The 57136-nt window shown below is 73.1% G+C and carries 48 protein-coding genes; 31 read left to right on the top strand and 17 right to left on the bottom strand.

Annotated features, from left to right (window positions below):
* A partial coding sequence (locus tag ACIBEA_RS21060; protein WP_399263017.1) for an adenosylhomocysteinase occupies window positions 1–253 on the top strand: 253 nt, incomplete at its 5' end.
* A 173-nt stretch (window positions 254–426) separates the two neighbouring features.
* Window positions 427–1107, top strand: coding sequence for a DUF1772 domain-containing protein (locus ACIBEA_RS21065; RefSeq protein WP_399263019.1), 681 nt, complete (start codon window positions 427–429; stop codon window positions 1105–1107).
* Between the two features lie 98 nt (window positions 1108–1205).
* On the opposite strand, the gene ACIBEA_RS21070 is transcribed toward ACIBEA_RS21065, so the two are convergent.
* The 7 genes from ACIBEA_RS21070 to ACIBEA_RS21100 all read right to left on the bottom strand — a co-directional run bounded on the left by ACIBEA_RS21070 (window position 1206) and on the right by ACIBEA_RS21100 (window position 11536).
* On the bottom strand, window positions 1206–1706 hold the full coding sequence (locus ACIBEA_RS21070) for a DUF1772 domain-containing protein (protein ID WP_399263021.1): 501 nt from the start codon (window positions 1704–1706) through the stop codon (window positions 1206–1208).
* 156 nt (window positions 1707–1862) lie between these two features.
* A complete protein-coding gene (locus ACIBEA_RS21075) occupies window positions 1863–2543 on the bottom strand; it encodes a hypothetical protein (protein ID WP_399263023.1) in 681 nt (226 codons plus the stop codon).
* A 123-nt stretch (window positions 2544–2666) separates the two neighbouring features.
* On the bottom strand, window positions 2667–3152 hold the full coding sequence (locus ACIBEA_RS21080; protein ID WP_399263025.1) for a phospholipase: 486 nt from the start codon (window positions 3150–3152) through the stop codon (window positions 2667–2669).
* Window positions 3153–3439: 287 nt separating this feature from the next.
* The gene (locus ACIBEA_RS21085) at window positions 3440–6799 is read right to left on the bottom strand and encodes a hypothetical protein (protein WP_399263027.1); all 3360 of its coding nucleotides are present in this window, start codon (window positions 6797–6799) and stop codon (window positions 3440–3442) included.
* A gap of 1441 nt (window positions 6800–8240) precedes the next feature.
* Window positions 8241–8726, bottom strand: coding sequence for a lamin tail domain-containing protein (locus ACIBEA_RS21090; protein ID WP_399263029.1), 486 nt, complete (start codon window positions 8724–8726; stop codon window positions 8241–8243).
* A 153-nt stretch (window positions 8727–8879) separates the two neighbouring features.
* Window positions 8880–10850, bottom strand: a complete 1971-nt coding sequence (locus tag ACIBEA_RS21095) for a bifunctional metallophosphatase/5'-nucleotidase (protein WP_399263031.1) — start codon at window positions 10848–10850, stop codon at window positions 8880–8882.
* 104 nt (window positions 10851–10954) lie between these two features.
* Window positions 10955–11536, bottom strand: coding sequence for a hypothetical protein (locus ACIBEA_RS21100; RefSeq protein WP_399263033.1), 582 nt, complete (start codon window positions 11534–11536; stop codon window positions 10955–10957).
* Window positions 11537–11683: 147 nt separating this feature from the next.
* On the opposite strand from ACIBEA_RS21100, the gene ACIBEA_RS21105 reads away from it, so the two are divergent.
* On the top strand, window positions 11684–12223 hold the full coding sequence (locus ACIBEA_RS21105; protein WP_399263035.1) for a PadR family transcriptional regulator: 540 nt from the start codon (window positions 11684–11686) through the stop codon (window positions 12221–12223).
* Window positions 12224–12232: 9 nt separating this feature from the next.
* Here the strand turns inward: ACIBEA_RS21105 and ACIBEA_RS21110 are convergent, their stop codons facing one another.
* Window positions 12233–12721 (bottom strand): nuclear transport factor 2 family protein, encoded by a 489-nt coding sequence (locus tag ACIBEA_RS21110; RefSeq protein WP_399263037.1) that lies wholly within the window; start codon window positions 12719–12721, stop codon window positions 12233–12235.
* A gap of 117 nt (window positions 12722–12838) precedes the next feature.
* Between ACIBEA_RS21110 and ACIBEA_RS21115 the strand changes: the two genes are divergently transcribed.
* The 6 genes from ACIBEA_RS21115 (at window position 12839) to ACIBEA_RS21140 (ending at window position 16381) form a co-directional block, all read left to right on the top strand.
* The gene (locus tag ACIBEA_RS21115; RefSeq protein WP_399263445.1) at window positions 12839–13402 is read left to right on the top strand and encodes a PadR family transcriptional regulator; all 564 of its coding nucleotides are present in this window, start codon (window positions 12839–12841) and stop codon (window positions 13400–13402) included.
* Window positions 13395–14171, top strand: coding sequence for an SGNH/GDSL hydrolase family protein (locus tag ACIBEA_RS21120; protein WP_399263039.1), 777 nt, complete (start codon window positions 13395–13397; stop codon window positions 14169–14171). The genes ACIBEA_RS21115 and ACIBEA_RS21120 overlap by 8 nt, the downstream gene beginning before the upstream one ends.
* 111 nt (window positions 14172–14282) lie before the next feature.
* Window positions 14283–14693: a VOC family protein gene (locus tag ACIBEA_RS21125; protein WP_399263041.1), complete on the top strand. Its 411-nt coding sequence runs from the start codon at window positions 14283–14285 to the stop codon at window positions 14691–14693.
* Between the two features lie 36 nt (window positions 14694–14729).
* Complete coding sequence (locus ACIBEA_RS21130; RefSeq protein ID WP_399263043.1) at window positions 14730–15203, top strand: helix-turn-helix transcriptional regulator; 474 nt, start codon at window positions 14730–14732, stop codon at window positions 15201–15203.
* On the top strand, window positions 15203–15847 hold the full coding sequence (locus tag ACIBEA_RS21135; RefSeq protein WP_399263045.1) for a glyoxalase: 645 nt from the start codon (window positions 15203–15205) through the stop codon (window positions 15845–15847). Before ACIBEA_RS21130 ends, ACIBEA_RS21135 begins: the two co-directional genes overlap by 1 nt.
* A 54-nt stretch (window positions 15848–15901) precedes the next feature.
* Window positions 15902–16381, top strand: a complete 480-nt coding sequence (locus ACIBEA_RS21140; protein ID WP_399263047.1) for an iron chaperone — start codon at window positions 15902–15904, stop codon at window positions 16379–16381.
* A gap of 19 nt (window positions 16382–16400) precedes the next feature.
* Here ACIBEA_RS21140 and ACIBEA_RS21145 read toward each other — a convergent pair whose 3' ends face one another.
* Window positions 16401–17618 (bottom strand): PucR family transcriptional regulator, encoded by a 1218-nt coding sequence (locus ACIBEA_RS21145; protein WP_399263049.1) that lies wholly within the window; start codon window positions 17616–17618, stop codon window positions 16401–16403.
* Between the two features lie 142 nt (window positions 17619–17760).
* Here ACIBEA_RS21145 and ACIBEA_RS21150 point away from each other — a divergent pair, with 142 nt between their 5' ends.
* The 3 genes from ACIBEA_RS21150 (at window position 17761) to ACIBEA_RS21160 (ending at window position 19574) form a co-directional block, all read left to right on the top strand.
* On the top strand, window positions 17761–18675 hold the full coding sequence (locus ACIBEA_RS21150; protein WP_399263051.1) for an esterase/lipase family protein: 915 nt from the start codon (window positions 17761–17763) through the stop codon (window positions 18673–18675).
* A 248-nt stretch (window positions 18676–18923) separates the two neighbouring features.
* A complete protein-coding gene (locus ACIBEA_RS21155; protein ID WP_399263053.1) occupies window positions 18924–19379 on the top strand; it encodes a hypothetical protein in 456 nt (151 codons plus the stop codon).
* 36 nt (window positions 19380–19415) lie between these two features.
* Window positions 19416–19574, top strand: coding sequence for a hypothetical protein (locus tag ACIBEA_RS21160; RefSeq protein WP_399263055.1), 159 nt, complete (start codon window positions 19416–19418; stop codon window positions 19572–19574).
* 25 nt (window positions 19575–19599) lie between these two features.
* Here the strand turns inward: ACIBEA_RS21160 and ACIBEA_RS21165 are convergent, their stop codons facing one another.
* Entirely contained in the window at window positions 19600–22623 is a 3024-nt protein-coding gene (locus ACIBEA_RS21165; RefSeq protein ID WP_399263057.1) for a BTAD domain-containing putative transcriptional regulator, read from the bottom strand.
* Between the two features lie 294 nt (window positions 22624–22917).
* Here ACIBEA_RS21165 and ACIBEA_RS21170 point away from each other — a divergent pair, with 294 nt between their 5' ends.
* The 7 genes from ACIBEA_RS21170 to ACIBEA_RS21200 all read left to right on the top strand — a co-directional run bounded on the left by ACIBEA_RS21170 (window position 22918) and on the right by ACIBEA_RS21200 (window position 32360).
* A complete protein-coding gene (locus ACIBEA_RS21170) occupies window positions 22918–23715 on the top strand; it encodes a phytanoyl-CoA dioxygenase family protein (protein WP_399263059.1) in 798 nt (265 codons plus the stop codon).
* An 87-nt stretch (window positions 23716–23802) separates the two neighbouring features.
* Entirely contained in the window at window positions 23803–25686 is a 1884-nt protein-coding gene (locus ACIBEA_RS21175; protein ID WP_399263061.1) for an NAD-dependent epimerase/dehydratase family protein, read from the top strand.
* A gap of 47 nt (window positions 25687–25733) precedes the next feature.
* Entirely contained in the window at window positions 25734–27608 is a 1875-nt protein-coding gene (gene asnB, locus ACIBEA_RS21180; protein WP_399263063.1) for an asparagine synthase (glutamine-hydrolyzing), read from the top strand.
* Between the two features lie 116 nt (window positions 27609–27724).
* Complete coding sequence (locus ACIBEA_RS21185; protein ID WP_399263065.1) at window positions 27725–28936, top strand: MFS transporter; 1212 nt, start codon at window positions 27725–27727, stop codon at window positions 28934–28936.
* Between the two features lie 119 nt (window positions 28937–29055).
* A complete protein-coding gene (locus ACIBEA_RS21190) occupies window positions 29056–30357 on the top strand; it encodes a UDP-glucose dehydrogenase family protein (RefSeq protein WP_399263447.1) in 1302 nt (433 codons plus the stop codon).
* A gap of 96 nt (window positions 30358–30453) precedes the next feature.
* Entirely contained in the window at window positions 30454–31704 is a 1251-nt protein-coding gene (locus ACIBEA_RS21195; protein ID WP_399263067.1) for a glycosyltransferase family 4 protein, read from the top strand.
* A gap of 41 nt (window positions 31705–31745) precedes the next feature.
* Entirely contained in the window at window positions 31746–32360 is a 615-nt protein-coding gene (locus ACIBEA_RS21200) for a hypothetical protein (RefSeq protein ID WP_399263069.1), read from the top strand.
* 35 nt (window positions 32361–32395) lie between these two features.
* On the opposite strand, the gene ACIBEA_RS21205 is transcribed toward ACIBEA_RS21200, so the two are convergent.
* Entirely contained in the window at window positions 32396–32980 is a 585-nt protein-coding gene (locus tag ACIBEA_RS21205; protein WP_399263071.1) for a TetR/AcrR family transcriptional regulator, read from the bottom strand.
* Complete coding sequence (locus tag ACIBEA_RS21210) at window positions 32973–33812, bottom strand: alpha/beta fold hydrolase (protein WP_399263073.1); 840 nt, start codon at window positions 33810–33812, stop codon at window positions 32973–32975. Before ACIBEA_RS21210 ends, ACIBEA_RS21205 begins: the two co-directional genes overlap by 8 nt.
* Before the next feature lie 214 nt (window positions 33813–34026).
* Here ACIBEA_RS21210 and ACIBEA_RS21215 point away from each other — a divergent pair, with 214 nt between their 5' ends.
* From ACIBEA_RS21215 to ACIBEA_RS21225, 3 genes are all read left to right on the top strand, one after another.
* Window positions 34027–34464 (top strand): nuclear transport factor 2 family protein, encoded by a 438-nt coding sequence (locus ACIBEA_RS21215; protein WP_399263075.1) that lies wholly within the window; start codon window positions 34027–34029, stop codon window positions 34462–34464.
* On the top strand, window positions 34461–35348 hold the full coding sequence (locus ACIBEA_RS21220; protein ID WP_399263077.1) for an NmrA family NAD(P)-binding protein: 888 nt from the start codon (window positions 34461–34463) through the stop codon (window positions 35346–35348). Before ACIBEA_RS21215 ends, ACIBEA_RS21220 begins: the two co-directional genes overlap by 4 nt.
* Window positions 35349–35456: 108 nt before the next feature.
* Window positions 35457–36062 (top strand): TetR/AcrR family transcriptional regulator, encoded by a 606-nt coding sequence (locus ACIBEA_RS21225; protein ID WP_399263079.1) that lies wholly within the window; start codon window positions 35457–35459, stop codon window positions 36060–36062.
* On the opposite strand, the gene ACIBEA_RS21230 is transcribed toward ACIBEA_RS21225, so the two are convergent.
* From ACIBEA_RS21230 to ACIBEA_RS21245, 4 genes are all read right to left on the bottom strand, one after another.
* On the bottom strand, window positions 36059–37867 hold the full coding sequence (locus tag ACIBEA_RS21230; protein ID WP_399263081.1) for a non-ribosomal peptide synthetase: 1809 nt from the start codon (window positions 37865–37867) through the stop codon (window positions 36059–36061). The genes ACIBEA_RS21225 and ACIBEA_RS21230 overlap by 4 nt on opposite strands.
* Before the next feature lie 54 nt (window positions 37868–37921).
* A complete protein-coding gene (locus tag ACIBEA_RS21235; RefSeq protein WP_399263083.1) occupies window positions 37922–39199 on the bottom strand; it encodes an acyl-CoA dehydrogenase family protein in 1278 nt (425 codons plus the stop codon).
* Complete coding sequence (locus ACIBEA_RS21240) at window positions 39196–42462, bottom strand: amino acid adenylation domain-containing protein (protein ID WP_399263085.1); 3267 nt, start codon at window positions 42460–42462, stop codon at window positions 39196–39198. Before ACIBEA_RS21240 ends, ACIBEA_RS21235 begins: the two co-directional genes overlap by 4 nt.
* A gap of 134 nt (window positions 42463–42596) precedes the next feature.
* Complete coding sequence (locus ACIBEA_RS21245) at window positions 42597–44021, bottom strand: non-ribosomal peptide synthetase (protein WP_399263087.1); 1425 nt, start codon at window positions 44019–44021, stop codon at window positions 42597–42599.
* Between the two features lie 389 nt (window positions 44022–44410).
* On the opposite strand from ACIBEA_RS21245, the gene ACIBEA_RS21250 reads away from it, so the two are divergent.
* The 9 genes from ACIBEA_RS21250 to ACIBEA_RS21290 all read left to right on the top strand — a co-directional run bounded on the left by ACIBEA_RS21250 (window position 44411) and on the right by ACIBEA_RS21290 (window position 56584).
* Entirely contained in the window at window positions 44411–45472 is a 1062-nt protein-coding gene (locus ACIBEA_RS21250) for a 3-oxoacyl-ACP synthase III family protein (protein ID WP_399263089.1), read from the top strand.
* Window positions 45473–45475: 3 nt separating this feature from the next.
* Window positions 45476–46348, top strand: a complete 873-nt coding sequence (locus tag ACIBEA_RS21255; RefSeq protein WP_399263090.1) for a hypothetical protein — start codon at window positions 45476–45478, stop codon at window positions 46346–46348.
* A gap of 5 nt (window positions 46349–46353) precedes the next feature.
* On the top strand, window positions 46354–48390 hold the full coding sequence (locus ACIBEA_RS21260) for a fatty acid CoA ligase family protein (protein WP_399263092.1): 2037 nt from the start codon (window positions 46354–46356) through the stop codon (window positions 48388–48390).
* Window positions 48387–49457, top strand: coding sequence for an NAD-dependent epimerase/dehydratase family protein (locus tag ACIBEA_RS21265; RefSeq protein WP_399263094.1), 1071 nt, complete (start codon window positions 48387–48389; stop codon window positions 49455–49457). The genes ACIBEA_RS21260 and ACIBEA_RS21265 overlap by 4 nt, the downstream gene beginning before the upstream one ends.
* Window positions 49457–52591, top strand: a complete 3135-nt coding sequence (locus ACIBEA_RS21270; protein ID WP_399263096.1) for a non-ribosomal peptide synthetase — start codon at window positions 49457–49459, stop codon at window positions 52589–52591. Before ACIBEA_RS21265 ends, ACIBEA_RS21270 begins: the two co-directional genes overlap by 1 nt.
* On the top strand, window positions 52588–53280 hold the full coding sequence (locus ACIBEA_RS21275) for a formyltransferase family protein (protein ID WP_399263098.1): 693 nt from the start codon (window positions 52588–52590) through the stop codon (window positions 53278–53280). The genes ACIBEA_RS21270 and ACIBEA_RS21275 overlap by 4 nt, the downstream gene beginning before the upstream one ends.
* A 490-nt stretch (window positions 53281–53770) precedes the next feature.
* Entirely contained in the window at window positions 53771–54694 is a 924-nt protein-coding gene (locus ACIBEA_RS21280; protein WP_399263100.1) for a lipase family protein, read from the top strand.
* A gap of 161 nt (window positions 54695–54855) precedes the next feature.
* The gene (locus ACIBEA_RS21285) at window positions 54856–55776 is read left to right on the top strand and encodes a LysR family transcriptional regulator (protein WP_399263102.1); all 921 of its coding nucleotides are present in this window, start codon (window positions 54856–54858) and stop codon (window positions 55774–55776) included.
* Window positions 55777–55873: 97 nt separating this feature from the next.
* The gene (locus ACIBEA_RS21290; RefSeq protein WP_399263104.1) at window positions 55874–56584 is read left to right on the top strand and encodes a hypothetical protein; all 711 of its coding nucleotides are present in this window, start codon (window positions 55874–55876) and stop codon (window positions 56582–56584) included.
* A 19-nt stretch (window positions 56585–56603) separates the two neighbouring features.
* Here the strand turns inward: ACIBEA_RS21290 and ACIBEA_RS21295 are convergent, their stop codons facing one another.
* Window positions 56604–57065: a GntR family transcriptional regulator gene (locus ACIBEA_RS21295; protein ID WP_399263106.1), complete on the bottom strand. Its 462-nt coding sequence runs from the start codon at window positions 57063–57065 to the stop codon at window positions 56604–56606.
* Window positions 57066–57136 lie beyond the last annotated feature (71 nt).

The raw sequence follows: 57136 nt of genomic DNA on the forward strand, positions 1-57136 counted from the left end.
CGCCACCGGTCACCCGTCCTTCGTGATGTCGAACTCCTTCGCGGACCAGACCCTGGCCCAGATCGAGCTCTTCACCAAGCCCGAGGAGTACCCGATCGACGTCTACGTGCTGCCCAAGCACCTGGACGAGAAGGTCGCCCGCCTCCACCTCGCCGCCCTCGGTGTCAGGCTCACCACCCTGCGCCCGGAGCAGGCCTCCTACATCGGTGTGGACGTGGCCGGCCCGTACAAGCCGGACCACTACCGCTACTGATCCCTCCGGGCGCGCGACAGGCGTACGGACAGCCGAACAGAATCCGCCACCGGCCCTTGAAGGACGCTCAAGGGCCGGTGGAAACGCCATGGCCGGGGGTCCCAGGGGATGCCACGATCGGATGTCCGAGCCGAGGGCAGGCACCTCCCCGACCACCACCGAAGGACGCATTCATGAACCCCAATCCGGCCGGTAGCCCGAACCAGTACCAGCAGCAGCCACCGCACCAGCCGAATCAGCCGTACCAGCCGAATCAGCCGTACCAGCCGAATCAGCCGTACCAGCCGAACCAGGCACCCCAGGGGTACACCGGTCAGGCCGCACCGTCGGCGGCCGGCGAGCGCGGCAAGTTCCCCACCGTCCTGCTCCTCGTCTCGACCGTCCTCATCGGCCTGATGGCGGGTCTGTTCTTCGCCTTCGACGTCTCGGTGATGCCGGGTCTGGCCAAGGCCGACGACCGGACCTACGTCACGGCGATGCAGAACTTCAACTCGGTCATCGACGGCAGTCCCGTCTTCGGCATGGCCTTCATGCTCGCGCTCGTGGCGGTCGTCGTCTCGGCGATCGTGGAGTTCCGCAAGGGCCGTCGCAACGTGGCGATCTGGGTGGCGGCGGCGGCCGTCGCCTACTTCGTCGTCCTCCTGATCACCTTCAGCGTCAACATCCCGCTGAACAACGAGCTCAAGGACGCCGGCGACGCCGCGAAGATGACCGACTTCTCGATCGTCGAGAAGTTCAAGACCACCTGGGTCTCGACGAACATCGTCCGCACCCTGCTGTGCACGGTCGCGCTCACGGCCCTGTCCCGGGCCCTGGTCCTCTTCGGCCGCGCCACCCGTTCGACCGCCCGCTGAACGACCAGCACGCAGGAGTGCCCCGGCCGGGACCGTCGGCCGGGGCACTCCTGCGTGCGGTGCGTGCGGTGCGTGCGGCGCGGGGGTACGTACGTACCTCAGGCGGTGGCGGTTCCGTGCAGCACCAGCGCCCAGGCCAGGAACCCCAGCGACGCCGTGCACAGCAGCGTCCGCCACACGTTGGCGCGGGCCCAGGGCCCCTCGAAGGCGCGGCGCACGGCACCCGGGTCCGCGATCCGCTCGACCGGGCCGGCCTTCTCCAGTGCGTTGTTCAGCGGGATGTTCACCCGGTTCGTCACGCCCATGGACAGGATGTAGCAGGCCAGCGCCCCGATCAGCGGCACGAGCAGGTCGTGCCCGTCGGAGGGGACGTGCAGACCCAGGGCCAGCGCGGTGAAGAGGAAGGCGCCGATGTAGCCGAGGACGAACCAGCCGTTGAGGATGGCCACGTTGATCTTCTGCATGACCGTGATCACCGTCCGGTCGTCGCAGCGTTTGAGGCCCGGCATCACCGCGACGGCGAAGCCGTAGAACAGCCCACTGACCAGTCCCATGGTGACGGTGGCGGCGATGAGCGAGGCCAGACGGGCTGTCTCCACGTGGTTTTCCCCCTGCTCGTGGTCATCGACAGGTCATCAGATCGTCAAGTCACGGCGATCATACGGGTGCGGACCACCCCGGCGGCGGGAGGATCCAGCGATCCTCGACCGTTCCTCGATCCCACCGAGGCCCCTCCTGGACCGGCCCGCCGCGCACTACCGCGGAGCCGCGGTCGTTCCCGGCGGCGGGACCTCCCCGATCATGGCCTGCGCCGGGCTGCCCAGGACCAGGGTCACCGGGACCCCGCCGCCCGCGGCCCGCTCCAGCCGGGACCTGAACTCCGCGGAGGCGACCCCCGCGGCGCTCGTTTCCACGGTGACCCCGCCCGCGTCGCGGCTGGGGTGGACGGAGTGGACCGGCAGTGCGTCGCGCAGGCGGATGATCCGCTGGCTCGCGGCCACGAGGGTCTCGCGCGTGAAGCGGGCGAGGTAGAGGTCGGCGCGGGCCGGATCGGCCTGCGGGTCCGCCCGGTGCGCGGCCTCGACCAGGCGGCGGCCCCGGGCCAGGTCGGTCACGCAGAGCGTCACCCGGCCGGGCGGCGCGTCGGTGACGTGGGTGGAGTAGACGTCGGCGAAGACGCCCCGGCCCTGCTCCCCGACGGCCTGCGAAAGGCGCATCCCCTCAGGGGTGTTGGCGGGCGTCCCGTCGATGACGGTCGGCGCCGGCTGCCCGGTGGCCGGACCGCGACCGGGGCAGGCGGGGGCGCCCCGGTCGTCCCCGGTCGTGATCGTCGTCCCGCAGCCGGTGAGCAGCGCGGCGGCGGCGAGTGCGGCGGCCATGGCGGTCGCTGCGGTTGCTGCGGTCGGGCGGGCGGAGCGTGCGGTGGTGCGGCGCATCGTCTCGATCCCCCTTCGGAACACGGCGGTGGTCGGCGGGTTCGGCACGGGAGGGACGTGCCGAACGGGCCGCCGGTTCCGCGCGGTGGGGGTCGGATGCGGGGGTCGGACGCGGGGGCCGCGTCAGGCCGCGGCGCCGCCGTCGACCGCCGGTGAGCTGCCGAGGGCCTTCACCGCCTGGTAGTAGGTCCACGCCGTGGAGTCGCAGGACCCCTTCTTCACACCCGAGTAGGCGGAGCAGACCCGCTTGAGGTCGGCGTACAGGGCATCGTCGAGCCGCGACTTGTTCGCGGCGAAGATGCCCGCCGCCTTGTGGTTGCGGTAGCCGAAGTCGTGGCGCGCGCAGGCCGTCTTGAAGGGGAACCCGAACGGATTGTCGGGGGAGGAGGAGCAGTAGTCCGTGGACCAGTCGAACCCGTACGCCGCCCAGGAGCCCTGGTTGCCGCGCGCCGACAGCCACGCGTTGTAGCTCGCCGAGCTCGTCTGCGTCCAACTGCTCAGCACCTGCGGCTTGTCGGCCGGAGCGGCGGCGGCCGACCCCGCGAAGGCGACGAGCGCGGTGACGGCGGTGACGGCGGGAACGAGCGCGGCGGTGAATCTACGGCGCATCAGGAGCCTCCGGAGGAAGGGGGGCGCGCCGGGGGGAACGCGGCGCGGGTCCTCAGGATGTACGGCTGGGATAAAGGGCGGGCATCGTCCGGCTGGACAGCGCGTGGTGTCCGCGGGGCGTACGGGCCGTCAGATCGCGGACCGGCATGCGCCGTGCCCACCAGAGGTCCGGTCCCTCGCACGCATCCGGACCGCGGCCTCAATCGCACGGAGTGACGTAGTAGGTGATCCTGGCGGCGGCCCGGCCCGTCTTGATCCCGTTGGCGCCCGCGACCTCGATCGTGTGCTCACCGGGCGAGGAGGGGAGCTTCTGGTCCACCCGGAAGAGCGGGTCGTCCACGTTCCGGAACCAGCCGCCGTGATCGAAGTCGTCCAGATGCATGGTCAGGCGGAACTCGGAGGTGCTGCTCCTGATCCACCCGCCGCCGTCGGCGGGAGGGGTAGGGCCCCGTTTCGTCCAGCAGGGTGTAGGGGGCCTTCATGTTCGTCATGTACTTGCCCGGGGCGGTGGACCACAGGTCCTTCGCGAGGTCCGTGGTTCCTTGACGGGCGATGATTTGGATCCGGCCCATCGTCTCGTCCCCGTTGGTGTCCTCGGTGCCGAGAATCTCGATCTTCCGCACGGTGAGGGAGGCGGCTTTCGACACGGGACTGTTGCGGGTGAAGAGCAGACGGCCCTCCCGCATGGAGTAGCGGGCGAACTTCATCGCGCCGGTGTCCTCCAGACAGGGGGTGCTCGTGCAGTACATGAGGTTCAGGTCCTGGAGGGGCGCCGACGGTGCCCCGTTGACGACGCGCTTGACCGTCACATCGGTGCCGAACGCGGCGCGCATCTTCGTGCGCACGTCCGGGGGAACTTCCTTGTCGGTCGTATCGTCCAGTCTGCCTCTCTTGAGGAGGCTCCCATCTGCCATGTTCAGCTTGAGATACTCCATTTGCAGTTCCGACTCGACGTAGATGATGTGGCCGGAATCCGGCGCCAGGTACATGTTGGTGACGCCGAACCACTTCAGCGCATCACGAGACTCTGCCGTGAGCCCGAGGTCCCTGGCGTCGTCGAGGTTGCTTCCGCTGTATGAGGTGAAAGTCCAGTCTCCGGTCCATTCGTTCTTGCCTCCTGCCCAGAAGATGGTCTGGTGGGTCTCGTACAGCTTCCCGCCATATGTGTAGGCGGCCCGGGGGACCGCCATCGCGGTGGTGCGCTGGGGGTAAGGAGGCTTGGCACCTTTGAGGCGGCCGTTGAGCTTGTACTCCTCGCCTGCCCGCTCCCATGAGCAGGTCAGATCCACACCCGGAATCAGATCCGGCCGGTCATAGGCGCGTCGCCGCAGGCGGTAGACCTTCTCGTTGTTGTAGATCTCCAAGGCCAGGTCGGGGTCGGTCGGGTGCGGGACGACGAAACGCTCCTTGACGGAAAACCCCGGTCGTGGATCCGGCAACGGCTCCGGGTAGGGCAGGGGTATCCCGTACTCGCCCAACTGGTCGCGTGCTACCGAACTGGTGGCGAGTCCCTTGGCCTGGTTCACCATCAGCCTGATGTCCCTCTTCGCCTGCACGTAGGCCTTGTGGGTCTCCTGCATGCGGTGCTTGTTGAGGAGCTTCTGCCTATCGGTCAGTTCTGTGAGGCCGTCGACTTCCCGCCGCCTGATGTACCACAGCTCGGCCTCCAGATCAGTCACCTGCTGGGCGAAGTACCATCCGACCTTCTCCAGCTTGCGACCGACGTCTTCAACGAAAGAGGGCGTGGTCCCGGAATTCTCGAGCTCCAACAGTGCGACCTGGGTGATCTCGTATTCCATTATTCGGGTGAGGCGACTCATGGTGGTGGCGCCCGCCGCGTCGTACTGACGATCCTTCGCCTCCCGGTCCAGGATTTTGAGAATCCTGCTGGTCACCTGCTCCTTGACGATATCGAAGATCGCCAACCCCCAGCCGAGCCAGGGCACTGCGATCCCGACCGGAACGAGCAAACCCTTGCTGATCTGGTAGAAGGCTTCGGGGATGTTCCGCTTCTCGATCGCCTCGCTCAACCCGGAGAGCTCTCCGTGCCACGGGATGGTGGCGTCGGCAAGGATCTCCAGACCTTTCTTGCGCCGCACCGTCCGCGTGGAGTTCCCCCAGTCGTTCGCGATCGCGATGACCCCGCCCTTCCCCAGATCGACATCTATTTCCTGCATGTTCGCAAGATTGAGGTCGATGCCCTTCCACTTGATGTGAGGCAATTTTGCCGCGTCTGAAGGGGTCAGGCCGAGCGAGCACAGAACATACGAACTCGCGGAGGTGAGGGGGGACTTCGTAGCCCAGTGCGTCAGCGCAGCCAGGGCGGAGCATTCTATTCCGGTTGCTGCCGACGTAACGGGCTCGTGGAGCAGGGCTGTTGGGAGGTCGGAGGTGGGAGCGGTGGTCGTGGTGGGGGCTGTGGTGGGGGCGGCGGGCCCGTGGGCCGTTGGAGTCGACGGAGCAAGGCTGAGCAGGCCATACGGTAGGGGCCCGAGGGTGGCCGCGGCCAGCTTGGCCTTCTCCGTTGCCCTCTTGGCCTTGAGCGCCGACTGGACGCTCTTGTTGTGCAGGTCTTCGCGTTCGCCCGGTGGGCGCGCGGGGTCCTTGGACTGCTCGCCGGCTTGCCGGGATGCGATGGACGAGGCGTCGGCCCTGGCTCCCCACTTCTTGAGCTCCCGATGGGTGTGGGCCTGGTCAGCGGCCTCGGAGCGGGAGCGGATTGCAAGGTCGTCGCGTCGGGCGGCCGATGTGGCCACAGGGGTCACCGGAGGGCAGCCGGCAAGTGCTGCTATCTGATGAAGACCTACGCCGACGCGTTCGAGGTCCTGCTGGGCGTCGAGGATGAGCGAGAGGTAGTGGTTCCAGCCCCATGTCGCCTGGGGCTGGAAACCTCGTCGAGCCGCAAGTCGGTGCAGGAAGTTCCATGAGTCCTCGGGCAGGTAGTCGGGCAGGAGCTGCCTCATCTCGCCCGAGAACTTCGGGGTGGTGCCGGTGACCAGGACCTCCCGCAGACACAAGTCGTCAAGGAACTCCTGTTTGTCCTGTTCTGCAAGGTCGCCCAGGATCCGCGCCACTTGGTCCGGGTCGGGCCGCCGCGGCAGACGGTGCAGTGGATGGCCCGCATCGAACAGGCGATCATTCACAACGCGCCGCCGCCGGTCAGCTTCCTTCCCCGTGGTCTTGCCGCCTGCGGGGGACCTGACGCCCTCGAAATTCCACCACGAGAACTCCGCCACGAAGAAGGAAGGCTCCCATGCCTCACCGGTAACCACATACTCCCGAACCCGCAGGTCCTCGATGAAGGCTTCCTTCTCCCCTTCTGGCAATTGATCGAGAAGCTTTTCCACAGCGGCCACCGGCGGCGAGTGCGGCAGCCGGTGCAGCAGATGAGATCTGTCGGGCAGTCTGGCCCCCCACAGTTCACCCGTGACCAGGTACTCCCGCCGGCGCAGAGCCCGCAGGAATTCGGCTCTCTGTTCCTCCGGCAGGCGTTGCAGCACCTTGACCACCCGATCCATGTCCGGGCTGACCGGCAGGAGATGGATCGGATGGCCCTCGGCGAACTCCCGCATCACCAGACGCCGACGCCGGCACAGCTCGTCTTCATCCGCGGTCCGCCATCTCAGCCGTATCAGGTCGTCGTCCAACGAGCTGGGAGGAAATCCCTCGCTATGCGGTGCGGCAGAAAATGCCCCACCGCCGGGCTGCTGTTCCCCTTTGCTTTCTCTGGTCAGGGCAGGGCCACTGGAGGGAGACTTCTTCCGGGTGGGCTCGGGCGCGAGGGGTCCGATCGTCATCAGAGTCGGGAGGCTTTCTGTTGGTCGATGCGCTCAGTCAGCTCAGGTGCTCGGGCTGAAACAGTTCCAGCACCTGTGCCATGGCACCTTATCCAAAAAGAGAGGAGACCAGTTACTACACCGAAGGACTGCCGACTTATCTGACGGTGTGCCACATTCGACACCCGCGCTCGGTGATCCTCTTCTGATGTAAGCCCCGACAATGCGGTTCCTCTACGGTCGCCTGGGAGCTGCGTAGCTGAATGCTACGGCCATCTCCCTTTGGCGGCCTCTTATCCTCTTCTGACGCGACAGCGGGACCCGTTGTGCTGGTTGGCTGGGGGCTAATCGTGTGCTGGCGGCGAGCTGCGTTGGCGCGTTGTCAGACCGTGTGAGGCCTGCCATCGGAAGGAGCCGCTATACCGAACGCGTCTCACAATCACAGGGCTGAATACTCCGCACAGCAAAAGACCTTGTTCGGAATGGAGAGCGATAGGAAAGGCGCCCGTGGGTGATGCTGACGGTCCAAGCATCCGGAACTGGTTCAGCGGGATCGGGTGTAGCGCAGGACCAGGACTGCGCGAGCCAGCCGGGTCAGCTTCTGTCGAAATTCGTCGGGTGACCGGGTATCGAGGATTCTCACGGCCTCCTCCTGTGCCAGCGCGGACTTCCGTCGATCCGAGAGCTGTTTGAAGTCCTCGTCGTCCCCCGCGCGCGCAGGCGCCGCAGCACCCCATTCCCGTTGCTCAGTTCACGCAGTGCCTTGAGAATGGCCATCGCGTCCGGCGGAAGTGTGCCACCGTCGCGCTGGAGAAACTCGTCGGCCGCGCCCGCCATGCGGCCTGCCTGCCGGCCCGCACCGCCGCGGGACCATGACAGCGTCAGTGACGGTCCGGGAGAAGCTGGACGCGCTGCGAGTCGGAGAGAGCGGTGGGGCGGCCGCCCCGCATCTGCCATGAGGCGTCGTCCGTCATGAGGTTGCTCTTCGGCGGCTCGACCAGGTCGACTTACACGTTCGTGCCGAAGGTGACGCCGGATTCGGTGTCCCAGACCTCGCGTGCGCACGTTCTGCTGCATGCCGCCCGCGCGGGCGGGCGCCTGGACGCGGGGCTGTCCCGGCTGTTCCGGGACGCGGGGGCCGGTGGCCGACAGCGACTTGGGCCACCCCTGCTGGGGTGGCCCAAGTGCTCTGCTACGACTGGTTCGGGCCCGACGACCTCGCCCGCTGTGAGGAGAACCGCGGCCCCGGAGAGGTCTTGATCCGCGAGCTCATCGCACGGACCGCAGGAGGTCGTCGCCGCCCGAACAGGTCCTAGCGGCCCTTCTTGCCCCAGGACTGGCTGTCGAGGATGCGCTTGTGGTCGTTGCGCAGGGTGGCCGCGTCGCGCTTGTCCCAGACGTAGTCGGTGCGGTTCTGGTAGACGTCGTGGGCCGTGTTATTGCCCTTGCCCGTGTGCACCTTGACGCTGGAGTGGCCGGCGAGCGTCAGGTTGTGGAAGCGGTAGGTGTGGCCCTGCCTGTCCGCGAGGGTGTAACCGCGCAGGTTGACGGGCTTCTTGCCGGTGTTCTTCACCTCGACCCACTCGCCGTTGAGGCTGCGGTTGGAGCGGTCGTCGCGCCCGGGGCTGTCGTACTGCACCTTGCCGATCATGACGGTGGAGTGCTTGCCCGTGCTGTGGCCGCGGTCGTGGTCGTTACCACCGGCGGCGGCCGCGGCCGGGAGGGCGGCGGCGCCGACGACGGCGACGGAGGCCACGACGGTCGCGAGGGCGCGGCGGGTGATGAGAGAAGCAGACATGGAGCTGTCACCTCAAGGACGTGCGGGTCCCCGGCTTGCTGCCGGGAACCACACTCTGTCGTGCCGGCCAGGCGTTTTCTAGCAAAACGCCCAAGATTACTGAATCGGGACAAATAGCCAATATCCTATGATAAAGCGCTTATTGGGCTTGGCTCAGCAGACCGGGCGGCGGCCCGTGTCGCGGGCGGCTTCCTCCATTGCCGCGACCGGGGCCGGGAGTTCCGTCACCGGTGCGTCGAGCGGCACCAGCGCTCCCGCCCGCCCCGGTTGCATCGCGGCCCCGCCCTTCGCGGTGACCCGGCCCGTCGGGGCGGCCTCCAAGGTGCCGAGCGCGGCGACGTACGCGGGGAAGCTCTCCACGTCCCGCCGGTGGCGCACCGGTTCCCGGAAGCCGGCCAGCGCCGGGTAACCGTCCTGCCCGGTCAGCGTGTACGACGTGGTCACCACCCGGTACACCCCCTCCGGCCGCAGCGCCACGCCCCCGACCAGGACGTCGGCGGGCGCGACCCGGTCCCCGGCGGGCCCCGCCGGGTCGAAGGAGCAGCGGACGTTGGCGGACACCGCGAGCGGCGCGTAGGTCAGGGTGCCCCGCGCGTCCACCGCCCACTGCTGCTCCAGCACGTCGTGCACCTGCGCCCCGCTGACCGATGCCGTGACCAGCGGGTTCCCGTACCCCACCGCCCGCCAGGCCCGTTCGAAGGTGACCGCGTCCTCGCCGGGCGCCGCCACCAGGTCGGTGTTGATGACGCTGCGGCCCAGCCGCGGCGCGAGCGCGATCAGCGCCAGCTCCGCGGGCGCGGGCGCGGGATCGGGCCGCGGGCTCGTGTCGAAGGGGTCGGGCGCCTGCGCGGCCGCCCACAGCGCCCAATCGGCCACCAGGTTCCCCATGGTGCTCTCTCCGACCGCCGAGAGCCGGCGTTGGAAGGGGGTCCGCTGGCGCCCGATGGTCCGGCCGGCGCGTTCGCGCGCGTACCCGGTCCAGTGGTCCACCACGTCCCGCAGGCCCGGATGGGCGGGCACGTCCCGGGTGTTGGGGTGGTTGGTCGAGGTGGTCAGCTCGCGCACCACCGCGCCCGTCGTCGGATCGAGCCGCAGGGTGATCTCGTTGACGATCTGCCCGTGACAGCCCGCCTCCACGAAGGGCCGCATCCGCCCGGTCGGGTCCGGCAGCATCATCGTGAAGGCCCGGTGCCAGTGCCCGGTGACGATCGCGTCGATGTCCGCCGACACCCGCAGCGCCAGCTCGTACGCCGGACCGCTCGGCGCGGTCCCCGCGTCGAAGGCGTCCCCGGCCACCGCCCCGTCGTGCATGCTCAGCACGATCGCGTTGACCCCCTGCGCCTTCAGCAGCGCCGCGCACCGGTCGGCCGCGGCCACCTCGTCCGAGGTCCGCAGCCCGGGCTGGTAGGAGTTCGGGAACCCCTCGGTGCCGAGCGCCGTCAGGTGGATGAAGCCGACGGGCAGGCGCAGGCCGCCCGGCGCGTCCACCCACTCGATGTTGTACGGGGGCAGTACGGCGACCCCTTCCGTGCCGCTCCCGTCGTCCCGGCCGGTCGTCACGTTCGCGCTGTAGTAGCGGAAGTCGGCGCCGTGGAAGGGCAGTCCGGCCGAGTCGGGGAAGCTGTGGGTGACCCCGGCCCCGTCGAGCCCGGCACCCGCGCCCCGCTCCATGTGCTGCGTCAGGAAGCCGGGCGTGCGGTCGAACTCGTGGTTCCCGGCGGTCGCGAAGTCCAGGCCCAGCCGGTTCAGCGCCTCGATGGTCGGCTCGTCCGACAGGCTGAAGGCGGGAAACTCCCACCCCGAGAACAGGTCGCCCGGGGCGAAGAAGAAGGAGTTCGTCCGACCGGCCCGCAGCCGCTCCAGATGGGTGGCCATGTAGGCGACCCCGCCGACGGTGTACGTCGCCCCGTCAGCCCCCGCGATCACCGCGTCCCGGGCCGGGGGCGCGCTCAGATACCCGTGCAGATCAGTGATGTTGAGCAGCTGTACGTCGACGTAGCCGGCCGCGCTGGTGGCGTCGAGCCCCGCCGCGCTGCCCGCGACCGCCGTCCCGGTGAGCGCTTTGACCCCCACCGCCCCGGCCGCCGTCAGGAACCGCCGCCTGCCCAGACCCGCGCTCGCCATCGCCCCGTCCCCCTCCGACCGACACGATCCCGACCGGCACCGCCCGCCGTCCCTCCGCTCAACGCGTGGCGGGGGTGGCCGTCACGCACCGGTGGGGGTGGCCGTCAGGCGCCGGTGGGGGTGCCCTGGGCGGGGGAGTGCTCGGTGCGGTAGCGCTTCATGAACTTGAACATCAGGACGACGGAGGCGATCGGCACGCCCCAGTTGCAGATCCAGTTCAGGTCGCCGTTGGCGGGGGCCGCGAGGGCGATCAGGTGGGCGACGGTCATCAGGGCGAACACGCCGCCCCACGCGGCGGAGAACAGCCGGTTCGTCTTCTTGAAGACGGGCGAGTTCCAGGCGGCCTTCGGGACCTCCTGGCGGGCGTACTGCTCGGTGAAGGGCATGAAGGGGAGCGTCAGGAAGATCAGCACCGCCAGTAAGGCGGTCGCGACGGTCCGGCCGTAGTCGGTCACGAACGCCTCGGCGCCGGAGCCGCCCAGCCAGGCCACCGCCGAGAGCGCCGCGAAGGTCACCACGCCCATCGCGTCCAGCAGCATCACCTTGCCGCGCACCAGCGCCGGGCTCGCGATGGCCAGGGACACCAGCGCGGCGAGGGCCGCCGACCACTGCGGCGCGAGTCCGCTGCCCGCCGCCTCGGAGAAGGCGATCCAGGGGAGGAAGCTGACGAGCGGGTTGGACTTCATGGTCGGGTCTCTTCTCGTGAGGGGCTTGCGAGGGGCCATGTGAGGGGCTTTGTGAGGGGCGGTTGCCGGCCCGCCTTCCTGGCCTGACAGGTCAAAAGTAGAAGGTCAGCTTGTGACCTGTCAATAGTGGAATGTAGAGTCAGGGGTATGAGCCTCCGACACGCACTCCTCGGCCTGCTGACCGACCGCCCCTCCAGCGGGTACGACCTGATGAAGTTGTTCGACACCACGCTCGCCAACGTCTGGAAGGCCACCCAGAGCCAGGTCTACGGGGAGCTGACCCGGATGACCGACGCCGACCTCATCGACGTCTCGGCCGAGGGCCCCCGGGGCCGCAAGGAATACACGCTGCGCCCCGAGGGCCGGGCCGAACTGGAGCGCTGGCTGACCACCCCCGCCCCGCCCCAGCCGCTGCGCAGCGACGCCATGCTGCGCGTCTTCTTCCTCGGCCTGCTGCCGCCCCAGCAGGCCCGCGAGCACCTCGCCCGGATGGAGGCCGCCGAGGCCGAACAGCGCGAACAACTGGAGCGGTTGCGCGACGGGCGCGAGTGGACGGGCCACCCGCTCGCGCTCTCCGGCCGCCTGGTCCTGGAGTACGGGCTGCGCGACGCCGAGGCGAAGCGGGAGTGGGCCCGCTGGGCCCTGGACCAGATCCCCCAGGCCCCCGGCCCGACCCCGGGGGCCTGAGGGGAGTCGTCAGTGGGCGGCGGCGGCCGGGTCCGGGGCGAGGCCGTCCGCCACCAGGCCCGCCAGTACGGCCCGCCCCAGCGTCTGCACCGCCGACTGCGGCCGGACCATCACGGTGAACTCCTTGATCCGGTCCTGCTCGTCCAGGTGCACCAGGTCGATCCCGTGGATCTCCTTGCCCTCCACGGTGGCCCGGAAGACCAGGACCGCCGCCGGGGCCCCGGACCCGTCGACGCTCATCTCGCCGGCTCCGTCGAGCCGCCCGACGTAACGGAAGTCCTCGAAGGTCCGCAGCAGCACCCCGAAGAGCCCCAGCACCATCGGTCGACCCTCGAACGGGGTGAACTTCACCGGGCTGTAGAGCCGCACGTCCTCGGTGAACAGGTCCTCCAAGGCGGCCAGGTCGCGGCGGTCGACGGCGGAGCGGAAACGGTCCACGGTGCCAGCGGCGCTGGCGCTGGCGCTGGCGCCCGTAGTCGCACTCGTACTCGTGCTCATTGCGTCTCCTCAGTACTCAGTACTCACGAATATGATTACTCAATTTCTTGACTATGATGGCGCAGGGTCATGCTCCATGACCAGAGGTTCGTGACGGAGGAAGGGGGCGGCAGCACGATGGCACTGCGCCACGCCGTACTGGCGGCGCTGCTCGACGAGGAACTGAGCGGCTACCAGCTGGCCAAGGCGTTCGACATGGGCGTGGCCAACTTCTGGCACGCCCTGCCCCAGCAGCTCTACGTCGAACTCGCCAAGCTGGAGCAAGAGGGCCTGATCGCGGGCCGCGAGGTCGTCCAGGACACCCGCCCCAACAAGCGGCTGTTCCGGGTCACCCCCGTCGGTCTCGCCGAGCTGGACCGCTTCACGGCCGCCGCCACCAAGCCGTCCTTCATGCGCGACGACCTCGTCGTCAAGGTCCAGGCCGCCGACCACGTCGACGCCGGGGCACTGATCACCCAGCTCGCCGAGCGGGCCATCTTCGCCGCCGCCAAGATCGAGCTCTTCGAGGCGATGCTGTGGAAGATGCGCGGCGAGCGCACCGAGGAGGAGTTCCTGCGCCACGGCGAGCGCATCGGCCCGTACCTGACCTGCCTGCGCGGCCTCGACTTCGAGCGCGCCAACCGGGACTGGTACGAGCGCACCATCACGGTCCTGCGCGAAAGGCGGCCCGACCATGGCTGAGGCATCCCCCCTGCGCTACGTGGCGCTCGGCGACAGCCAGACCGAAGGGCTCGGCGACGGCGACGACACCACCGGCCTGCGCGGCTGCGCCGACCGCCTCGCCGAGCGACTGGTCCTGCACCACCCCGGCGTCCTCTACGCCAACCTCGCCGTGCGCGGCCGCCTCGCGGGCCAGGTCAGGGAGGGGCAGTTGGCGCCCGCCCTCGCGCTGTGCCCCGACCTCGCCACGGTCGTCGCCGGGGTCAACGACCTGCTGCGGCCCCGTTTCGACCCGGACGAGACCGCCGCTCACCTGGAGGCCATGTTCGCGGCGCTCACCGGTGCGGGCGCCCGCGTCGCGACCGTCACCTTCCCCGACATAGGCCGGCTCGTCCCGCTCGCCCGCCCGCTCGGCTCCCGCGTCACCGCCCTCAACGCCCGGATCCGGCTGGCCGCCGACCGGCACGGGGTGGCCCTCGCCGACACCGCACGGCATCCCGTGGTGACCGATCCCCGGTTGTGGAGCGAGGACCGGCTGCACGCGAGCCCGCGCGGCCACGCGCTCATCGCCGCCTCCGTGGCCCACGCCCTCGGCCTACCCGGCGCCGACGACTCCTGGACCCGCCCCCTGCCGGGCCCCGGAGCGGCTCCCCGCACGGTGGCCGGCGAACTGCGCTGGGCCAACGCCTTCTTGAGCCCGTGGCTCGCCCGCCGCGTCCGCGGCCGCTCCTCCGGCACGGACCGCACCGCGAAGCGCCCCGCCCTCCTCCCGGTGTCCCCGGCGGCCTAGTCCGGCACCCGAGCGGGCGCGAGCGGGCGCGAGCGGGGGCGACCTGGTCGAGCGCCGAATCCGTCAGGAATCGAGAAGCGTCCCGCGCGGTGCGGCCCTAGCCTGCCCACCATGGACATCACCATTCACACGACCTCCCTCCCGCACGACGACCCGGACGCGTCGCTCGCCTTCTACCGCGACGTCCTCGGCTTCGAGGTCCGCAGCGACGTCGGGCAGGGCCGGATGCGCTGGATCACGGTCGGCCCGGTCGGTCAGCCGGGCACGTCGATCCTCCTGGCGCCGCCCGCCGTCGACCCCGGGATCACCGAGGCCGAGCGCCGCACGATCACCGAGATGATGGCCAAGGGCACCTACGGCTGGATCCTGTTGGCCACCCCGAACCTCGACGCCCTGTTCGAGAAGGTGCAGGCCGGCGACGCCGAGGTCGTCCAGGAGCCGACCGACCAGCCGTACGGCATCCGCGACTGCGCGTTCCGCGACCCCGCGGGCAACCTCGTCCGCGTCCAGCAACTGCGCTGAGCAGCCGCGCGGCCACCGACTCAGGGAAGGGTTCCCATGTGCACGTCCGAATGGCGGCGCGCGCGCGTCGAGGCGCAGCGCCTGGCCGACTTCGCGCGGCTGCGCCGCGTCCGCGACCGGATCGACAGGGAGTACGAGCGACCGCTGGACGTGGAGGCGCTGGCCCACGACGTGCACCTGGCCGCGGGGCAGATGAGCCGGCTGTTCCGGGACGCCTACGGCCAGTCGCCGTACGCGTACCTGATGACGCGGCGCATCGAGCGGGCGACCGCGCTGCTGCGCCGGGGCGACCTCACCGTCGCCGAGGTCCGCTCCGCGGTCGGCGGCTGCTCACCGGGCACCTTCACCGCCCGCTTCACCGAGCTGGTCGGCATGCCGCCCGGGGACTTCCGGCGCCAGGGGGAGGGGTCGGGGATCGAGCTGGAGGGGGTGCCGGCGTGCGTGTCGAAGCAGGTCCGGGGATCGGTCAGGATTCGAGAAGCCCCGGCGGCCTCCCGAGCCCTAGCGTGATGGTCATGGCAACCACCGCTTCCACCGCAGCCCTCACGTCCGTCACGTCCGTCACCCTCGAGGTGGCCGACCCCAAGGCCGCCCGCCGCTTCTACAGCGCCTTCGGCGTGGACGCGTACGTCCACCTGCGGGCGTCCGACGCGCACTCCACCGGATTCCGCGGCTTCACCCTGGCGCTCACGGTGTCCGGGCCGGCCACCGTCGACGGCTTCGTCGGCGCCGCCGTGGCCGCCGGCGCCACGGTGCTGAAGCCCGCCGCGAAGTCGCTGTGGGGCTACAGCGGTGTCGTCCAGGCACCGGACGGGACGATCTGGAAGATCGCGACCTCGGAGAAGAAGGACAACGGCCCCGCCACCCGCGAGATCGACGAGATCGTCCTGCTGGTCGGCGTCGAGGCCGTGAAGGCCACCAAGCAGTTCTACGTCGACCGGGGCCTGACCGTGGTCAAGAGCTTCGGCGGCAAGTACGTCGAGTTCGCCGCCGGCCCGTCCCACCCGGTCAAGATGGCGCTGTACAAGCGCCGGGCGCTGGCCAAGGAGGTCGGCGTCCCCGTCGACGGCACCGGCTCGCACCGCCTCGTCCTCGGCAGCACCGCCGACGCCTGCACCGACCCGGACGGCTTCGTCTGGGAGGCCGCCGCGTAGTCGGCCACCCCTCCCCCCCCCGCTTGCCCTGCCCCCCGTACGAGAGGAACCGTCATGCCCTCTGCCAACGCCTCCAACGCCTCCACCACCACCGAGAAGTACGACGGGTTCACCGCCGAGGAGCGGGCCGCGATGAAGGACCACGCACGCGAGGAGAAGAAGGCGGCGGCCCGGCGCGGCTCGTCCCGGGCGGAGAAGGCGGCTGCGGAGGAGCGGGACGTGCTCGCGAAGATCGCCGAGATGACGGAGACCGACCGCGTCCTCGCCGAGCGGATCCACGCGATCGTCACGACCGCCGCTCCGGACCTCGCGCCCAAGCTCTGGTACGGGATGCCCGCGTACGCCAGGGACGGCAAGGTCGTCTGCCACTTCCAGAGCGCGGACAAGTTCAAGTCGCGCTACGCCACGCTCGGCTTCAGCGACCAGGCGGCACTCGACGACGGCGCCGTGTGGGCGACGTCCTACGCCGTACGGGAACTGACCGCGGCCGACGAGGAGCGGATCGGCGCGCTCGTCAAGAAGGCGGTGGGCTGAGCGGCGGGCCGGCCACCCCTTACGCCCCGCGCGCCGCGTCGTGGGCCGTCAGGGCGGCCGCCAGTCTGCGGGCGTCGGTCGGGTCGGTGGCGTCGTGGCCGGTCAGCAGGTGGATCCGGCCCAGGCGGTAGGTCAGGGTGTTGCGGTGCACGGTCAGGGCGTCCGCGGCCTCCGCGCGCCGGTAGCCCGCCGCGATGAACTCCCGCAGGGTCTCCAGCAGATGGGGTTGGTCCGCCAGCGGCTCCAGGGTCCGGGCCAGGGCGTCGCGGGCCGGTCCCGGCTGGACGAGCTGGTACTCCACGGCCAGGTCGGCGAGCCGGTACAGACCGGGGGAGCGCCCCAGGGCCTCGGCCAGCGCGAGCACCTCGCCGGCCTCCGTGTGCGCCCGCTCGACCGCCGCGTGTTCCCGCGCGGTGGCGGCCGCCGCGATGCAGGGCAGCCCGGTCGCCGCGTCGAGCCGCGCGAGCAGTCGGCGCGCCGCGCACGGCGGCGACTGCCCCTTGCCGCGCCGCGCCGCCCCGTCCCCGCCGCCCCCGCCGTCCTGCGCCAGCGGTACGAGCAGCACGCCGCCCTCGCCCTTGAGCGTGGCCAGCACCTCCGGGTCGCGGTCGAGCTCGCTCCGTACGGCGCGCAACACGCCCGCGGCGGCGCCGCCCGGGGCGTCGGGCAGCCGGAAGACCACCACGTCGTAGCGCTCCGCGAGCGTGCGCCCGTACCGCTCCGCCGCCCGGCGGGCCGGACGCCCGGCGAGCAGGACGTCGGCCAGGTTCCGGCCGTGCTCGCGCTGCTCCCAGTCCAGGTCCGCCTGTTCGCGCACGTACGCCGCGGCCACCTTCGGCATCACCTCGCCGAGGAAGCCGAGCAGCCGGGTCCCCAGTAGGTACGGATCCACCCCGGTGTCCGCGCCGGCCGCCGCGGCCAGCGCCAGCTTCCAGGCCTCGCCCGCGCCCAGCGAGTACACCCGCAGCACCGCCTCCAGCGGCACTCCGTCGCGCGCCCGCTCGGCGCCCCACGCGACCGGCGCGGCCAGCTCCGGCGCGGCCGGGAGCCGGCCTTCGGCGAGGGTGACGAGGAAGAGCCGCAGCACGGCTTCGGTGTTGGCGAGCAGGTCCCCGGCGATGACGCTGTCGGGCAGCAGCCGGTAGGCGGGTATCTCGGCGGTCAGGTGGGCGACGGTCGCCGCGGCGATCTCCCCGACCCTGGGCAGCAGTACGGCGGTGAATCCGGCCTCGTCCATGCGCGCATTGTCACCGTGCACAAACGCGGGCGGAAGCTTTCTGCGCGTACCGCCAGGGGACACGGGGATCCGGCCGGAGCATTCTGTGCGGTGCGACCAACCGACCCCTCCCAGAACCTCAAGGACCCCCAGGAGAGTTGCGATGGCATCGACCGCACGGCCCGTCCGCAGGTGGCTCGCCCGGGCCGCCCTCCCGTTGGCGCTCGCCCTGGCGGCCACGGCCGCCCCGGCCCAGGCCGCACCCACCGACGCGGGCTCGGCCGCCGCCCCCGCCGCGTCCGCCTCCCGCGGCATCAACGACTTCTCCTGTCGGCCCGGTTCGGCCCATCCGGAGCCGGTGGTCCTGCTCCACGGGACCTTCGCGACCTGGTACGAGGACCTCAACTTCCTCCAGGCCGACCTCGCCGCCCGCGGCTACTGCACCTTCGCCCTCACCTACGGCGCCTACGACGGCTTCCCGCTGGTCGGCGGCCTGAAGCCGGTGGCCGTCTCCAACCTGGAGATCAAGGACCACGTCGAGCGGGTGCGCGCCGCCACCGGCGCGGCCAAGGTCAGCGTCGTGGGCCACTCCGAGGGCGGCCTGCAGGCCCTCTACCTCGCGAAGATGCAGGGGATCCAGCCGCACATCAAGGCCGTCGTCGCGATCGCCCCGCCGACCCACGGCACGGACGCCGCCCGGCTGGTCGACCTCGGCGACAAGCTGCTCGGCCGCGGCACCCTCGACAACATCGCGGCCACCCTCGGCTTCCCGGTGCTGTCCGACGAGTTCCCGGGCGGGCCCGCCATCGTGGCTCTCAACGACGGCCCGGTGGCCCAGCGCGGGATCGCCTACACCATCATCTCGTCCCGCTACGACGAGCTCGTCACCCCGACGGAGACGGCCTTCGTCCGCGAACCGGGCGTCAACAACCGCTACGTACAGGACTCCTGCCCGCTCGACCCGGTGGGGCACATCGGCGAGGCGTACGACCTCAACGTCTGGCACCTCGTCCGCAACGCCCTCGACCCGGGCCGCGCGACTCCGATCCTGATCTGCGCCGTCGGCTCCCCGGGCTGATCCGGCTCCGCCCGACCCCGTCCCAGCACGCGCGACCGAACCGCCGTACCCCCGAAGGCTCCCGCCCGGTGCACCCCACCGGCCGGGAGCCTCCGTGCGTGCACGGCCCGGCCCCTCGCGAACGGCCCCTCGCGAACGGCCCGTCGCGAACGGCCCGTCCCGCGCGTCGGTGCGGGACCGGAGCGGGAGACGAGCGGGACCGGGTCGTGGCAGCGTCGCCCCGGCAGGCGCGAGGAGAGGAGGACGCGGTGCTGGATCACGGCCCGGACCGTCCGAAGGAGCAGGCGCGGTCGCACGACGTCCTGGCGGAGCTGGCGTCCTTGGAGGAGTGGACCCACCGGGCCGCAGGACGAGCGGCGGACCGCGAGCGGGAGTTCGCCGTCCGGACGCGGACGGTCGCCGGCATGCACGTCCTCGTCGCCGTCACGGCCCGGGCGACCGCCGGTGACCCGGCCCCGGCCGCGGTCGGGGCGGCGGACGCGCTCGTGCTGGGCTCCGTGGTGCGGGGACTGCTGGACCTGGCGGGATATCAAGCGGGGGCCGCCCACACCGTGGTCGTCCTGACCGGACGGAGCGCGCGCGTCGTGGCGTGCACGGGCCCGTTCGAGGGAGGGGACGCGGACGCACCGGTGCTTCCCGGCACGAGCGGCCGCCGGGGAACGGGCGGGGAACCGTTCGGGAAGGCCCGTGAGGACGATCAGTGACGTAGGAAGCGAGCGCAACACACCGGGGGTAGAGACATGCGCAGCAAGTGGATCGCACTGATCGGGATCGTCGCGGCGGCCGTCGTCCTCGGACTCGGCGTCACGGGACAGGTCGGCGCCGGCGCGGACCAGGGCCGCGGGTCCGGGCACCAGCTCCTCGCCGACGACAAGGGCCCGGCGGGCCCGACTCCCTGAGCGGCCGTCGGACCCGCGCCGCCGCTCAGCGGCGGCAGTGGTCCTCGGGCACGTCCATGAAGGCGAACAGCACGTCCGCCCGGCGGCCGTGCTCGCGGGCCGCCGCGAGGTCCCCGAGGGCCCGGGCGCAGTGGGCCATCCCCTCCAGGGCGAAGGCCTCCTCGGGCCGGTAGTCGATCGCCGCCGCCACCTTGTGCGCGTGCGCGTGCAGGGCCAGTGCCGCCGCGGGCTCGCCCCGGTGCCGGAGCAGGTTCGCGACGAGGTTCTCGACCTTCGCCTGCCGCACCGGGGTGCCGCTGGTGCGCACCAGGGCCAGCGCCCGCTCGGCGTGCTCCGCGGACCGCGCCGCACGGCCGAGGCGTCGGCAGACCTCGGCCGACAGCGCCAGGGCCAGCGCGACGTCGCCCGGGGAACTGGACCCGTCGCAGCCGGCGAGGGCCCGCTCCAGGCTGGAGTGGGCCTCCGCGTCCAGGCCCAGGCCCATCTGCGCGAAGGCCAGGTCGGTCAGGGCCATGACGCCGTTGCCCCGGTGACCGAGGCCGTGGGCGAGTTCGAGCGCCCGGCGCGCCGCGTCGGCCGCTTCCGCGTACCTGCCCCACTGCTCGTACAGCGTGCTCAGGGTGGTCAGCGTCTCGGCCTCGGACCGGGTCGCCCCCAGCTCCCGTTCGATGGCGATGGCCCGCTCCAGGTGCGGCAGGGCCTCGGCGAACCGCCCGAGCATCGTCATCAGCAGGCCGATGGTGCTCTCACCGTGCGCCTCGATGCGCCGGTCGCCCCGGCGCACCGCGACGGCGCGGGCCTCCTCGGCGACCTCGATGCCCTCGTCGAAGCGGCCGAGCTTCCAGCAGACGACGCCCATGTTGGTCAGGGTCACCCCCAGCAGGTCCAGGTCCTGGAGCCGACGGGCGGCGGCGAGGGCGAGGCGGCCGAGGTCGATGAACTCGTCGAAGTGCCCGCGGGCGTTGAGGTGGAAGACGATGTTGCGGGTCATGCACACGGTGTGCCGGTCGTGGGCCGTCCGGTCGGACAGGGCCACGGCGGCCAGCAGTCCGCCGTGCTCCCGATCGAACCACCGCTGGGCGCTGTCGGCGTCCCACAGCGCGGGAAGCTCCGCCGGGGAGGCCGTGATGCCGGTGGGCCGCCGCTCCCGGCCGGGGAACAGGACGCGGCAGGCCCGTTCGGTGGCCGACAGGTAGTAGTCGAACAGGCTCTCGACCGCGGCCTCGTCGCGCGGCCGTGTGGCGGGTGACCGCAGGCTGCGCGCGAAGCTCCCGACCAGGTCGTGGAAGGAGTAGAGCCCGATCTCGGGCTGCTGGACCAGATGTGCGTCCAGGAGGAGTTCGAGGACGTCCTCGGCTTCGCGGACGCCGGTGCCGAGCAGCGCCGCCGCGGAATGGGAGTCGAGGAAGACCCCGGGGTGCAGCGCCAGCAGGCGGAAGGCCGTCCGCGACGCGTCGTCCATGGCCTGGTAGGACAGGCGCAGGGTGGCCGCGACGCTCCGCTCGCCCGAGCTCAGTTCGTCGAGGCGGTGCGTCTCGTCGCGCAGCCGGTCGACCAGGTACTGGACGGTCCAGCGGGGCCGGTTGCGCAGCCGGGCGGTGGCGATGCGCAGGGCCAGCGGCAAGTGGTCGCAGAGCTGGGCGAGTTCGGCCGCGGCGGCCGGTTCCGCGGCCACGCGCGGCACGCCGAGGGTCTCGGTCACCAGCCGGGCGCTCTCCTCGGTCGGCATCACGCCCAGGGAGATCCAGTGGGCCCCGTCGAGGGCGACCAGCCGGGCCCGGCTGGTGATCAGCACCAGGCTGTCGCCCGAGGGCGGCAGCAGGGGAAGGATCTGGGCGGTGTCCACGGCGTTGTCGAGCAGGAGCAGCAGCCGCTTGCCCAGCAGGGCGGAGCGCCACAGGGCGGTCCGGCCCCCGGTGTCGTCGGGGATCCGGTCGCCTGGTACGCCCAGGGCGCGGAGCAGGATGTCGAGGGCGTTCCCCGGCGCGACGGGCGGCTCGCCCGGGGTGAAGCCGCGCAGGTCGATCTGGAGCCGGCCGTCGGGGAAGGCGTCGGCCATCCGGTGCGCGGCGTGCACGGCCAGGGCGGTCTTGCCGCTGCCCCCCATGCCGTCGATCGCGATCAGCCGGGCGCCCCGCTCGCCGGCCTTGGTCGAGCGGTCCAGGAGTTCGCGCAACTGCGTGTCGCGGCCGGTGAAGTCCGTCAAGTCGTAGGGCAGGGTGCACGGCGGCTCGGCGGGCGGGAGCGGTGGCGCGGGCGGCGCCGCGAGGGCCGGGGGAGCGGCGATCTCGGGGCTGTCGCGCAGGATCGCCTGATACATCCCGCTCAGCTGCGGGCCCGGGTCGATCCCGAGTTCCTCGACCAGCAGGTCGCGGATGCGGGAGTACTCCTCCAGGGCCTCGGCCTGGCGGCCGCACCGGTACAGCGCGAGCATCAGTTGGCCGCGCAGGGCCTCGTGCAGGGGCGAGCGCGCGACGAGTTCGCGCAGGCCGACCACGAGGTCGCTCGCCTCGCCCCGGTCCAGGCGCAGGGCGTAGAACTGCTCGGCGGCGGCGAGCCTGTGCTCCTCCAGCACGGCGGCCGCCGCCTCGACGACCGGACCGCCGGCGCCGGACAGGACGGGGCCGCGCCACAGGGCCAGTGCCCGGCGCAGGGCCAGCAGCACGTCGGCGGGGCGGCCCTGGGCCGCCGCCGTCCTGGCCGCGCCGACCTGGTGCCCGAACTCGATGAGGTCGAGCTGGTCGTCCGCCAGGGCGACGTGGTAGCCGGGCCCGTCGGTGATGAGGATCGCGGCGCCGCCCGGGATGCGTTGGCGCAGGTCGGCCACCGTCTTGCGGACCTGGTGCGCGGCGGTCGCGGGCGGCTCCTCGTCCCAGGCCGCCGCGACCAGGCGCGAGACCGGTACGAGCTTGCCCGGCTCCAGCAGCAGCGTGGCCAGAACCCGCTCCTGGCGGGCTCCGCCCAGACGCAGTCTGACGCCGTCGGCCCAGCCTTCGAGCGGGCCGAGCAGGTTGAAACGGACCCGTTCCACCCGTTGTTCTTGGATCACGTTTCGTCCCCCGATGCCACGCGAATCAGCAGGTCTAGACCTTATGCGTGTGGATCATAAGCCGTTCCCGAACGGTGCGGTACCGAGTTGGGAGGGGATCGGGAATCCATTCGCAGATGCTGCGGGGGCAGGCCAGAGGAATACCGGCCGGATCGGCGACCGGCCTGTGACGGCCGACGGGCCCCCGTGGACCAGGCGGTTCGAGCCGACCGCCCACGCCCCCGTCGGGCCGGCGCGCAGGTATTCCACCAAATGCAGAATTCTGTCCGGATAACGCTCAGTAGAAGGAATTACATGACGGTAAAAGCTGACCTCACGCGAGCGCGGACATTCGCACAGGACGGGTTCGTCACCACCGGTTCCCTGCTCTCGGCGACGGAGGTCGAGGTCTACCGGGAGATCTACGACCGTTTCCTGAAGGGGGACATCGAGAGCGGCGACAAGCGCTCCGACCTCGGCTCGCACGTTCCGCGGCGGGACGGGGTGGCCGAGAACATCACCCAGATCATGTGGCCCTCGGCGCTGCACCCGCCGCTGCTGGAGATGCCCCTGCACGCCCGGGCCCTGGCGATGGCCAAGGAACTCATCGGTGACGACGCCGTCCTCGACTTCGACATGCTGATCCACAAGGCGCCGCACACCGACGTGCCCACGCCCTGGCACCAGGACGCGGCCTACTGGCTCGACCTGCCCGACAAGCGGGCCGTCTCCATCTGGGTGGCCCTGGACGAGGCCGTCCTCGACAACGGCTGCATGTGGTACGTCCGGGGCTCGCACCAGCAACCCCTGCGCCGCCACTACCCCACCAGCGACGGCCAGAACATCCAGTGCGACTGCTCCGAGGACGAGCCCGGCGCGACGCCGGTGCCCCTGGGACCGGGCGAAGGCGTGGCGCACGCGGGCAGCACGCTCCACGCGTCCCGCGGCAACACCACCGACTCGGTGCGCCGCGCCTACATCCTCAACTTCCGCTCCGCCGAGATGCTCCGGCTCGAACGGGAGCTGGGCTACGACGTGGGCCTGACGGAGAACGTCCGCCTGGTGCGCAACGCCAACGCCGACGCCGACGCCGCCGACCCCGCCGCCGACTGACCCGTACACCCGTACACCCGTACACCCGTACACCCGTACTCCGTCAACTCCGCGGTCCGTACGCCCCCTACTGCCACGAGGTGTTCCATGGATTCCCAGAACCGTCCGGCGAAGGTGAAGCTGAGCGGAGCGGTGATGACCCACCCGCGCCGCCTGGAGGAAGCCCGACTGCTGGCCGCCGCCGACCCGCACCGGCGCATCGAGGTCGTGGTGGACCCCGAGCCCGAGGGCCGACCGACCGCGCTGCGGGTTGCCCCGTTGTCGTGGGACTGCGTGGCCCCCGACGCCACGCACCACCTGGTCCTGCAGGACGACGTCGAGCTCGCCGACGGGTTCTTCGCGTACGTCGAGCAGGTCGCCGCGGCGGCCGGCGACGAGGCGGTCGCCTTCTACGCCGGCTGGGAGACCCGCAACGGCGGCGTGGCCCGGCTCGCGGCACTGACCGGCGCGCCGTGGGCCTACGCGCTCCAGGAACACGTCCCGTGCTACGCCCTGTTGCTGCCGGCCGACGTGGCCCGCGGGTACGCGCGCTTCCAGGCCGAGGACGAGCCCGGGTGGCCGTACGACGTGGTGGTGCAGCGCTACCTCAACGCCCGCGGCGTCCCGGTCCGCTTCTGCACGCCCAGCCTGGTGCAGCACATGGACATGCCGAGCCTCGCCGGGAACGCCTACCACGGGTTCCGCCAGGCCACCCTGTTCGCCGACCGGGCCGTGGAGCCCACGACGCACGACAGCGTCCGCTTCGACGTGGTGCCGTTCTACCAGTACGGCCTGGCCCGCTGCGCGGTCCGCACCGGCGCGGGCTGGGAGTACGTCGAGACCGAGCGCCACCTGCGCCGGACCGGGCTGCTGGACGCGTGCCTGGCCGCCCTGGCCTCGGCCGTCCCCCACGACCTGCCGGAGCAGGTGCGCCGAGCCGTGTGGGTGACCGGCTTCGCCATCGGCGCCGTGACGGCCGCCGCGCCGGAGGCCGACCCGCAGGTCGCGGCCGCGGCGATGGCCACGCTGGGCCCCGGCGGCCTCTGCGAGGACTACGGCGTCGACGACCTGCTCGCCCTCTCCCACCCCGTCCGGGACCTGGCGCTGGCCGCGCTCGACGAGGGACGCAAGGCCCACCGCCCCGACGGGCCCGCGGCGGGCTCCGCACCCCGCGCCCGTACGGTCGTGACCGGCGGCGCCGATGCCTTCGGACGCCAACTGGCCGGCCTGCTCGGCGACCTGGACCACCGGGCCGAGTACCTGGCGGCCTCGCAGGCGAACCCGTCGGCGGACCTCGCCGCGCACCCGCTCGCGGCCCTGGTCCACCTCGGTCGTCCCACCGACGGACCCGAGGCGCTGCGGTACGCGCTGCGGGCCGCGGAGGCGGCGGGAGCCGAGCGCCTGCTCTACGCCGGCTCGGCCGCCGTCTACCGGGGCAGCGGCGAGCGGACGCTCGCCGAGGGGGACCTGACGGGCCCTCCGGGTGATCCGGTGGCCCTGGCCTGGTGGCAGGAGGAGGAGCTGTGCCGGGCCTGGGGCGAACGCACCGGCATCCCGGTGCAGGTGCTGCGGCTCGCCGATCCGGTGGGACCGCACGCCGCCCGCGGGTCCGCGTCCGTGGACTGGGTGCACCTGGCCTGGACGCGGCAGCCGCTGGCCCTGGACCCCCGGGGCGTCCACCAGGTCCTGGACTACCGGGACATGGCCGCGGCGATCGACGCCGTCCTCACCGCGGAGCCGTCCGAGCCGGTGTTCAACGTCGCCTCGGCCACCTTCGGCGAGGAGGAACTGGCCGGGCTGGTCGCAGGGGTCTCCCGCCGCACGCCGTGGGAGACCGGCTCCGCGGACCGGACGCAGCGGTGGTGCATGACGACGGACCTCATCACGGCCGGACCCGGCTGGTCCGCAAGCGAGTCGGTCACCGAAGGCCTGCGCGATCTGGCCCAGTGGTACGCCTGCGACGTCCACGGCGGCGACGACCTCCCCGCCTAGATCCGCGCGCACCACCCATCCCTTCGGAATTCCTCAAGGAGCACACGATGTCCGGTATAGCCGGGTTGGTAGATTTCTCGCGCACCGCCTCGGGCGCCGGCCGCGGTGGCTCGGACCTCGCGTCCGTCGCACGGGCCATGACCGGGACCATGGCCCGGCGCGGGCCGGACGGCGGCGGCGTGTGGCTCTCGGAGCACGCCGCTCTGGGCCGGCGGACGCTGTCCCCGGCCGGCTCCGACGGCCCGGGCCTCCCGACCGTCTTCGCCGACGGCTCCGGCACCCGGGCGGTGGTCGCCTTCAGCGGCGAGCTGTACAACCTCCGCGAACTGGGCGCACGGCTGAGGTCGTCGGGACACACCCTGCGCTCCGACACCGACGCCGACACCGACGCCGAGGTGGTGCTGCACGCGTACCTGGAGTGGGGGCCGGACTTCGTCACCCACATCGAGGGGGTCTACGGCTTCGCCCTCTGGGACGAACACCGCCAGGAACTGCTCCTGGTGCGCGACCGGATGGGGGTGAAACCGCTCTTCTACGCGCCGACCGCCGCGGGCGTCCTCTTCGGCTCCGAACCCAAGGCGATCCTCGCGCACCCCGACTTCTCCGCCGTGCTGGACGCCGACGGGCTGCGCGACATCCTGGCGGTGGCCCGCGTACCGGGGCACGCCATCTTCCGCGGCATGAAGGAGGTGCTGCCCGGCCACACCCTGCGCGTCACGCGGACCGGCACCGAGGAACGGCGCTACTGGGGCCTGGAGGTCAGGGACCACACGGACTCGCTGGAGCAGACCGTCGCGACCCTGCGCGAGCTGCTCGAATCCGCCGTCGCCCAACAGATGGTCGCCGACACCACCCCCTGCTCCCTGCTCTCCGGGGGCCTGGACTCCAGCGCGCTCACCGCGATCGCCGCGCAGGTCGTCCGCCGCGAGGGGCTGGGAACCCTGCGGTCCCTCTCCGTCAACGACGAGGACCCCGCGCGACCGGGCGGGGGCGGCGGCAACGAGGACCACGTCTACGCCCGCCTGATGGCCGACCACGTCGGTTCGGACCTCAGCGAGATCTCGCTCGGCACCCTGGACCTGCTCGACCCCGCGCTGCGGGCCTCGGTGCTGGCCGCCTACGACCTGCCCATCAACAAGGGCGACCAGTACGCCTCGCTGCACCAGCTCTTCGCCGAGGCGCGCCGGTACGCGACCGTGGCCCTGTCGGGGGAGCTCGGCGACGACGTCTTCGGCGGATACAACTGGCAACGCCTGCCCGAATGGGTCTTCAGCGACACCTTCCCGTGGATCCAGGAGGGACGGGGCCGCTACCGCGGCAACGAGGTCGTCTTCGACCCGGGTCTGCTGGCCAAGCTCGACCTGGCCGCGTACGAGCGCGACTCGCACAGCACGGCGGTGGCGGAGCTCTCGGCCGCCGAGACGATCGTCGACCCGACCGAGGCGCGCTACCGCGAGGTGACCTACCTCGCGCAGACCCGCCACGCCCGGGTCCTCTTCGACCGGCTGGACCGGCTGGGGATGGCGTGCGGACTGCGGATCAGGGTTCCGTTCGCCGACTTCCGGCTCGTCGACTACGCCTTCAACATCCCCTGGGCCATGAAGAGCTTCGACGGCCGGGAGAAGAGCCTGTTGCGCGCGGCCGTGCGCGACCTGCTCCCGGACCCGGTGGCCATGCGGATCAAGACCCCCTACCCCAACCTCCGCACCGGCGCCTACGACCGGAAGCTGCGCGAACGCCTCGTCGCGGTCGTCCGGGACGCCGACAGCCCGGTCAACGCGCTCTTCTCGGCCGAGTTCCGGCGGACGGTCGCGGCGGACGGGGCGGCCGCGCTGGAACACGGCCTGAGCCGGGCGGCGTTGGAGACGGCCCTCCAGACGGACAGCTGGCTGCGGACCTACGGGGTGCGGATCGCCTTGTGAGCCCGGGCCCCGGCCCGCCCGTGCGCGGGGGGACCGTACGATCCCCGCGCGCGGGCGGGCCGGGAGCCCGCCCGGTACTCCGCCCGGCACCCCCCAGATCGACGAGGAGCAACCCCATGACCTTGACCGCCCAGAAACCGTCCCGTCTGTGGACGCCGAACTTCGGCCTCTACTTCACCGCGCGCGTCGTCTCCCAGGTGGGCGACACGATGATCCCGGTCGCCACGGCCGTCGCGATGTTCTCCCTCGGGTACGGCGTCAGCGGCATCGGGTTCGCGCTCGGCGCCTGGATGGGGGCGTTCGCGCTCTTCGTCGTCTTCGGCGGGGTGCTCGCCGACCGCTTCCACCCCAAGCCCCTGATGGTCGGCGCGGACGCGGCCCGGTTCCTGGCCCAGGGCCTGCTCGGGCTCTACCTCTGGCTCGGGCACCCGCCGCTGTGGCTCATGATCGTGGGCGCGGTGATCGGCGGCACCGCGACGGCGATGTTCCAGCCGGGCACCTCCAGCCTGGTGCCGCAGGTGTCGACCGACCCGCAGAAGGCCAACGGGGTCCTGCGCGTGAGCGAGGGGTTCGCCACGATGGCCGGTCCGGCGATCGGCGGAGCCCTGGTCGCCGCGACCTCGGCCGCCGGGGTCTTCGTCCTCGACGCCGCCACCTTCGCCATCAGCGGCCTGTGCATGGTCGCGCTGCGGCTGCCCGTCTACGAGGTGGACCGGACCGACAGCACCCTCACCAACCTCCGCACCGGATGGCGGGAGTTCCGGTCCCGGACCTGGCTGTGGGGGGTCATCCTGATCTGGTGGGTCCTCGGGGTGTTCGTCTGGGGCCCCATCACCCCGCTCGGCGCCGCGTCCATCATCGCCGAACACGGCACCGCCGCCTTCGGTTACGCAGAAGCGGCCTTCGGCGCCGGCTGCGCGGTCGGCGGCCTCGTCGCGATACGGGTCCGGGCCGCCCGCCCCCTCTTCGCCGGCGGCGTCGCCATGCTCCTGTTCCCCTTCATGCCGCTGGCCGCGGCCCTGGTCCCGGCCCTGCCGCTGCTCATGCTCGGCTACGCGGTCAGCGGCATCGGCTGGGCCTTCTGGGGCGTCCAGTGGTCCACCACCGTCCAGACCCAGATCCCCGAGGACAAACTCAACCGGGTCGCCGCCTACCAGGTCGCCGGCTCCATCCTCGCCGTCCCCCTCGGCCAGGTGATCGCGGGCCCCGCGAGCGGCGCCTTCGAACTCCACGACCTCCTGCTGGTCGCCACCGTGGCCGCGTTCGGCTGCGCCGCCGCCCTCCTGGCCACCCCCGCCATCCGCGAGCTGCGCCGGACCCGCGCGTAGCCCTCCGCACCTCCGTACCTCCGTACCTCCGTACCTCCGTACCTCCGTACCTCCGCACGAGCAACCGCCAGCGCCACCACCCCCTCGAAGGAGCCGAACCCGTGCGCACCCCGTACCGCATGACCGTCATCGGAACCGGATACCTCGGAATCACCCACGCCGCGTGCATGGCGAAGCTGGGCTACGAGGTCCTGGGCCTGGACATCGACGAGGAGAAGATCCAGCAGCTGAACAACGGCCACCTCCCCATCTACGAAGCGGGACTGGAGGAGATACTCAGGGACGGCCTCGCCGCCGGCAACCTGCGGTTCACCACCTCCTTCCAGGAGGCCGCCGAGTTCGGTGACGTCCACTTCCTGTGCCTCGGTACGCCACAGGTGCAAGGCGGATGGGCCGCGGACACGTCCCAGCTCGACGCGGCCGTCGAGGCCCTGGCGCCCCACATCGACCGGGACTGCCTGGTCGTCGGGAAGTCCACCGTCCCCGTGGGCACGGCGGAGCGGCTCGCCGGCAAGCTCGCCGACCTGGCTCCCCGGGAGACCACCGTGGACCTGGCGTGGAACCCGGAGTTCCTGCGGGAGGGGTTCGCCGTCGAGGACACCCTCGGCCCGGATCGCATCGTCATCGGCGTGCGGACCGCGTCCGCCGAGCAGACGCTGCGCGAGCTCTACGCGCCGCTGGGCGAGGTCCCCCTCGTGGTCACCGACTTCGCCACCGCCGAGCTCGTCAAGGTCGCGGCGAACGCGTTCCTCGCCACCAAGATCTCCTACATCAACGCCATGGCCGAGGTCTGCGAGGCCGCCCGCGCCGATGTGACGGCCCTCGCACGGGCGCTGTCCTACGACGACCGGATCGGCCGGCGGTTCCTCAGCCCCGGCATCGGATTCGGTGGCGGCTGCCTGCCCAAGGACATCCGGGCCTTCATGGCGCGCGCCGACGAACTGGGGGCGGGCGGGGCGCTGGCCTTCCTGCGCGAGGTCGACGCCATCAACCAGCGGCGCCGCACGCGCGCCGTGGACCTGGCCCGCGAGCTCGTCGGCGGTTCGCTCAAGAACCGCACCGTGGCCGTCCTGGGCGCGGCGTTCAAGCCGGAGTCCGACGACATCCGCGACTCCCCCGCGCTCGCGGTCGCGCACGCCATCCACCAGGAGGGCGGACTGGCCTCGGTGTACGACCCCGCCGCACTGGACAACGCCCGCAAGGCCTATCCCGAACTCGACTATGCGAGCTCCGCGTTGGAGGCCGCGCGCGGGGCACACGTCGCGCTCCTGCTCACCGAGTGGACCGCCTTCACGGAACTCGATCCCGAAGAGCTCGGTTCGGTGATGGCCACCCGCAACATCGTCGACGGACGCAACGTCCTCGATCCCGCGGCCTGGCAGGCGGCCGCATGGAACTACCGCGCTCCCGGACGTCCCTGACCCGCCGGGCCGCCACCCCGGTGTGCGGCGCCCGCAGAACCCCTCGCCACAGTCATCGACCTGGAGTGCGTAAAAGTGTCACTACTTGACCCGAGAATGCCCGGCATCATCGTCGTGAACGAGCGGTACTTCCCCGACAGCGAGCTCGTCCCGGCGAACGTCGGCGCGACCTCCTTCTCCCGTTCCGTGTTGCGCTGCCTCGAAGGCGCCGGCCTCTCCGCCGGGCTCATCCTCTACAAGCGGGACGAGAACCTTGAGGAACCCCAGGTCGACGTGGTGTTCCGGTCGGGCGCCGCGTGCGCGGTCCTCCGGTTCAACTTCGACATGAGCGAGGCCTCCGTGAGCCGGGCCATAGCCGACGCGGCGAGGACCCTGTTGGCACGGCACGGCATGGGCGGCCAGGCGATGCTCTACTACCAGACGGACGCGCTGCTGGGCTTCCACCCGGAGGAGTTCCCGTGCTGCGTCACCCATCACGGCCCCTTCGTCTACGACTTCATCGAACGGTTCCCCGCGGTCGCGACCGGCAGGGCGTTCGGCGGCGCCGGCAAGGCACTGCACCTGCTCAAGCATCAGGAACTCGGCCTGAGCAAGGTGCGCACCAACGACCGCATGTTCGTCCTCCAACACTCCGACCTGCAACGGGACCACCTGGTCAGCCGCGGCATCGACGAGCGCCGGATCCGCGCGGTGCGTCCCCCCATCGCACTGCTCGAACACTCCGAGGCCCTGGAGAGCGAGGAACTGCGGGCCTTCGTCGCGGGCGCCGAGCTGTTGGTGTTCACCGCGGTCGCCCGGCTGGACTACTTCAAGAACGTCGAACTCCTCGTCGACGGCTGCGCCCTGGCCCGCGAGCGCGGCATCCCCGTACGCGTCCTGGTCGTCGGTGACGACGAGGACAAGGACGTCGCACGCAAGGAGTTGGGCGCCCGGATGCCGACGGAGCACGCCGCGGAGTTCCTGGCGGTCGGCAAGCTCTCCAAGCCGCAGCTCTACGCCCTGTTCCGGGAAGCGCGGTCCAACGGGATCTTCGTGTGCCCCTCGCGCTACGAAACCCTGGGCATCACCCCCCTGGAGGCCGCGCTCTCCGGTGTCTGCACCCTCATGACCAACTCCGAGAAGGTCGAGGCACGCAGGTTCTTCCCCGAAGCCCACCGGTTCGCGCCCAGCGACGAGGGACTCGCCGACGCGATCGGGCGCATGTACGCCGATGCGGCGGGCGTGGAACGGCTCGGCCGGGACCTCGGGGCCCAGATCGCGGCGGAGGTCTCCGAGGAAAAGTTCGCGCACGACACCCTCAGCGCCTGGGACCACTTCTCCGAAGCCGCGCAGGCGCTCGCCCTCTGACACGCACCCCGCACCCCGCACCCGGACAGGAGCAACACCGCATGGAACCCCAGGAACCCCACGACCCCCGGAGCACGGTCCACGCCGCGCACCGGCACAACCCTTACGCGTACCTGATGGACGGGCCGCAGCTCGACGCGTTGCTGACCCGGTTGGGCCGCCGCCGGGCGGCCAGTGTCCGGCGCAACCGCGCCGTGTCCCCGGAGCGGGCGCCGCGCGAGGTCTACCCTCGGCCCGCCATGGCGTTCGTCGTGATGGACCCGACCGCGGGACCGTGGGTGCCCAACGAGGACGCGGTCCTGGGCACCGTCACCGTGGGCGAGGGCGGCTCCGCCTTCCTGCCCTACGCCGCGGCCAAGGCGGCGGGCCACCGCCGACTCGGCCGCAACTACGGCGAGGCGGTCCTCGTCGACCCGCACCTGTGCGGCAGCGAGAACTTCCGCTACGGCCACTCCGCGCAGGTCCGTGGCGTGATCGTCGGCGCCAGCGGGCAGCGCCCGGACCAGGACTTGTACGAGGCCGGCGCCCTCGCCACCGACCTGATCGCCGCGATCGCAGAGCTCCACCTGGCCTGGGAGGAGCGCGTCGGACCCGGCGAGTGGTTCACGCCCGACGGCCTCCCGCCCGCCCGGCGGCCCGCGACACCGGGCGCCTGACCCGTCCCGCCCGGGCCCGCGCCGCCCGTACGCCCTCAGGTCGTCCCGGCGCGGGGCGTGTGCAGGCCCGCGACGACCATGTGCACCAGCAGGTCGTACGTCTCGTCCAGCTTCTCCGGCAGTTCGAAGGCGCCCCCGGTCTCCAGCGCCGCGAACCCGTGCACGACCGCCCGCAGGCAGCGCGCCGCGTGGATCGCCGCGGAGTCCTCCAGGCCGTACGCGCGCAGCGTGGCCAGCATGATGGCGACCAGCCGCGCTCCCGCCTCGGCGGTCCGCGGCTCGGGGCGCTGGAGCAGCGCCGCGTAGCGGTGCGGGTGGCGGCGGGCGTAGTCGCGCCAGGCCGCCATCAGGGCGCGGACGGCCTCGTCGGAGGAGCGGCCGAGGACGGCCGCGCCGACCTCGTCCGCCATCTCGTTCATGATTCGGGCCGACAGCAGGTCGCGCAGCTCGGCCAGGCCGCGCACGTGCTTGTAGAGCGAGGGGGTCGCGACCCCGGCCCGGGCGGCCACCGCCGACAGGGTCAGCGCGGCCGGCCCGCCCTCGGGACCCTCGTCGACGAGCGCCAGCGCGACGTCGACCACCGCGTCGGTGGACAGGGACGGCCTGGGTGACCTAGCCACGGGCGCCGTCCTTCAGGAAGCCCAGGATCGCGGCGGCGGTCTCGGCGGGGAACTGGACGTGCGGGTAGTGGCCCGCCCCGTCGATCATCGCGAGCCGTCCCACCCCGGCGGGCAGTTCCGCCACGATGGCCTCGCCCTCGGCCCGGGGGTCGGCCCAGTCGGGGTCGAGGGTGCCCTCGACGATCAGCGCCGGGCAGCGGACGTCGGCCAGCCGGGCCCCCGCGTCGGTCGGCGCGGACATCCCCATCGCGGCCACCACGGCCATCCGCCCGGGCCGGCGCAGGTCGGCTTCGAGGGAGGCGAGGCGCGGGTCGAGCGCGGCGGCCCCCATCCCCGGGTGCGCGTGGCGCAGGTACCGCTTCCACAGCCCCACGCTGCGCAGCAGCCCCGTCCCCATGAGCAGCAGCATGCCCTTGCGGTAGCGGGCCCGGCTCACCAGGGCGCCGAGATCGGGCTTCTGCGCGCGGGTGAAGGGGCTGATCTCGACGACCGCGCCGATCAGGTCGGGTTCCTGGGCCGCCGCGATGGTGGCCGAGCCGCCCGCGAAGGAGTGGCCCACGAGGACGGCGGGGCCGCCGCCCAGGTGGCGGACGAGCGCGAGCAGATCGCCCGCCGTGTCGGTCCGGGTGTACGACGCCCACCCGGCGTCGGACTCCCCGTGCCCGCGCAGATCGGTGCGGGCGACCCGGTGGCCGGCGGCCACCAGGAGCTCGGCCAGCGCGTCGTAGGCCGCGCGGTGGTCGCCCATCCCGTGGGCCAGGACGACCAGCGGGCCCTCGCCCGCGACGTCGTACGCCAGCTGTCCGCCGTCGACCTTCAGGAACTCGGTCATCGCCCTGCCCTCTTCCGTCGTGCCGCACCCGCACATTTCTCTACGGGCTAATCTCCGTTGCTATTAAGCTAATGGCATTAGCCGAATGGGTCAAGGCGTTCGCCGTACGCTGTCGTTCTTGCGAAACGGACTGACGGTCCGTATGGTCACTTCCATACGGACTGGCGGTCCGTTTTGGAGCGCCGCGTCTCCCCACAGGACGGAAAGCTTGATCATGACAACGACGAGGACCATGCCGATGACGGCCGCGGAGCTGTACGGCCACGGTCTGCGGCTGTTGCTGGAGAAGGACATCGCGGGCTGGGTGGACCTGTGGCACGAGGACGGCGTCATGGAGTTCCCCTTCGCGCCGGAGGGCTGGCCCGTACGGCTGGAGGGCAAGGCCGCGGTCGCCGCGTACATGCGCCACTACCCCGACCACGTCGACCTGCACGACTTCCCCGAGGTGACGGTCCACGAGACCACCGCGCCGGGGACGATCGTGGTGGAGATGCGCGGGGTCGGGCGCCTGGTGGAGAGCGACAGCCCCTTCGACATGACCTACATCGCCGTGGTCACGGTCGGGGACGGGCTCATCACCTCCTACCGCGACTACTGGAACCCCCTCGCCGTCCAGCAGCCCGGCGCCGACTTCGTGGGAGCGACCCGATGACCAACACCAACACCAGCACCAGCACCAGCACCAGCACCACCCTGGTCATCGGGGCCACCGGCACCACGGGCAGCCGCGTCACCGCCCGACTGGCCGCCGAGGGCCACCGCGTCAGGGCCGCCAGCCGCAAGGCCACCCCGGTCGACGGCGCGCAGGCCGTCCGCTTCGACTGGAACGAGCCCGCGACCTGGGCCGCGGCACTGGCCGGCGTCGATCGCGTCTACCTCGTCCCGCCCATCGGCTCCTCGGACCCGGCCGCGGTCATGCTGCCCTTCCTGCGGCAGGCCCGCGCGACGGGCGCGCGCCGCGCGGTGCTGCTCGGTTCCTCGGCGATCCCGGCGGGCGGCCCGGCGGTCGGGCAGGTCCACGAGGAACTGCCCGGCCTGTTCCCGGAGTGGGCGGTGCTGCGGCCGTCCTGGTTCATGCAGAACTTCGCCGGCCACACCCCCCACGCCCGCAGCATCCGGGAGGAGGGCGCCATCCGGACCGCCGCGGGCGACGGCCGCGTCGGCTTCATCGACGCCGGTGACATCGCCGCCGTCGCCGTGCGCGCCCTGACCGACGAACGGGCCCCCGACACCGACCTGATCCTGACCGGGCCCGAAGCGCTGAGCTACGACGATGTCGCCGCGATCATCACAGAGGTCACCGGCCGGCCCGTGGAGCACCGGCACCTGACCTTCGAGGAGCTGCGCGACCGGTGGGCGGCCGAGATCCCGCTGGAGTTCGCCACCATGCTGGCCGGCATGGACCGTGCCATCGCCGGCGGCGCGGAGGACCGTACCACCGACGCCGTCGCACGCCTCACCGGCCGTCCCGCGGGCACGCTGCGCGCGTTCGTCGAACGGGACGTCCGAGAACGGGACGTCCGAGGGAACGGCTGATGACGGCGTGATCCGCCCCGTCGCAGCGCGTATCTTCGACTGGCTCGACGACACGCTCCGGCCGGTCGGACGCCACACCGCGGACGGGCCGAAGACCACGGAGGACCCATGACCCAGCGCCCGGAGCGCGCGGACGCCCTGCGCAACCGCGAGGCCGTCCTTGCCGCCGCCGACGCCCTCTTCGCCACCAGCGGCAGCCCCCACAGCGTGTCGATGGACGACATCGCCGCGGCCGCGGGCGTGGGCAAGGGCACCCTCTTCCGCCGCTTCGGCGACCGTGCCGGCCTGATCGGTGCCGTCATCGCGTCCCGCCTCGAACCCCTGCGGCAAGCCGTACGGGAAGCCCAGGAGGCGGCCGGATCCTCGGCGCACCGGCGCGTGCGGGAGCTCCTCGACGCCCTGCTCAGCTTCAAGATCGACAACCGGAACCTGATGTCGGCCGCGGAGGACGCCGGACTCAGCAGCCCCTACCAGGCCGACCACTACGGCTGGTGGCACGACACCCTGCGCTCGGAGCTGGGCGAAGTGCCCGGTGTCCACCACGCGGACTTCACCGCTCACGCACTGCTCGCCGCCGTACGCGCCGACCTCGTCGCGCACCTGATCGACCGCCAGAAGATGACCCCCGACGACCTGCGGGCCGCACTCGCGGCCCACGTCGACAGCGTCCTCGGCACCGACACCAGCACCAGCACCAGCACCAGCACCCCCTAGCGCAGCTCCTCCCGGAGGGCGGCCTCGAGGAGGGCGCCGTGGCCCGCCACGGTCGGGTCGGCGTAGAACGCGGCGAGCGCGGTCTCCGCCCCCAGGTCGCGGCGCAGGTCCTCGACCACGGTGAGGGCGAGGAGGGAATGGCCGCCCAGCGCGAAGAAGTCCGCGTCGGGCCGGTCCACGGGCAGGCCGAGCGCCGACGACCAGGCGTCGGCCACCACTTGTTGCACCGGCGAGAGGGACACCCGAGCGGGCTCGGCGGCGGGCCGGTCGCCGGTGCGGACCGGCGGGAGCGGGTCCCGCGCCAGCGCGCGGCGGTCGGCCTTGCCGCTGCCGGTGAGCGGGAAGCCGTCGGTCAACACCCAGGTGCCGGGCACCAGATGGGCGGGCAGCAGCGCGGACACGTGATCGCGCAGGGCGACGGTGTCGCAGCGGGCAGCGGCCTCCGGGACGACGAACGCGGTCAGCCGGGCGTCCTCCACCGACGACCGGCGCACGACCACGACCGCCTCGCGGACCCCGGGATGGCGCAACAGGACGTGCTCGACCTCGCCCGGCTCCACACGGTGGCCGCGCACCTTGACCTGCTCGTCGGTGCGGCCGTGGAAGACGAGGGCGCCGTCGGCGCGGACCGAGACCAGGTCGCCGGTCCGGTAGCGCCGGGCGTCCCGCGGGGTCGGCCCGACGAACCGCTCCGCGGTCAGCGCGGGCTGGGCCACGTACCCCGCGGCCAAGCGGGCTCCGCTGAGCCAGAGTTCGCCGGTGGCGCCCCGCGGCACCGGGCGCAGTCGCCCGTCCAGGACGTGCGCACCCGCCCCGGGCAGCGGGTGCCCGAGGGGCGGCGCGCCGGCGCAGTCCGCGTCGTGGACCCGGTGGGACGTGGCGAAGGTGGTGGCCTCGGTGGGCCCGTACGCATTGACCAGCTCCAGGTCGGGGCGGACGCGCAGGACCCGGCGGGCGTGGGCGCCGGAGAGCTCCTCACCACCGGTCACCACCGTCCGTACGAGCCCGAACAACGCCGAATCCCGCGCGGCCAGGTGGTGGAAGAGGCTCGTGGTGAGGAAGACGACGGTGGCGCCCAGGTGCGCCGCCTCGGTCGCGAGGTGCTCCACGGCGGGTCGCCCGGTGGCGCACACGACGACGGTCGCGCCGTGCGCGAGCGGGGCCCACACCTCGAAGGCCGCGGCGTCGAAGGCCATGGGGGAGTGGAACAACATCCGGTCTCCCGGGCGCAGCGGGTCGCAGGGCAGCCCGGTGGCCATCGACTCGGCGCCCCGATGGGTGAGGGCCACCCCCTTGGGCCGCCCGGTGGAGCCGGAGGTGTAGAGGACGTAGGCCGTCGCGTCGGGATCGTGCGGCGCGGGCTCCGCCACCGCGGCGAGCGCATCCGGGTCGCGCGGGAGGACCGGGGCCGGGGGCAGCGGCAGGGAGTGCTCGGCGGCGACGGGGGAGTCGGCGAGCAGACCGGCGTCGCCGACCGTCAGGGCGGCGCCGGTCTCCCGCAGTGTCATGGTGATGCGCTCGTCGGGGTGGTCGGGATCGAGCGGTACGTAGTGACCACCGGCCCACCACACGGCGAGCTGGGCCACCACGGCCTGTACCGAATGCGGCACCAGCAGCCCGACGGCCGAGCCGGGGCCGACCCCGCGGGAGCGCAGCGTCTTCGCCAACTCGGAGGTGGAGTAGATGAGTTGGGCGTAGGTGAGGTCGTTCCGGCCGTCGTGCACCGCGAGGGCGTCAGGGGTGGCCAGGGCGTGCGCGGCCACCCGGGCCACGATGCCGGCCGGGGGGAGGGGGTCAGGAGACATGCGGGTTCCTCGGTGACGAAGCGGAGAAGGAGGGAGGAGGAGTGGGAGCGTGCGTCATGCCAGGCCCATCGCCCGGGCCACGATGACCTTCTGGATCTCCGAGGTGCCCTCGATGATCGTCATCATCCGGACGTGCCGGTACAGGAACTCCAGCGGATGGCCGCGCACCCAGCCGCCCGCGCCGTGCACCCGCAGGCTGCGGTCCACCACACGGACGGCCGTCTCGGAGCTGGTCAGCTTGGCCAGCGCCGCGTGCTCCGGCAGCTCCGTCCCCCCGTCCACCAGCCGGGCGCAGGCCAGCGTGAGCAGCTTGGCCGCCTCCACTTCCGCGCGGCTGGTCACCAGGTGTTCCTGGACGTGCTGGTAGGACCCGATGCGCGCGCCGAAGGCCCGGCGTTCGCGGGCGTGCGCGACGCCCAGCTCCAGGGCGTACTCGGCGATGCCGTTGCACTGCGCCGCCACCACCAGCCGCCCGCGCGAGAGGCTGTCCATCCCCTGGCCGAGGGCCGCGCCGATGCCCGGCTCACCGCCGACCACCGCGTCGGCGCCGAGCCGTACGCCGTCCAGCAGCAGCTCGAAGAGCGGCTCGCCCGACATGCCCGCGAAGCGCTGGCCGATCCGGAGCCCCGGGGTGTCCATGGGCACGATGAACGCCGTGGGTCCGCCGACCGGATGGGTGCCGCTCGGCCTGCCTTCCCGGCCTTCCCCGCCTTCCCCGCCCTCCCCGTCGAAGGGGACGGTCGCGACGACCAGGGCGAAGTCGGCGCGGTCGGCGTGGCTCACGAAGGTCTTGCGCCCGGACAGGGTCCAGCCGCCGTCCCCGGTGCGCCGAGCCGTGGTGGCGAGGGAGAAGGCGTCCGAGCCCGCGTCCGGTTCGGTCAGCGCCAGGCACCGCAGCGCCTCCCCCCGGACCAGTGGGGCGAGGTAGCGCTCGATCTGCGTCGGGGTGCCGGCCCGCAGCAGCGGGCTGGGCCCGTCGGAACCGGCCAGGGCGTACGGCGCCAGCGGGCAGCCGCTCGCACCCGCCGCGTGGTGCAGCTGGACGACGGCCGAGAACGGCACGTCCGAGCCCCCGAGTTCCTCGGGATGGTCCCCGGCGTAGAAACCGAGGGCCGCCGACCGCCGACGCACCCAGTCGCGCAGTTCGGTGGGCGGCAGGTCGCAGTCCTCCGGCAGCTCGGCCGCCAGCGGGACCAACTCCCGTGCGATGAACGACCGGAAGGAGTCGGTCAGTTCGCCGTGCTCGCCCTCCAGGACGCAGGACGGTGACACCGGGCCGCCGGTGCCGGTTCGGGGCCCGCTTCGGAGCCCGTTCACTCGCGCTGTGGTCATCGCCGCGCCTCCGCATCGAACTTCCTGAGCGCCTCGGCCTGATCGGTCAGGACCGGGTGGCGCAGCAGTACGTGCAGCGGCGGGCGCCGGTGGCCCAGCCTCGGCGCCAGCCAGGCGGAGAGCTGGGCGACCAGCAGCGAGTGCCCGCCGACCTGGAAGAAGTGGGAGGACGGGGTGAAGCGGTCGTGCCCCAGCACGTACCGCCAGCCGTCCCCGAGCACCTCCAGGACCGGATCGTCCGGCCCCGCCGTCCGCCCGGCCCGGGCCTGCGCCTGCGCCGCCTCGCTCGCGCGGGCCCGCCCGGCCTCGGCCGCCAGCCGTGCGAGCCGCACCCGATCGGGCTTGCCGCCCGCCAGTACCGGGATCGCATCGAGCTCCAGCCACTGGCCGGGCACCAGCGCGGCGGGCAGCCGCGCGCCCAGCGCCCGGTGCAGGCCGGCCTGGTCCACCGCTTCGGCTCCGGCCCGTACGAAGCCCACCAGCCGGGGGCCGGCCGGCGGTCCGGGGTCCAGGACCACCGCACACGGTCGCCCCGCCAGCTCGGCCGAGGCGGCGGCCTCGACCTCCTCCAACTCGATCCGGTAGCCGCGCAGTTTGACCTGGTGGTCGCGGCGCCCGAGGAAACGCAGCCGCCCGGCGCGGTCCTGGTGACCGAGGTCGCCCGTCAGGTACACGCGGGCGCCGCCGAGCGCGGCGACGGTGACGAAGCGCTCCGCGGTGGCCCCGTCGTCGCCCCGATAGCCGTCCGCCAGGCCCGCCCCGCCGATGGCGAGCTCGCCGACCGCGCCCGGCGGCAGCGGGTAGCGACCCGAACCGTCCAGGACGTGCACGGTGACGCCCGGCAGCGGTGTCCCGAGCGCGACCTCCCCGCCCTCCGCGAGGTCCTCCGCCGTGACCTCCTGCACGGTGGACGTGATCGTCGCCTCGGTCACCCCGTAGGCGTTGAGGACCGTGACGGAGCCCGTGCCCGCCCCGTCGGCGGCGGCGAACAGCGGCGCGAGCGAGGCGGCGGGCAGCCGCTCGCCGCCGACCACGAGCAGCCGCGGCGTCCACAGGCCCTCCGCGAGCACCGCGCACAGCTCCTCCCGCACGGCCAGCAGATAGCTGGTCGGAAGGTTGGCGACGGTGATCCGCCGCGCGGCCAGTACGGCGCCCAGCTCGGCCCCCGTCGGGACCTCCCGGTGCGGCAACACCAGGCAGGCCCCGGCCAGCAGGGCGGGCAGCACCTCTTCCAGCGCCACGTCGAACGAGGGCTGGGCGAAGAGCAGCACCCGGTCGTCGGCCGTCAGCGCGAACCGCTCGGCGACCGCCGCCGCGTGGTGCGCGAGGGCCCCGCGGCCCACCACGACCGGTTTGGGCAGCCCGGTCGAACCCGAGGTGTGGATGACGTACGCCGCCCCCTCGACCAGCGCCGCCGCCCGTGCGTCCGGGAAGTCCGGGGCGCAGCCGCTGCCGCTCGGGTCGTCGAGCAGCGCCAGCGGGAACCCTCCGGCCGGGAGCCCCGCCGGGCTCTCGCGGGTGGTCAGCACCAGCGCGGGCCGCAGCCGGGCCAGCAGCGCCTCCAGTCGGGCGGCCGGATCGGCCGGGGACAGCGGGCAGTACACCGCGCCCGTCCGCAGGCAGGCCAGCAGGGTGACCACCGCGTCCACCCCGCGCGGCAGTACGGCCGCCACCGGCATCCCCGCGGTGACACCGGCCGCCCGCAGCCGCTCGGCCAGCGCCGCGACCTCGTGGTCCAGGGCGGCGTAGGTCAGCGACCGGGCGCCCGCGACGAGCGCGGTCGCACCGCGCGGGTGCCCGGCGAGCAGGTGGGCCAGGTCGGGCAGGTCGGGTAGGTCCGCGGCGGGATCGGGAGCGGGATCGTCAGCGGGGACAGGAGCGGGAGCGGTGGGGGCGAGGGCGGCCAGGGCCGCACCGGGTTCGGCGAGGTAGGCGCGCAGCAGGGCGAGGAACCGCTCGGCGAGGAGCGCGACCGTGTCCCCGGCGAAGAGGTCCCGGTCGTAGTCCCACACCAGGGTCATCCCGGCGGCGCCGGGCCGCTGACCGCCACTGCCGCCGAGCGTGCGGCGGTCGTCGGGCAACAGCACCACGTCCAGGTCGAACCGGGTGGTGCCGGTGTTGAACCCCTCGAAGAGGGCGATCTCCAGCTCCGGCAGGTCGATCCGCGGGAGCGGGGCGTCATGGGCGCTGAACATCACGCTGAAGAGCGGATTGTCCGCCCCGTCCGTGTGCAGCCCGAGGTCGCGGGTCAACTCCTGTACGGGCAGCTGCTGGTGGGGCAGACAGCGGATCAGGGTGTCGGTCACGGCGTCGACGAGGTCGCGCGCGGGGGCGCCCGGATCGGGCCGCAGCCGGACCGGGATGGTGTTGACGAACATCCCGATCGTCTTCTCGTGGCCCTCCGGGCGGTTGCCGACGGCGGTGCCCACGACGAGGTCGGCGCGGCCGCTGTGCCGCCGCAGCAGCTCGGCGAAGAGCGCCATCAGGGTGGTGAAGACGGTGTGCCCCTCGGCCCGGCTGCGCGCGCGCAGTCGGTCGGCGAGGTCCGCCCCGACCGCCTGACGCAGCTGGGCCCCCGCGTGACGGCGCCGTACGCCCGGCCGCGCCAGCCCCGGCAGCGGCAGGTCGAAGGCGGCGCCCGCCAGCTGCTCGCGCCAGAACTCCAGCCCGGCGGCCCGTCGTTCGCCGGCGCCCGGGCCGGTGATCCCGTCGAGGTGCTCCTCGTACGAGCGCGCCGCGCGGGGCATCGGCCGGTGCGTCGGCTCCGCGTCGGGCCTGGGGCCCGGCAGCAGCCGGGTGCGGTAGCCGGTGAACACGTCGTGCAGCAGGGTCGTGAAGGAGTGGCCGTCGTGGATCAGGTGGTGCTCCACGTGGACGATGCGGTGGTGCCGCGCGGTGAGGCGCACCAGGAGCCAGCGCATCAGCGGGGCCTCGGTCAGCTCGAAGGGCCGGTCGGCCTCGGCGCGCAGCAGCTCGGCGAAGGCGCCCTCGGGGTCGGTGTGCCCGCTGACATCGGCGCGGCCCACCCGGGGCCCGGCGTGCTCGTTCACGCGCTGGCGCGGCAGGTCGCCGGGGTCGCCCGGCACCAGTTCGAGGCGCAGGCCGCGGTGTCGGGCGAAGGTCTCGGCCAGGGCGTCGACCAGGGCCTCCTCGTCGAGGGGGCCCCACAGGTCGATGGTGGCGGTGAAGTTGTAGGCGTGGCTGCCGGGCGACATCTGCTCGTGCAGCCAGACGATTTCCTGGGACGGGGACAGCTCGAACATGGTCGGTTCGCGTTCCTCTGCCGAGAGGGATGGATGGATGGACGCGGACGCGGATGCGGGCGCGCCGGAGGGCACTTCCGGTGGGCCGGAAGTCCGGGGTGCGGCGGTGGGGGAGAGCGGGGGAGGGCGGAGCCTCAGGCGCCCGGCGGCAGCGCGGCGAGCAGCGCGGTGAACGCCGCCTCGGGCGCCCCGTCCGGGAAGGCGGCGCGCTCCCAGGCCATGCGGACCCGGGCGTCCGCGCCGTGCGCGAGCGCGACGGTCAGCGGGGCCTGGAGCGGCCGCCCGTCGACGTGGGTCTCGACGCCGGTCACCCCGCCGAGGCGCAGCGCGGGCCGCAGGTCACGGTCCTCGAAGGTGAGCAGGCCGTCGAAGCGGCCGGGCCACGGCAGATCCGCGCCGCGGGCCGCGCGCACGATCTCGTCGAAGGGCGTGTCGGCGTGTTCGAGGTCGGCGCACCACAGCTCGAAGACGGCGTCCCCCTCCACGCCGGAGCGGTGGTCGGTGGCGGGCGGGGCCAGGAACGGGACGGTGTTGAGGAACGCGCCGACCACGTCCTCGGCGCCGGGCGGGCGGCCGCCCCAGGCGTAGCCGAGCAGGGGTGCGGGGCCTTGCGGGCCGCGCCCGTACAGGACCCGCGAGGCGCGGTCGCAGGCGGCGAGCAGGGCGGGGAAGCGCAGGGCCGAGTCGGGGCCCCGGCCGTGGTCGCCCCCGCCCGAGCGCTCGGGCAGCCGGGCGGACAGGACGTCGCTGCCCCCGTCACCCGGACCGGGCGGGACGGGCGAACCGCTCCGGCCGCCCGCCGCGGCGAGGCCGGACAACCGTCGCGCCCAATGGGCCAGTGCGGCGGGCCCGGAGGCCGCCTCCTCCACCGCCAACTGGGCGTGCACGGCCCCGCGGTAGGCGCGCAGCGCCTCCCGCGCCCGGGCGGCGGGCAGGTCGTCCGGTCCGAGGCCGTGGGTGTAGCCCTCGGAGAGGTCGGCGATGATCCGGCCGATGGACCGCTCGTCACAGACCGCGTGGTCCATGACGAGGGCCAGTACCTCCTGGTCCTCCTCGCCCTCCGCCCCGTCGGCGGGGGCCGACAGCAGCCGCAGCGGCGGCCCCTCGCCCCACCCGGCGAGCGCCGCCCGCAGCAGGTCACCAGCGCGGCAGCCACCGCCCCCGGCGCCCCCACCCTTGCCGTGGCCACCGGGTGCGCGGTCCGGTCCGCCGAGCTGGACGACGTACGCCCCCGGCTCCTGCGGGCCGACCGGCAGCAGGACGGGTACGCCGCCCAGGACCGCGGGCCGGGTCCGCAGCGCGGGATGGACCGCGGCGACGTACCCGGCGGCCGCGTCGAGGCGCCGCAGGTCGAGGGAGCCGCGGGGGAAGCGGAAGAAGAGCGGGACGAGGTCGGCCCGGCCGTGCGGGGAGAGGTGGCGGGCGAGCAGGAAGCGGCGCTGGGCGCCGGTCACGGGGAGGGGACGGTCGGCGTCGGCGGCGGCGCCGGACGCACGGGATCGGTAGCGGTCGAGGTACTGGGTGGTGATGGTCCACACCTGTGAACGGGCCGTGAACATGCGACCGACCATTCGCCCGTGCCATGGAATGGTCAAGACGGACCAGGCGATTCCGGACAGGTTTTCGGTGATCGGCGGCCCGTTCGAGCATGTCCGGTTCCGGTCGGTCGGAAGGGGGCGACCGAAGCCCCGGTGGGCTCTGGTGGCCAAACAGGCCCAAAGACCCGACCTTTGGCGTAATGGCAACTATGCGGTGATTGGCCGGTATTCATTGCTCTGGCCCGTTTTTGGGGCGCTCTGGAGCGGAGTCCGCAAGTCCGTACGTTACGGTAACTTCGCTTTCTGTCACCAGTAAGCACCCCCCACCCCACCCTTTCCGCGCGGCCGTCGCGGCAGCCGACGCTGCCCCCGCGACGTCCGCGCACGCACGTCCAGCACTGGAGACACACGTGAGTACGACCGAGTGCGGCAGCCGGTTGGAGGCCCTCGGGGCCCACATACCGGCGGGCACGCTGACCACCCGGGACCTGATCGGACGGACCGAGAGCCTCCACGGCGTGGACGTCCAGCGGATCACCGGAGTCGTGGAACGCCGGGTCGCGGACCCCGCTCCCGAGGCGGGCGAGGACTCCTTCGGGATGGCCCTGTCGGCCGCCCGCGACGCCCTGGCCGTCTCCCGCTACGAGGCCGCCGACCTGGACGTCGTCATATCGGCGTCCATCACCCGCTACAAGGACGGCGGCCGCTTCGCCTTCGAACCGTCCTTCGCCGGCTCGCTCGCCCGGGAGCTGGGGGCGCGGACCGCGATCCACTTCGACGTCTCCAACGCCTGTGCGGGCATGATGACCGGCGTCTACGTGCTCGACCGGATGATCCGGTCCGGAGCCGTCCGCACCGGCCTGGTGGTCAGCGGCGAGCAGGCGACCCGCGTCGCCGAGACCGCCGCCCGCGAGCTGAGCGACTCCTACGACCCGCAGTTCGCCTCGCTCTCCGTCGGCGACTCGGGAGCCGCCGTGATCCTGGACCGGGCCACCGACGAGGCCGACCGGATCCACTACGTCGAGATGCTCACCTGCTCCGAGTACTCGCACCTGTGCATGGGCATGCCCAGCGACCGGACCGAGGGCATCGCCCTCTACACGGACAACAAGAAGATGCACGACAAGGACCGCCTCGCCCTGTGGCCCCGGTTCCACCAGGACCTGTTGGCCAAGGCGGGCCGGGACTTCGCGGCGGAGGACTTCGACTACGTCGTCCAACACCAGGTCGGCACCCGCTTCATCGACTACGTCAACGCCACCGGGGAGCGGGAGTTCGGCGTCCCGATGCCCACCTCCCTCGCGGTCGTGGAGCGGTTCGGCAACACCGCGACCACCTCCCACTTCCTCACCCTGCGCGAACACCTGCGGGCGGGCACCGCCCGCACCGGTTCCACCTTCCTGCTGGTCCCCGCCGCCTCTGGCGTGGTGACCGGCGCCCTGTCCGCCACGATCACGAACATGGGGGTCTGAGCCATGGGCATGGTCATCACCACCGCGGCCACCGCACACCCCTCCGTCGAGGGCCCGGCCGGGAGCACTGCCGGAGCCACCACCGTCGTCCTCGCGGGGCGCGCCGCACGCGACTGCCTCAGCCGCGCGGGGCTCTCCGCCTCCTCCGTCGGCGTCCTCGTCAACGTCGGCGTCTACCGGGAGTCGAACACCTTCGAGCCGGCCCTCGCCGCCATGGTCCAGAAGGAAGCGGGCATCAGCCTGGACTACCTCGCCGACCCCGCCCCGGCCTTCTCCTTCGACCTGATGAACGGTGCCTGCGGGGTGCTGGGCGCCGTACAGGTCGGCCAGGCGCTCCTCGACACCGGCAGCACCGAACGCCTCCTGATCACCGCGGCCGACGTGCACCCCGGCGGCGACGCGCGCCGCGACCCCGCCTACCCCTACGCCGACCTGGCGGGCGCCTGGCTGCTGGAGCGCGGCGCCGACCCCGACAGCGGCTTCGGTCCCGTACGCCACTACGCGCCCGACGGCCCGGTCGGCAGCGAGGGCTACCTCGACACCACCCGGATGGGCAGCGGCGGACGTTCCCTGATCACCGTCCGGCGCGAGCCCGGCCACGGCGCCCGCCGCAGCGCCCTCGCCGCCACCGCGGTCGCCGACTACGCGCGGGAGTTCGGCCTCGACCTCTCCCGCACCCTCGTCATCGGACCGCCCGAGCCGGAGCGGGAGCCGGAGGTCGAGCCGGAGCCCGAGCCGCACACCGCCGCCCCCGTGCTCGGCTACCTGCGCGCGCTGGAGGCCGGACGGCCCCGGGACTGCGACCGGTTGCTCTTCGTCAGCGTCGGCGCGGGCCCCGTCGTGGTCTGCGCGAGCTACACCCCCGAGGGCTGGTGAAGCGCGTGCACGCGGACCTGAGCACGAGCACGGGCCTCGGCGTCGGCGTCGGCATCGCGGGCGCCGAGGGCCTCGCCGACCACCTCGCCCGCAACGCCGCGGCCTTCCCCGACCGGGCCGCCGTCATCCACCCCGAGCCGGGCGCCCGCGACGGCGACGGCCGCCCCCGCTACCGGACCGTCTCCTACGGGCAGTTACAGCGCTCGGTGGAGGACCTCGCCCACGGCCTGGCCCGGGCCGGGATCACCCGCGGGACCAAGACGGTCCTGATGGCACCGCCCGGCCCCGACCTCTTCGCCCTCGCCTTCGCGCTCTTCCGCCTCGGCGCCGTCCCCGTCGTCGTCGACCCCGGCATGGGCCTGCGCCGGATGCTCCACTGCTACCGGGCCGTCGGCGCCGAAGCGTTCATCGGACCGCCGCTCGCCCACCTCGTGCGCGTGCTCGGCCGCCGCACCTTCGCCGCCGTACGGATCCCCGTCACGCTGGGCCGCGGCCTGCTCGGCGTCCGCACGGGCGCCTTCGGCGCGCACGCCCTCGCCCGGCTGCGCACCCTGACCGGACCGCGCACCGCCCCCGCCCCCGTCGGCGGCGACGACCTGCTGATGATCGGGTTCACCACCGGCAGCACCGGGCCCGCCAAGGGGGTCGAGTACACCCACCGCATGGCCCTCTCGATCGCCCGCCAGATCGAGGCCGCCCACGACCGGAGCCGCGACGACACCTCGCTCGTCACCCTCCCCTTCTACGGGCTGCTCGACCTCGTCTACGGCTCCACCCTCGTCCTCGCCCCGCTGGCCCCGGCCAAGGTCGCCCAGGCGGACCCCGAGTTGCTCGTGGACGCGCTGGAACGCTTCGCCGTCACCACGGTCTTCGCCTCGCCCGCCCTGCTGCGCAACCTCGCGGACCACCTCACCGCCCACGAGGGCGAGCACCCCCTGCCCGACCTGCGCTGCGTCGTCTCCGGCGGCGCGCCCGTGCCCGACGCGGTGGTCGCCCGGCTGCGCGCGGTCCTGGACGAGAAGGCCCGTATCCACGTCACCTACGGGGCCACCGAGGTGCTGCCGATCACCTCGATCGAGTCCGAGGAGGTCCTGGGCGAGCGGGCGGCCCGGACCGCCGAGGGCGCCGGCACCTGCGTCGGCCGGCCCGTCCCCGGCACCCGGGTGCGCATAGCCCCCGTCACCGACGGCCCGTTGCCCCGGCTGCCGCCCGGCACACCCCCGCTGCCGGTGGGGCGCGTCGGCGAGATACTCGTCGCGGGCGAGTCCGTCAGCCCGCGCTACCACGGCGACCCCCGCGCCGACGCGCTGCACAAGACGTACGAGGACCCGGCCGACGGCGTCGGAGCACCCGTCGTCTGGCACCGCACCGGGGACCTCGGCCACCTCGACGCCGACGGCCACCTCTGGTTCTGCGGGCGCAAGGCGCAACGGGTCCGCACCGACGGCCAGGACCTGCACACCGTGCGCTGCGAGGGGATCTTCAACGCCCACCCGCTGGTGCGCCGCAGCGCGCTGGTCGGAGTGGACGCGGGCTCGGGGACCGGGGCCCGCCGTCCCGTCGTCTGCGTGGAGACCGCGCAGCCGCTCGACCCGGCCGCCTGGCAGGACCTGACCGCCGAACTGCGCGCCCTGGCCGCCGCCCACGCCCCGACCGAACCGGTCGAGGAATTCCTGCGCCACCCGGCCTTCCCCGTGGACATCCGGCACAACGCCAAGATCGGCCGCGAGGAGCTCGCCCGCTGGGCCGAGCGGCAGTTGGCGCCGCCCCCGCCGCTGTGGTCCCGCGCCCGCGCCGCGCGGCTCGTCCCGCTCGCCGGTTGGGCGTACCTGCTCGGCGGCGCCGTCTGGGCCGCCACCGCGGGCGCCCCCGACGTGCCCCTGCTGCGCTGGCTGTGGTGGACCGACGCCGCGCTCAGCACCGTCGGGCACGCCGTCCAGATCCCGCTGGCCCTGCCCCGCGGCCGGGCCGCCGGCTACGGCCCCGCGGCCACCGCCGGGCTCACGATGCTCTACGGCGCCACCTGGTGGCGGTCCCTGTGAGGATCCTGATCACCGGAGCCACCGGCTTCCTCGGCGGCCACCTCGCCGACGCCTGCCTGCGCGAGGGGCACACCGTACGGGCCCTGGTGCGGCCCGGCGCCGACACCGAACGGCTGCGCTCCCTGCCCGGACTCGAACTCGCCGTCGGCGACCTCGGCGACCCGCGATCGCTGCGCGCGGCCGCCGGGGGCCAGGACGTCGTCCTGCACAGCGCCGCGCGGGTCGTCGACCACGGCACGCACGCGCAGTTCCACGAGGCGAACGTCGCCGGGACCCGGCGGCTGCTCACGGCGGCGCGGGCCGCGGGCGCCCACCGGTTCGTCTTCGTCTCCAGCCCCAGCGCGCTGATGCGCGTCCGCGAGGGCGACCGGCTCGGCCTCGACGAGAGCGCGCCCTACCCCACCCGGTTCCTGCACCCCTACAGCGCGACCAAGGCCCGCGCCGAACAGGACGTACTCGCCGCCCACACCCCGGAGTTCACCACCTGCGCCCTGCGCCCGCGCGGCATCTGGGGCACCCGGGACCGCGCGGGCTTCCTGCCGACCCTGATCGGCGCGATGCACGCGGGGCGGCTGCCCGACCTCTCGGGCGGCAAGCGCGTCATGGTCTCCCTGTGCCACAGCGACAACGCGGTCGACGCCTGCCTGCGGGCCGCGACGGCTCCCGCCGAACGCGTCGGCGGCAAGGCGTACTTCGTCGCGGACCGCGAGGTGACCGACCTGTGGGCCTTCCTGACCCGGGTCGGCGCCGAGCTCGGCTGCGCGCCGCCGACGCCGCGCGTCCCGCTCGTGGCGGGGCGCGCCCTGGCCGCCACCGTCGAAACCCTGTGGCGACTGCGCCCCGGCCCGGGCCGCACCTCCCCGCCGCTGAGCCGCTACGCCCTGGCCCTCCTCACCCGGTCCACCACCTACGACACCTCCGCCGCCCGCCGCGACCTCGGCTACGCGGCCCCCCGCAGCCAGCCCGAAGGGCTGAGCGAACTCCTGCCCTGGGTGCAGGCCTTGGGCGGCCCCCGCTCCTGGACCCGCCCCACCCCCCGGCAGCCCCGACGAGGAGACACCTCCTGATGACCGACCCGACAACGGGCCCGTACTGGCGGCCCGTTTCCGCCACCGAGCGGCTGTACCTCGCCGCGGGGGATCCGCGGGGGGACATGGCCCTGCGGATCGTCGTCGAGGGGGAGGGCCTGCCCGACCCCGATGACCTGCGGGCCGCCCTGACCCGGGCCGCCGGGTCCTGCCCGGGGTCGGGCCTGGTCGCCGCCGACGGGCTGTGGCGGGCCGAGGGGCCGCCGCCGCGCCTGCGGTACGCGGCGCCCGCGGACCCGTACGACGGCGTCCTCGACGCCGCGGTGCTCACCGGGCACACGGACCCGACCGACCCGCCCGGCTGCGAGGTCCTCGTCGTCCCCGGCCTGGACGCGGCCCGCTGCACCCTCGTCTTCAGCGCCTCGCACGCGCTGATGGACGGTCACGGCGCCCTGCTCTGGGTACGGGAGGTCTTCCGCGGCCTGCGCGGCGACGCCGCCCGCCCGGCGGCGGACCCCGAGACCGACCAGGGCCTGCTGCGCCGCCTCGGCTGCCGGGACCGGCGCCCGACCCAGGCACCGGACCGCCCCTCGCCGCTGGGCCGCGGCGACCGGGGCGAGCGGGGCCCCCGGCGCACCCTCTGGCTGCGCCGGACCCTGGCCGGACACCACCCCGCCCTCACGGCCCGCCTCGCGCAAGCCCTCGCCGACACCACCGGGCGTTCCGCGCGGGTCATGGTCCCGGCCGATCTGCGCCGCTACGACCCCGACCTGGCCGCCACCGGCAACCTCACCCTGCCCCTCTTCCTGGACCTGCGCCCGGGTACCGAGTGGACCGTCGCGCACACCGAGCTGCTGACGGCCCTCGCCGAGGGGCGGGAGTGCGCCACCGGTTTCGAGGGCGCGGCGGCGCGGCTCCCGCAGGCCGTCACCGCCGTGTTGCTGCGGGCCGCCCAGGCCGTCGCGACGCGCACCGACCGGCACTTGGCCACCGCCGTCGTCTCCCACCTCGGCCGCCTGGACCTGCACGACTACCGGGGCGGCGGCTTCACCGCCACCGCCGTCCACGCCCTGCCCGTCCACGCGCCGCTGGTGCCCGTCTCCCTGGTCGCCGCCGAGACCGGTACGGGGTCGGCGGGCACGGCCCGCACCGAGGTGACGATGGGCGTGCGCGGCGGCCCCGGTCTCGCCGAGCGCGCGGCCCGCCTCCTCGACGACACCCTGGCCCGGCTGACCGGCCCGGCCGCGACCCCCGCCGCCTTCGCCCGACCCGCCGCCCCGGAGGTCGTCCTCCCGCGGACCGTCTCCCCGCGCGCGGCCGCCGAACCGCGGACCGTCGACCCGGCCCCCGGCTCCGGGCCCACCGTCGTGGACCTCTTCCGGGCGCGGGCCGCCCGTACGCCCCACGCCCCTGCTCTCGACGGGCCCGAGGGCCCGATCAGCTACGCCGCGCTCGACCGGCGCTCCGACGCCGTCGCCGCCGCGCTGCACGCCCGCGGCATCGGCCGGGAGGACCGGGTCGCCCTGGTCGTCGATCGTTCCCCGGCCGGGGTCGCCGCCCTGTGGGGGATCCTCAAGGCGGGCGCCGCCTACCTGCCCCTTGACCCGGCCCACCCCGACGCGCGGATCGAGGAGGTCCTGCGGGACACCGGCGCACGGCTGTGCCTGACCCAACGTCACTTCCTGGACCGGCTCGACCGGTTCACCCCCTGCCCCGCCCTCGCCGCCGAGGACGTGCCCGACCTGCCCGACGGCACACCGCCGCCCGGACCCGGCCCCGCCGCCGGGGACCTCGCCTACGTCATGCACACCTCCGGCTCCACCGGCCGGCCCAAGGGCGTACAGATCGAGCACGCCGGCCTCGTCGGCTTCGTCCGCTGGATGACGGACCTCTGCCGGGTCACCGACACCACCCGCTTCGGCTTCGTCTCCTCCTACGCCTTCGACATCTCCTGCTTCCCGCTGTTCCTGCCCCTCCTCGCGGGCGGTACGGCCGTCCTCGCACCCGGCGCCCCCTCGCGCGCCGTGCTGCGCCGCCTGGTCACCGAACACCGGGCCGACACCCTCGCCCTGACCCCGTCCCACCTGCCGCTGCTCACGGCGGGGCCGGGCGTACGCACCCTGCTGCTCGGCGGCGAGACGCTCACCCCGGCCGCCGCGCGCGCGGCACGGGCCGCCTTCGGCCCGGACTGCCGGATCATCAACGGCTACGGGCCCACCGAGGCCACCGTCGGCTGCCTCGCCCACGTCGTGGGCGACGACGACCTCGCCGAGGGCGCCACGGACGTCCCGCTCGGCACGCCGGGCCCGTACGCCCGCGTCGACCTCGTCGCGGCGGACGGCACCCGCGTGGGCACCGGGCCCGGCGCCGCGGGCCGGACCGGCGAGATCGTGGTCAGCGGCCTCCAGGTCGCCCGCGGTTACCTCGGCACCGCGCCCGACGACCCCGGATCCCCCTTCACCACGGACCCCGACGGCACCCGCGGCTACCGCACCGGTGACCTCGGGCGGCGGCTCCCGGACGGCTCCATCGCCTTCGCCGGACGCGTGGACGGACAGCTCAAGATCGCCGGTCACCGGGTCGAACCCGCCGAGACCGTCGCCGCGTTGGAGTCCCACCCGGCCGTGCGGCGGGCCGTCGTCACCGCCCGCCGCCGGACGCCCGCCGCCGCACCCGTGCTGTGTGCGTACGTCGTCCCCCGCGCCCCCGGCCCGGACGCCCCCGCCCTCCCCGCTCTCCCGGACCTCGCGGCGCTCCTGCGCGCCGACGCGGCCCGCCGCCTGCCCGCACACCTGGTCCCGACGCACCTCGTCCTGGTGGAGGAGATCCCGAGCACGGTCACCGGCAAGGCCGACCTCGACGCCCTCCCCGACCCCTTCACCGGCCACCCGACGGCCCCCGAGCCGGACGATCTCCGGACCCGGGTCGCGGGGCATTGGGCCGCGGTGCTCGGGACGGACGCCGGAGCCGCGTTGGCGCCCGGTGCGGACTTCCAGGACCTCGGCGGCGATTCGCTCTCCCTGATCGAGATGCTCACGGCGGTCTCGTCCGACCTGCTGACCCGGGCCCAGGCCGACCGCTTCATGGGCGCACTGGAGTCGCTGGTCCGCGAAGTGACCCTCGATCAGGTCTGCGCCCACATCGAGACCGCCAGGGAAGAGGTGCCCGCATGATCTTCATCGGAGACGGCGCCCTGCTGCGCCGGGCCGTACGGCACGCCGCCGACCGGGGCCATCCCGTCGACCTCGTGTGCTGTACGGACCCCTGCGACGCGGCCGGGGCCCCGCACCTGGACGCGCCCGACGTCAACGCCTGCGCCGCCACCCTCGCGGCCGCCTGCACCGACGGGATCGTCTGGTCGCTCAACAACCGGCGGATCCTGCGCGCCCCGCTGCTCTCCCGGGGCCTGCGCATCCTCAACGTCCACAACGGCCTGCTGCCCCAGCACCGCGGACTGCCCTCCGTGGCCCTGCTGTTCGCGCTGCTGCACGGCGACCCGGAGTACGGCGCCACGCTCCACGAGGTCGACGCCGGCATCGACACCGGCCCGGTACTGGCCGAGCACCGCTTCCCGATCGCCCCCGACGCCCGCTACCACCAGGTCATGCTCCGCGGGATCCGGGCCTGCCAGCAACTCTTCGAGGAGCAGCTCCCGTACGTGGTGGCGGGCGCCGCCGCCCCGGCCGTTTCCCCCCGCGGGCCGCGGGCGCCGTCCGCCTACTACGGCGTCCGCGCCCTGGACCGGCTCGCGGACCACCGGGACCACCCGGCCTACGCCCGCGCCACGGACCTCGGCCCCTTCGCGGCCCACGCACCCGAGGTGGCCCGGGCCCTGGTCGCGCCCCCGGAGCCGGAGGGGTGAAGATACGACACAAATGATACGAATAGGCATAGTTGGTGACATTTCTTGTCCTTCTCCCTAGTCTCTCGTCCGGCACCGAGCGAATGGACTTGAGCATGAGACGACGCCTTTCGGCGGTCACCGCGGCCTGTGTGGCAGCGGCGATCGCACTGAGCGGTGGTACGGCGGCCACCGCGGCCACCGCCACCGCGCGCACCAACCCGGACGGCGGGGGGGCCTGTGCGCCCCGGGCGTACCGATCGGCCCGGCGGGCGAGAAGTTCTACGACCCGCCGTCGCCGCTGCCCGAGGGCGAGCACGGCGACCTGATCTGGGCCCGCCGCGTCAACGCCCCCGACGGCGCGCGGGCCTGCCGGATCCTCTACCACTCGACCCTCCAGAACGGCACCCGCGTCGCCGTCTCGGGCATCGTGGCCTGGCCCGACGCCCCTGCCCCGCGCGGTGGGCGCAACGTGGCGGCCTGGGCCCACGGGACCGTGGGCGGACCGCGCATGTGCGCGCCCTCCGCGGTGCCGAACCCGGCCACCGACCTGGTGGACTACTTCACCTACGACAGCCCCTGGGGCATCGACGTCGGCGTGCCCGCGCTGACGCAGTTCCTGGACTCCGGTGACGTCGTGGTCGGCACCGACTACCAGGGCCTGGGCACCCCCGGCGTGCACCAGTACACCGTCGCCGTCACGGAGACGAACAACGTCCTGGACTCGGTGCGGGCGGCCCGCCAGATCGCCACCACCCACGCGAACCACAAGGCGGCCGTCCTCGGCTGGTCGCAGGGCGGCGGCGCGGCCACCTTCATCGCGCAGAACTACAAGGCGTACACGCCCGAGACCGACGTGGTCGGCATCGCGGCCCTCGCGCCCGCCGCCAACCTCGGCCCGGACTTCCGCGGCCTGGTCCTGCCCGGCCCGACCGACGCCACCTCCGCCGCGCACAACGCGGCGCTGCGCATCAACGTCTACCGGGGCTTCCTCGCGGCCTACCCCGAGCTGAAGGCCACGGACGTGCTGAAGCCGGCCGGGCTCGAGGCGCTGCGCGGCGACGGGGTGGCGTGCATCGAGCACTTCTCCGACGTCATCCAGAACAACGTGGGCAACGTCGGCAAGCTCGACACCCTGTTCCAGCCGCTGTCGGCGGTGCCGGAGGTCTGGCACCAGCGCTTCCGCGAGAACACGGCGGGCCTGGTCGCCTCGGTGGCGCCGGTCCTGGTCATGCAGGGCACGGCGGACACCGTGATCAACCCGAACTCCACCGACGAGTACGTGAAGCGGGCCTGTGGGTTCCACCGGCCGGTCGAGTACACGAAGTACCAGGGCGCGACGCACCAGACGATCCCGGACGTCGCCGAGTCGGAGTACCTGGGCTGGATCGCGGACCGCTTCGCGGGCCGTCCCGCCCCGTCCAACTGCGCCTGACCGATACGCCGTACCCCGAGGGCTCCCGGCCGGTGCACCCCACTGCCCGGGAGCCCTCGCACGCGCCCCGCACGGACGGAGCCACCGGGCGGCGGACAGCACCGTCCAAGGCCCCTACTGTTAACAGCAAGTGCATTTTTCCCACTTGTATAGTGACTGACATGCAATTGGACTTGAACCTGCTCACGGCCCTGGACGCGCTGCTGGAAGAGGGCAGCGTGGCCGGAGCCGCAGACCGGCTCCACGTCACCGCGCCGGCGATGAGCCGATCCCTGGGCCGTATCCGCAAAGCCACCGGTGACCAGATCCTGGTGCGCACCGGACGCAACATGACGCCCACCCCTCGCGCACTGGCCATGCGCACGGAGGTCCATGTGCTGGTACAGCAGGCTCACCAGTTGCTGTCCTCCCGTACGGACCTCGACCTGGCGGGGCTGGAGCGGGTGTTCACCGTTCGCTTGCACGACGCCCTCACCACCGCTTGCGGGACCGCCCTCGTCGCCGCGGTGCACCGCCAAGCCCCGAAGGTGAAGATGCGTCTCACGGTCGAGCCGGGCCACGACAGCCCTGAGCTGCGTCGCGGCGAGGTCGATGTGGCCTCCAGTGCCGGACCGCCGCCTCAGCCCGACATCCGTCACCGCCTCATAGGCCGGGACAGGATCATCCTCGCTCTCCGAGCGGGGCATCCGCTGACCGAAGGGCCGGTGACCGTCGAGAGGTACGCGGCCGCTGATCACGTGACCGTTTCCCGGCGTGGAGAACTGCGCGACCGGGTCGACGAAGTCGTCGCCGCCCTCGGCCACGAGCGCCGTGTCATCGTCTCCGCCCCCGCGACGGACACCGCACTGCAACTCGCCCGTGACACCGACGTCGTGGTCACCCTCCCCGAAGCGGTCACCCGCTCCGCCCGCGACCAACTGGGCCTGACCATGCTGCCGTTGCCGTTCGAGCTGCCGCCCGTACCTCTCTATCTGCTCTGGCACCAGCGTTACGACGACGACGCCGCCCACACCTGGCTGCTCAACCTGGCGACCCAGACCCTCCAGGACCTGTTCGCCACTCCGGACGCTTCTGACCAGTAGCGTTCCGTCAGGGCGTTGGCGTTCATGGCACAACTACCCTGATGCGGGAGGACGTTCGGCCCTGCTCAAGATCATCGGGAATTCTTATGCTCAACTCATGGAAACGATCAAGAACTTCCGGTTAGCCTCCACCGTTCCCGCCGCCCTCTGCCTGGCCCTGGCCACCGCGGTCGCCGTCGTTCCGGCGACCGCCCAGGCCGCCCCGAGCGCCGCCGCCACCTCGCTCTCGCCGGCCGGCCACCGCTTCGAGGCGGTCGCCGCGCAGCCCGTGGTCTTCGAGGCCGGGCCGATCACCGTGACCTGCGCGCGCTCCTCCTCGCTCCCGGGCGAGGACGCCGTCCACAACACGGTCCCGGCCGGGGCCGCGCACACCGACCCGGCCGGCCCGGTGGCCCTGCGCATCACCCCGCCGGTCTTCCAGGACTGCACCACCGACGCACCGGGCCTGCGCGTCGCGGTCGAGACCAACGAGGACCACGGCCCCTGGCAGGTACTGCTCCAGCACGGCGCTCCGGCCACCGCCCGGCTGTCGATCCCCGCGGGCGGCTTCGTCCTGCGGACCAGCGGGCTGCTCTCCTGCTCGGCCACCGCGGCGCCCGGCGGCCCCGCGACCGCCCGGGCCGGCTGGCGGCCCGGGGCGGCAGCGGAGCCCGCGGTCGTCCTGGACAAAGCGGCGATCCCGGTGAAGCTGGAGGGCTCCTTCTTCTGCCCGACGTCCATCACCTCGGCCGCCATCTCGGCCGAGTACACCATCCGCGACACCACGGACCCGGCGCAGCACATCACGGTGGGCCCCGCCCGAGGGTGAGGGCCGCGGCCAGGTCGGGTCAGGGGGTGAACGGGGGGCGCCGCTGGGGCGCCACCACCCAGGTGGCGCCGCGCAGGATGTGCAGCAGGCCCTGCGAGACGAGTTCGCCGACCGCGCGGTTCACGGTGTACACGCTCACCCCGTAATCGGCGGCGAGCCGCACGCGCGGCGGGAGGCGGCGGCTGAGCCGGCCGGAGAGGATCCCGCGCCGGAGGTCCGCGGCGACCCGGTGCCACAGCGGGCCTTCGCCGTGCACCAGGACCATCGCGTGCGTGCTCACGATCCGGCGGCGCCCGACGCCCTGCCGGGTGTGCAGGGCCCGGCGGGCGAACTGCGCGGTCGTGACGGAGACCCCGTAGAGCCGTGCGATCTCCCCGACGCTCGGTGCGGGGCCGCGCGATTGCTGGAGGGCGTCCGCGACGCGCTGGTAGCGAGGTCCGGCTCCCGCCCGGCGCCGGGCGGGAGCGGTGGGGCCGTTCATCGTCCGGCCCCGGTGGCGCGGTTCCGCGGGCCGGCGGGCTCGTCGCACACTATTCGTCCTCCCGGAGATCT

The organism is Streptomyces sp. NPDC051555 (assembly GCF_044454405.1).
Lineage (GTDB): Bacteria > Actinomycetota > Actinomycetes > Streptomycetales > Streptomycetaceae > Streptomyces.

Bases quoted from the DNA above. Each gene is read 5' to 3' on its own strand.
- ACIBEA_RS21065 (WP_399263019.1), top strand. From the start codon at position 427: ATGAACCCCAATCCGGCCGGTAGCCCGAACCAGTACCAGCAGCAGCCA.
- ACIBEA_RS21075 (WP_399263023.1), bottom strand. From the start codon at position 2,543: ATGCGCCGCACCACCGCACGCTCCGCCCGCCCGACCGCAGCAACCGCA.
- ACIBEA_RS21080 (WP_399263025.1), bottom strand. From the start codon at position 3,152: ATGCGCCGTAGATTCACCGCCGCGCTCGTTCCCGCCGTCACCGCCGTC.
- ACIBEA_RS21090 (WP_399263029.1), bottom strand. From the start codon at position 8,726: ATGTCTGCTTCTCTCATCACCCGCCGCGCCCTCGCGACCGTCGTGGCC.
- ACIBEA_RS21095 (WP_399263031.1), bottom strand. From the start codon at position 10,850: ATGGCGAGCGCGGGTCTGGGCAGGCGGCGGTTCCTGACGGCGGCCGGG.
- ACIBEA_RS21100 (WP_399263033.1), bottom strand. From the start codon at position 11,536: ATGAAGTCCAACCCGCTCGTCAGCTTCCTCCCCTGGATCGCCTTCTCC.
- ACIBEA_RS21105 (WP_399263035.1), top strand. From the start codon at position 11,684: ATGAGCCTCCGACACGCACTCCTCGGCCTGCTGACCGACCGCCCCTCC.
- ACIBEA_RS21110 (WP_399263037.1), bottom strand. From the start codon at position 12,721: ATGAGCACGAGTACGAGTGCGACTACGGGCGCCAGCGCCAGCGCCAGC.
- ACIBEA_RS21115 (WP_399263445.1), top strand. From the start codon at position 12,839: ATGGCACTGCGCCACGCCGTACTGGCGGCGCTGCTCGACGAGGAACTG.
- ACIBEA_RS21120 (WP_399263039.1), top strand. From the start codon at position 13,395: ATGGCTGAGGCATCCCCCCTGCGCTACGTGGCGCTCGGCGACAGCCAG.
- ACIBEA_RS21125 (WP_399263041.1), top strand. From the start codon at position 14,283: ATGGACATCACCATTCACACGACCTCCCTCCCGCACGACGACCCGGAC.
- ACIBEA_RS21130 (WP_399263043.1), top strand. From the start codon at position 14,730: ATGTGCACGTCCGAATGGCGGCGCGCGCGCGTCGAGGCGCAGCGCCTG.
- ACIBEA_RS21135 (WP_399263045.1), top strand. From the start codon at position 15,203: ATGGTCATGGCAACCACCGCTTCCACCGCAGCCCTCACGTCCGTCACG.
- ACIBEA_RS21140 (WP_399263047.1), top strand. From the start codon at position 15,902: ATGCCCTCTGCCAACGCCTCCAACGCCTCCACCACCACCGAGAAGTAC.
- ACIBEA_RS21145 (WP_399263049.1), bottom strand. From the start codon at position 17,618: ATGGACGAGGCCGGATTCACCGCCGTACTGCTGCCCAGGGTCGGGGAG.
- ACIBEA_RS21150 (WP_399263051.1), top strand. From the start codon at position 17,761: ATGGCATCGACCGCACGGCCCGTCCGCAGGTGGCTCGCCCGGGCCGCC.
- ACIBEA_RS21160 (WP_399263055.1), top strand. From the start codon at position 19,416: ATGCGCAGCAAGTGGATCGCACTGATCGGGATCGTCGCGGCGGCCGTC.
- ACIBEA_RS21170 (WP_399263059.1), top strand. From the start codon at position 22,918: ATGACGGTAAAAGCTGACCTCACGCGAGCGCGGACATTCGCACAGGAC.
- ACIBEA_RS21175 (WP_399263061.1), top strand. From the start codon at position 23,803: ATGGATTCCCAGAACCGTCCGGCGAAGGTGAAGCTGAGCGGAGCGGTG.
- asnB (WP_399263063.1), top strand. From the start codon at position 25,734: ATGTCCGGTATAGCCGGGTTGGTAGATTTCTCGCGCACCGCCTCGGGC.
- ACIBEA_RS21185 (WP_399263065.1), top strand. From the start codon at position 27,725: ATGACCTTGACCGCCCAGAAACCGTCCCGTCTGTGGACGCCGAACTTC.
- ACIBEA_RS21190 (WP_399263447.1), top strand. From the start codon at position 29,056: ATGACCGTCATCGGAACCGGATACCTCGGAATCACCCACGCCGCGTGC.
- ACIBEA_RS21195 (WP_399263067.1), top strand. From the start codon at position 30,454: ATGCCCGGCATCATCGTCGTGAACGAGCGGTACTTCCCCGACAGCGAG.
- ACIBEA_RS21200 (WP_399263069.1), top strand. From the start codon at position 31,746: ATGGAACCCCAGGAACCCCACGACCCCCGGAGCACGGTCCACGCCGCG.
- ACIBEA_RS21210 (WP_399263073.1), bottom strand. From the start codon at position 33,812: ATGACCGAGTTCCTGAAGGTCGACGGCGGACAGCTGGCGTACGACGTC.
- ACIBEA_RS21215 (WP_399263075.1), top strand. From the start codon at position 34,027: ATGACAACGACGAGGACCATGCCGATGACGGCCGCGGAGCTGTACGGC.
- ACIBEA_RS21220 (WP_399263077.1), top strand. From the start codon at position 34,461: ATGACCAACACCAACACCAGCACCAGCACCAGCACCAGCACCACCCTG.
- ACIBEA_RS21225 (WP_399263079.1), top strand. From the start codon at position 35,457: ATGACCCAGCGCCCGGAGCGCGCGGACGCCCTGCGCAACCGCGAGGCC.
- ACIBEA_RS21230 (WP_399263081.1), bottom strand. From the start codon at position 37,867: ATGTCTCCTGACCCCCTCCCCCCGGCCGGCATCGTGGCCCGGGTGGCC.
- ACIBEA_RS21235 (WP_399263083.1), bottom strand. From the start codon at position 39,199: ATGACCACAGCGCGAGTGAACGGGCTCCGAAGCGGGCCCCGAACCGGC.
- ACIBEA_RS21240 (WP_399263085.1), bottom strand. From the start codon at position 42,462: ATGTTCGAGCTGTCCCCGTCCCAGGAAATCGTCTGGCTGCACGAGCAG.
- ACIBEA_RS21245 (WP_399263087.1), bottom strand. From the start codon at position 44,021: ATGTTCACGGCCCGTTCACAGGTGTGGACCATCACCACCCAGTACCTC.
- ACIBEA_RS21255 (WP_399263090.1), top strand. From the start codon at position 45,476: ATGGGCATGGTCATCACCACCGCGGCCACCGCACACCCCTCCGTCGAG.
- ACIBEA_RS21270 (WP_399263096.1), top strand. From the start codon at position 49,457: ATGACCGACCCGACAACGGGCCCGTACTGGCGGCCCGTTTCCGCCACC.
- ACIBEA_RS21275 (WP_399263098.1), top strand. From the start codon at position 52,588: ATGATCTTCATCGGAGACGGCGCCCTGCTGCGCCGGGCCGTACGGCAC.
- ACIBEA_RS21280 (WP_399263100.1), top strand. From the start codon at position 53,771: ATGTGCGCGCCCTCCGCGGTGCCGAACCCGGCCACCGACCTGGTGGAC.
- ACIBEA_RS21285 (WP_399263102.1), top strand. From the start codon at position 54,856: ATGCAATTGGACTTGAACCTGCTCACGGCCCTGGACGCGCTGCTGGAA.
- ACIBEA_RS21290 (WP_399263104.1), top strand. From the start codon at position 55,874: ATGGAAACGATCAAGAACTTCCGGTTAGCCTCCACCGTTCCCGCCGCC.
- ACIBEA_RS21295 (WP_399263106.1), bottom strand. From the start codon at position 57,065: ATGAACGGCCCCACCGCTCCCGCCCGGCGCCGGGCGGGAGCCGGACCT.